Below are 55,072 nucleotides of genomic sequence, written 5' to 3' on the forward strand. Positions count from 1 at the left end.
CAGCGCCGACACCCGGACCATGCTGTCGCTGGGAATCTCGGTGTCCGGGGCCAGCGCCGCGACCGCCATCACGCCCCGCTCGGTCAGATCGATGGAGCGCACCCGACCCACCGGAACGCCGCGGAGGGTCACGTCCTGCCCCGGAAGGAGGCCGCCGGTCTCCTCCAGATGAACGCGCACAAGCTTTTCCGTGCGGGTCGGGTCCACCCGCAGCGTCCCGAACACCAGGTAAGTCACGCCGATGACGAACATGACGGCCAGCGCGCACGCGGACAACCCGAGGCGTCTGTCTTTCGCGTAGCGGAGGCCGGCCAGCATCCGGGCGATCACGGTGTCCCCTCCGGCGCCGGAGTGTGGGGCGCCAACAGGTTCGTCCTGGGCGGCGCCGGCGCCAGGGACCCGGGTGCGGGTCCGATCAGGTCCGGCGGCGGCACATTGCCCGGCGGCGGTGTCGGCGCTCCCCAGAATTTGTTCCTCACCCGGATCAGCTCATAGGTGATGCTGCCCACCATATTTCGGAAGTCTTCGCGGGTGGGGGCGCGGCTGCCCGGGTCCGCGGGGTGGTACGGGTCGGCGAACGCACCGACCGCCAGGTCGGCCAGGTCGATGTCCACGTTGGACGACGTGCTGTTGGTCAGCTTGATGATCGGCCCGAACAGGAGGTTGAAGTTCGCCAATGACGCACCCGGCGCCTGGGATGCGTCATTGAGCGCCGCGGACAACCGGTTGATATCGGCCATCATGCTGCGGGACTCCTCGCCGCGCACCGACGGCAGTTTGGCCAACTGCAGTGTGATCCGATTGACCTGGGTGATCAGGTCCACGATGTGGTTGGTGTTGTCCGACAATGTGCTCAGCGCCGGACTTGCGGCGGCCAGGGCGTCGTTGATGGCGGTCTGGCGTTCCGACAGCGTGGCCGCGACGTCGCCGGTCTGCGCCAGGGCGGCCTTGATGGACTGGGATCGGTCGGACATGCTCTGGATCAGTCGGGTGGATTCGTCGAGGAACACCTGCAGGTCGTCGCCTTTGCCGCCGACCGCGGCGCCCATGCCGTTGATGACCTTGGTGAGGTTGCGGATCGCGCCGCCGTTGACCAGCAGGGCCGCGGTGCTGAGCACCTCCTCCACCGACGCGGCGGACGCTGTGTCGTCCACCGGTATCGAGTCCCCGGGTTGCAGCGTGGGGGAGGCGCTGGTGACCTGTGCTGGTGGACTGAGCGCGACGAACACGTCGCCCAACGGTGTGGCAGAACGCAGTTCGGCTCTGGTGCCCACCGGGATGCGCACGTCCGAGGCGATCTTCATGGTGACCACGGCCTGGTAGTTGCGGGCCGCCATGGACTCCACTTCGCCGACGTCGGCGCCCGACAGCCTGACCTTGGCCTTGGCCGGCAGGTTGAGGGCGTCGGTGAATGTCGCGGTGACGGGGTAGGTCTGGCGTCCCGCCGACGGGGCCGGCAGCGGCATCTGGTCGAGTCCCACCGAACACGACGTGACGCAGGCGGCCACGCATGCGGATGCGGTGCCTGCGGCCAGAGTTCTCACGATTCTGTTCATGGTCCCAGCCCCGCCAATCCCTCGAGCATGCTGGTCATCCCGAAGTCGGGCCCGAAATCTGTGATGGTGCCGGTCGCGCAGCCGAGTTGCCTCATGCCCAGCAGGTTGCACAACTCCTTGGTGGCCTGGCCGTTGAGTTCGATCTTGTCCAGGGTGGGATGCGCTCTGATGGCGTCCTTCTCGTGGTCGATCATGTTGTAGACGTTGTCCAGCACCATGGGCGCCAGGTCCAGGGTCTCGGCCAGTTCCCGTCGATAATCGGCCATGGCCCGAGTCACCAACTCGGTGTTGGTCGCCGTGGAGTTGAGGTGCTCGCGGTTGCTCTCCAGCAGATCGGCAGTGCCCGAGAGGATCTGGTTGATCTGCGCTCCGGTGGAACCACTGCCCAACTGCTCGGCGCCCAGCACCTGGCTCAGCTGTCGGACGGCGGTGCCGACCTCACGGATCGTCTGGTCGTTCTCGGCGGCGGCCGTGGTCAGGCTGTCCAGACTGGTCACGATGGTGGTGATGGCGTCGCCGGTGGGGGCACCGCGCTCCTCGCTGAGTTGCAACGCCTTCGACAGCTCCCCCAGGGCGGAGCGGATCTTGGGCCCGTTGCCGGTGGTCATCGCGGCACTGACGTTCAGCAGGTCCGTGACGGGCCCGGAACCCTTTCCGTCCCCCTGCAGTTCGACCGCGAGTTTGTCGATCATGGCCAGCACCCGATCGAATTCCACTGGTGTACGGGTCCGGGCCAGACTGAGCCGATCGTTGTCGTTGAGGGTGGGGCCGCCCTTGTAGACGGGCGTGAACTCCACGTGTCGGTCGGTCAGGATGGAGGTCGAGACTGTGACGGCCGTGGCGTCGGCGGGGATCTTCACACCGGGGTCGATGCGCATCGTGACGTCGACGTACTGGCCTTTGGCGTCGATCTTCTCGACCTTGCCCACCGGCATGCCCAGAATCGCCACCGCGTTGCCCTCGTACAGGCCGCTGGCGTTGTCGAACTGCGCGGTGATCGTCATGGCGCGGTCCCTGGACAGGGGCCCGCTGGAGCATCCACACGCCGCCGCCACCAATGCGATCACGGCCGTGAGCTTCCACAGAGAACGTGGACTCATTGGCAGTCCTCGAAGTAGTTCGGCAGGTTGAACTGGATGGCTCGGCTGCTGAGGGCGCACATGAACGAATCGATCAGCGTGCCCCCGGAGGAGGTGAAGTCGAACTCGTTCCCGCTGCCGGTGGCGTTGGCGAAGTTGCGCACCGGCACGGGCAGGATCTGCAGCGTGTTTCGGAGCAGTTCCTCGTTGCGCCCCACCGCCCCCAGCATGCCGTCGAGGTTGCCCAGGAGTTCATCGATCTGCGGTCGGTTGTCGATCAGCACGGGCCGCAGCTGGTTCACCAGTTTGGTGGTGGCATCGATCAACCGCACCACCATCTCCCGGCGATTGGCCAGGTCCGACAGCACCACGTGCGACTGGTTGACCAGCAGCCCCAGGCTCTGCTGCTGATTGCTCAGCAGCTCGGTGACCCGCTGGGTGCTGCGCAACAGCGCACTGATCTCGTCGCGCCGAGCCGACAACACCGACGACAGGTGCGCAACATTGTCCAAGGCCTGCGGCAGGATCTCCGGTGTGCCCCGAAGCTGCTGGGACAGAGTCGTCATCGACTGCGCGATCTTCTCGGCGTCCACGGCCTCGAAGGTGGTGGTGGCGTCCTGCAGCGCAGCCTGCAGGTCGTAGGGCACTTCGGTGTTGGACAGCGGAATCCTGTTGTCCTCCAACTCCCCAGAGCCCGCCGGTTGCAGGTCGACGTAGCGTGCCCCGAGCAGTGTGGTCAGCTTGATCTCGGCACGTGTCGACCTCCCGGCAGGAACGGTGTCGTCGACCTCGAAGGTCACGGCCACATGGTCATCTTCGAGTCGAAGACCCTTCACCGATCCGACGTGCACACCCGCCACGGTCACCTGGTCGCCAGCGCTGATGCCGGCGGCCTGTGCGAATTCGGCGGTGTAGGTGGTCTTTCCGAGGCCCAGGCGGCCAAGGCCGAGTGCGGCACCCAGCACGACCGCGATGATCGCGACCGTGATGACACCCAGGCGCAGCTTGCTGTGCTCCTCGATGGGCCGGTGGAACAGGTTCTTGATCTTCTCCCTCATGAGCTCACCTGCACTTCGTACTGTTCTGGATCACGCCGCCGCGGGTTCCGTTGCGGACGATCGCGTCGATCAAGGCGTCGATGCGGGGGAACTGGCTGACTGTGATGTGACAGGCGTAGATGTCGAGGTGCGATCCGCCCTGGCTCATCCGGGCCAATCCCTTGAGCATCAGCGGCGTGTTGAACGCCATGTACGCAAAGCCCTGCTTGTCCTCCATGAAGTGTTTGGCGAAGCCGGGGTCGCGTTCCAGCCACTGCCGAAGGTCCGGCTGCACGTCCTCCATGATGTCCGCCAGGCGCCCACCCACGATGGACACCTGCTGCATGGAGTCGACGAATTCGGCACGGCGCTGGGCAAATCCGCTGAACATCGTCTTTGCCGAGCTGATCGAGGCGTCCAGGTCGCCGCTGCGTTGGGCCACCTGGTCCAGCACGGAGTTCAGGTGGGTCAGCACTCCCTCGAGAATCGCGTCGGTGCCGGAGTACGATTCGGCCAGCCGGGTGGTCTCGGCGATCAGCGTGGTGACCGCACCGCTGTCGCCCTCCATGGAGCGCACAATCGCGGTGGTCAGGTTGTCCACCTGGTCGGGGTTGAGGAGCGCGAACAGCGGTTCGAAACCGTTGAGCAGTCGGGAGATGTCGAACGACGGCTCGGTGCGTGACTCCGGGATCAGTGCCCCCGCGGGCAGTGTCTGCGGATCGCCGAAGTCGGCGAGTGCGAGCCCGAGGTACCGCTGCCCGATGATGTTCTGATAATCGATGGACGCCTTGGTGTTTCCGTACAACACCTGATCTGAGGCCACCTGGAAGTCGACCCGGGCCAACCTGCCGTCCAATCGGACGGCGTCGACCCGGCCCACCTTCACGCCGGCCATCCGCACCTCATCGCCGGCCTTGAGACCTGACACATCGGTGAACAGCGCGCTGTAAGAGTTCGCGGGTGCACCGACGTTGCGCTGCAGGGTGACGAACACCGACCACAGCAGCGCGAAACACACTGCCAGGAAGACACATAACCCGATGAGGGGTTTCCGGTAGCTCATGGGTCCACCCCCGGTTCCGGGGCGCCGGCTTCGGCGGGCAGAGGCGGTCCGGGCGGCGGCGTGGCGGGATCGGGGATCACGGTCACGGTGTTGCCGCGCGCGACCGGGCCGAGCAGCAGTTCCGAGGCGGCGTTGGTGTCGGGTCCCAGGATCTCCGCCAACTGCGCGCGCTCCTCGGGACTGCCCACCGGGCCGACGTTGCCGCCCGGCGGCGGAGGAAGGTTGGCGGGGTCGAGGTTGCGCGGCAGTACCGGCGGATCGGCCGTCAGCGGGGCATTCTTACAGCTTGGCCCCTCCAGAGTGCCGTACCGCGGGCAGTCCTGCCGCGTGTACATCTTGTTGGGTGTGAACACCAGCATGAACTTGCCCACGGCCTTCTGCTTGTCCGATTTCCAGACGTGGGCGAAGAACCGGTTGGTGACGTCATTGAGCCTGGTGACCATCGGCGCGAATTCCCCTCCGCCGTCGGCGAGCACGCCCACCACGGGCGACAACTGAGTCGTGATCACGATGATGCGATCGGTGTTGTTCTCGAACGCCTCCCCAACCTGGCCGAACGTGGTGATGCCGGCGGACAGGAAAGACGCCAACTCCTGACGCTTCTCGGCCACAGTCCGCATGGGGACCACCGCGTTGTGCACGGCGTCGAGCAGTTCCGGTGACGACGCCTGAAGGCCCTGCAGGGACTCCGAGAGCACCTGCAGCGTGGCCTCGCTGCCGTCGGGCACCATCACCTGATTGATCTCGTCGACAATGCGGTTGGCGCCGCCACCGGCGTGGGTCAGTTCGTCACCCTTGCCTGCGGTGGCCTCGGCGACCGCCGCAAGCACGCCCACACTGTCCCGGGATCCCGGCCTGCCCGCAGCAGCCATCACGTCGCGCAGCTTGGTCAGCGCGGTCTGGAACTGCACGGTGGCCAGGCTGTCGTCCTGCGTGATCTGGTCGTCTGCCCGCAGACTCGGTGCCGGGCCGTTGTCGATCAGTTGGATGGACGACACCGCGAAGACGTTGCCCGGCACCACGCGTGCCGTGACGTTGGCGGGGATGCCTCCCGAGAAGTGCGGATCGAGGCTCAGCGTGACTCGGTTCGGTTGACCGTCGACCGCGGGTGTCACCCCTTCCACCGAACCCACCAGTGCACCGCGGAACTTCACGTCCGAGCCCGACGGAAGGCCGTCGCCGACGTCGGTGAGCAGCGCGAAGACCTCCAGCCGATTCGAGAAGGCCCCCTCCGACTTGGCGATCGCGATGGCTGACACCAGCATCGCGACCAGAAGCAGGCCCAGCCCGCGCAACAGCAGTCGCCGATCAGAGATCGGCCGCTGCGCCGACTCGAGACCCTGCATCATCGTCATCCGCCCAACCTCGCGCCGGACCCGATGCCCCACAGTCCCACGGTGAGAAGCAGATTCGCGATGATCATCACCGAGATGCTGGCCCGCATCGCGCGGCCCGCCGCGATGCCCACGCCCTGCGGACCGCCGGAGGCGAAGTAGCCGTAGTAACACTGAATGGTCGAGGTGATGGTCACGAAGACAACCGCCTTGGCCACCGAATAGGCGATGTCGGTGCCGGTCAGCACAAGCCTGAAGTAATGGTCATACGAGCCCGCTGACACACCGCCGGACAACGTCACGATGATCTGCACCGATGCGTAGTTGACCACCAGGCAGAGAACGTACAGCGGGATGATCGCGACCACCGAGGCCAGCAGGCGTGTGGTCACCAGGTACGGAATCGGCCGGATGGCAAGGGATTCCATGGCGTCGATCTCCTCGGAGATCCGCATCGAGCCCAGTTGCGCGGTGAATCGGCAGCCCGCCTGCGCGGCGAACGCCAGGGCCGCCATGATGGGCGCCAGTTCACGGGTGGAGACAGTCGAGGAGAGCAGGCCCGCCGCGGGTTCCATCCCGAGCAGGTGCAGCGCCTGCAGGCCTTCGATGCCGATGATGGCGCCCGCCGTCGCCCCCAGCACGATGATCACACCCGCGGTGCCGCCGCCCACCACAATGGAGCCGTTGCCCCACGTGACGTCGGACAGGATCGCCAGGAAGGCCTTGCGATACCGCGTCAGCGTCACCGGAATTCCGGCCACGGCGTGGACGAAGAACGTGAGCATGTGGCCCAGGCGGACGCCGAGACCGCCCACCGACGCCGTGGCGCTGAGCAGTGGGCGAACGCCTCGGGGGTAGTAGGGAGCCGCCATCAGAGCGAGGCCTTCGGAAACAGCAGGACGTACATCTGGGTGAACACCACGTTGGTGATCATCAGAAGCAGGATCGAGGCGACGACGGTGGCGTTGACGGAGTTGGCCACGCCCGCGGGACCGCCTTTAGTGGTCAGCCCCTTGTCGCACGCCACGATGGCGACGATGGCCCCGAACACGATCGACTTGATGATGGTCAGCACCAGGTCGCCCACGGTCGCGAAGGACGCGAACGTCGTCACGAAACTGCCCGGCGCACCGTCCTGCACGAACGTGTTGAACAGGTAGCCGGCCAGGAATCCGATGTAGCAGACCAGTCCGGTCAGCGCGACACTGACCACGATGGCCGCGGCCAATCGCGGCACCACCAGGCGCCGGATCGCCGAGATGCCCAGCACTTCAAGGGCATCCACCTCTTCACGAATGGTCCGTGACCCGAGGTCGGCGCAGATCGCGGAACCCACCGCCGACGCCATCAGCAGCGCCGCGACCAGTGGTGCGCCCTGTTTGATGACCGCGAGGCCACTGGCGGCACCGGCCAGCGACGTCGCGCCGACCTGTCCCGCCAGCAGCGCGAACTGGATCTGCAGGGTCACGCCGATCGGGATGGCCACACACATCGTGGGCAGCAGAGCAGTCGACGCCATGAACGCCGCCTGATGCACGAATTCGGGGAACGGGAACCGCCACCGGGCGATGTCCTGGACCAGATACTGCAGCGCCCGCAGTCCCAAGATGAACTGGCTGCCCACCGTCTCCAACGAGGCGACGGGATGCCGCGAGACGTAGCCCTTCGTCCAGTCGGTGATGTCTCCGACCGGCGATGGGCTCTGCCGCGTTGTCACACTGTCCCCCCGCCCCCCTCAGCCCCACCGCGGCTGATCGGGCTCCGACGTGATCGCTGCCCCGAACCTGCGCTTGAAGGCGTCCCCCGCCTGTTGGTCTCGTCGGTATCGCTCGCCGCTGCGGCGCAGCAGCTCGATGCGCTCCTCGAGACGACGCACCCGGTCGGGGTCAGGGGGCGACGTGCTGCGCGCCTGCTCCAATTCCGCTGTGGTCGAAGCAACCTCCTCGGAGAGCCGGGCCGCCACCTCCCCGAACGTCAACAGGTCGTAGTCGTCGGTCTCAGGCCGATCCACCACTGCCCCGTCGTCGCCCTGGACGTCCGGCTCATCCGTCATCGGTCAGCGTCCGCCGTCGAAGTGCAGCAGTTCGCGTGCGTTGAGTTCGACGATGCGGTGCACGTCGGCGTCGGGGACGTTCAGCAGGTTCTCCGAGATCCGCTTACGACTGTTGGGCCAGTTGGAGTCCGAGTGCGGGTAGTCGACCTCGACGAGGATGTTCTCGATGCCGATCAGGTCTCGCGAGTTCACCCCGTGCTCATCGTCGATGAAGCAGCCCCAGAAATGCTTACTGAACAGGTCCGACGGCCGGTCGGTCCGGCTGATGTTCTGGTACCAGCGGTGCCGCTCCCAGGTGTAGTCCAAGCGTTCCAGCAGATAGGGGATCCAGCCGATGCCGCCTTCGGACAGCATGAACTTGATGTTCGGATGCCGTTGCAGCATGCCCGAGAACACCAGGTCCGCGGTGCTCCACATCAGGTTGGTCGAGAATGTGGCGATGGCGACCGCAAACGGCGCCATATCCGCGGGATTCGGGTTCTGGAACGAGAAGCCCGGAACATAGCCACCCGCCCCGAAGTGCAGGCACACCGGCATGTCCGCGGCCTCGAGTGCGTCCCACAACACCTCCCAGTGGGTGGGGTGGTGGAACGACGGCAGGCCCAGCGGGACCGGGCTGTCGGGGAAGGACACCGCCTTGGTCCCCTTCGCGGCCAACCGCTCCACCTCCGTCGCGGCGCCCTGCGGATCCCAAGTCGGAAGGATTCCCAACGGAATCAGTCGATCCGGCGCGCTGGCGCACCACTCGTCGACCTGGAAGTCGTTCCAGGCCCGGACACAGGCGAGGGCCAGGTCCTTGTCCTTGGCGCGCTGGAACACTCCGCCGCCGAATCCCGGGAACGACGGGAACGACAGCGCGGCGTGCACACCGTCGATGTCCATGTCCTTGACCCGTTCGGCGGGGTCGTAGCAGCCCGGGATCATCTGGTCGTAGCGCACGGGCTCCATGCCGTACTCCGACGGCGGCTTACCCGCGACCGCATTCAGGCCGATCTGCGGATACAGCTGGCCTTCGTAGCGCCAGACATGGTGCCCCTCAGGCGTTTCGATGATCTGCGGACCCTCGTCGAGGTGGCCCTGCTCCAGCCGGTCCTGCCACACGCGCGGGTGCTCGATGACGTGGTCGTCCACCGAGATGATCTTCATCCAATCCTGCAGCGGCATGATGTCTCCTCCAAATCGAAACCTTCGGTGGCGCTGATCGGCGCCGTGCACACCAGTGCGGACGGGCTCAACGCGGCAATCCCAGTGCGCGTTCGGCGATGAGGTTGCGCAGCACCTCGTTGGTCCCGCCGGCGATCGTGAATGCCCGCGCGTACAGGAACGCGTCCTGCCACCAGCCCTGATCGCGCACCTGCGAGTCGCCTTCGATCCGGACGCCGTCATGCCCCTGCAGATCCAGCCCGTACTCGTGCAGGGCCAGGTTGATCTCGCTGAACAGGATCTTCGACACCGGTGCGTCACCGAGGTCTCCGGTGCCGTGCAGCGCCCGACTGTCGCCGAGGGCCGAAACCAGGGAATTGACATGCACATCCGCGACGAACCCGCCGATGGTCTGACGTACGTCGTCGCGCTCGATGGCCGGCCGCCCGTCGACTGTCACCTCATTCGCGAGGCGCGCCAGTCGATCCAACGCGCCGAACAGCGATGCACCGCTGCCCGCGCTGGACCGCTCTAGGGCCAGGCTCGCGGTGGTCACCGCCCAACCCTGGTTCACCTCGCCGATGACCCGGCTCGCGGGGATGCGAACCTCGTCGAAGAACACCTCGTTGAAGTCTGCGGTCCCGGTGATCTCCCGCAGTGGCCGGACCGAGACGCCCGGGGTGGTCATGTCCAGCGCGAACGCCGTGATGCCCGCGTGCTTCGGGGCGTCGTTGTCAGTGCGCGCCAGGAGGTAGCCCCAGTCGGCGTACTGGCCGTTGGTGGTCCACACCTTCTGCCCGTTGACGACGAAGTCGTCACCGGACCGGCGAGCCTTCGTCCGCAGGCTGGCCAGGTCACTTCCGGCGTCGGGTTCGCTGAACAGCTGGCACCAGATGTGCTCGCCCGACCGGATGCGCGGCAGGAAGTGGTCCTTCTGCTCCTTGGTCCCCGAGGCGATGATCGCCGCGGCGGCCAGCAGGCCACCACCCACGGGTCCGGCGCCGCCCGCTCGGATCAGTTCGTCGGTGACCGCGGACTCGAACAGGGGATGGGGATTCTCCAGCCCGCCGTACTCGACGGGCCAGTGCACTCCCAGCAACTGTTCGGAGAACAGCAGGCCAGTCCACTTTCGCAGGGCGGGGATCTCATGTGCTTCAGGTGCACGAACGCCGGTGCGGGGGTGCCGAGGCGGGGCATGTTTGGCCGCCAGATCGCGAACCCGACGTCGCACTTCGTCAAGTTCGGTGTCCTGCCCGAGTTGCACGAATCTCTCTCCCAGCGCTGTGACCCGACCCAAATTTAGCTTAATCAGTATCCTGTATCTTTGGGACGGGTTTTGCAATCCCCCGTCGATCCGCCGACTTCAGCTAAGGAGCAGCCCGTGAACTTCGAGCTCACCGAGGAGCAGAGGGGTCTGGTCGACTCCACCCGGTCGCTGCTGGCCGCCAAGTGCTCGCTTGATCGCACGCGCGAGCTGATCGACTCCGACGCCGGATTCGACGTCGAACTGTGGCGCCACGGCGTCGGCCTCGGCTGGCCGGCCCTGGCGATCGCGGAGGACGACGGCGGCCTGGGACAGCAGACGATCGACCTCGCCCTTGTTGCCGTGGAACTGGGGCGCAGCCTCGCCGCCACGCCGTTCATCCCCAGCGTCGTCGTCGCCGACGCGATCGGGCGTTCGGAGACTGCCCAGAAATCCAAACTGCTGCAGTCGATCTCAGAGGGCACCGCCACTGCGTCGTGGGCCTTCGCCGAGTACGGCCAGCCATGGTCGCGCGCCGGAATCAGCACCACCGCCGAGCCACGCGGAGAGGGTTGGGTGCTCGACGGAGCGAAGGTGTCGGTGCAGGACGCGGACACCGCCCAGACCCTGCTCGTCGACGCCCTGCTCGAGGGACGGGTGGCGCGCTTCGTCGTCCCCGCCGACAGTCCGGGGGTGCGGATCGGACGTCAGGCCACCCTCGATGTCACCCGAAGCTACTGCGACGTGACGCTTGCGAAGGTCGCCGTCGGCGCCGAAGCCCTCTGTGCCTCAGGCGATCTCGCGGACGCATCCCTGAATCGCACGCTCGCGCTCAACACCGTCTTAGTGGCCGCCGAACTCGTGGGCATCGGACAGCGACTGCTGGATATGACCGTGGGCTACGTCAAGGAGCGGGTCCAGTTCGGGAAGCCGGTCGGCAGCTTCCAGGCGGTCAAGCACAAGTGCGCCGACATGCGCATCTGGGCGCAGGCCAGCACCGCCGCGACCTACTACGCCGCGCTGGCCCTCGACAGTGAGAAGCACGACGTCGACCATGCGGTGAGCGTGGCGAAGGCCTACGTGTCGGACGCGATCAACCGCGTGGCCGGGCACGCGCTGCAACTGCACGGCGGCATCGGCTTCACGTGGGAGCACGACCTGCACCTGTATCTGCGCCGGGCCCGGGCCGACGCGGCGCTGTCCGGGGACGCCCGGCATCACCGGGAGCGACTGTGCGCGGCGTTGGCAGCCGAGGCCGTCGGCTGAGTCTCTCTTCCCGCAGGGCCCGCACCCTCTTTGCCTCCAGCGCAACCAGGTACGCAGTGGGCGTCTGAACCCGTAGCCAGTGCGCGCTCGGCAGGGCGAGTGTCTGGTGTCAGGCTGAGCGTCGCTCGGCGGCCAGCACCGAGTGGACGTTCGCGGTGCGACGCTCCGGCAGGGACCGCACCTCGCCTCTGGCCTCGTCGGCCACCACACCGCGATAGGTCTGAAGGTACCGACGCTCGGCCTCGCGCATGACGTCGCCGCGGATCGGGTCGAGCCCGAGCCTCACCTCGGCATCCGCTTCCTGGTTGGCCACCTGCCAGCGCCGGACATAGAAGCACGCAACTCCCGCTGCGTAGCACGCGACCATCGCGATGCCGATCACCGGAGCCAGACCCCACCCCAAGGCCAGAGCTCCAACGAACAGGCCCAGGTTGAGGAAGCCCAGCAGGATCAGAACGTACCCCCACATGGGAAAACGGACCTTGTTGATGATTCTGCGAAGCATGAGCACCCTCCATTACGATTCGCTACGCGTAGCGTAGCGCTACAGTCAGTGTAGCGTGTTTTCATGACCAGCGCCGATTCCGATCCCGTGGGCGTGCGCATCCTGGAAGCCGCCCTCCAACTGCTGCGCTCGCGCGGACCTCGCGCGGTGACGATGCAGTCGGTGACCGAGACCACCGGAATCGCGAAGACCACGCTGTACCGCAGGCACCCGAACCGTCGGGCGCTGTTGGCGGCCGCCTTGGAGCGGCTCGCGCCGCAGTCGTCGATCGATGCCGATGCCACCCGCGAGCAGCGGCTGCGTTGGGCGGTCTCGCAGTCGGTGGAGGTGATCGTGACCGGCATCGGGCCCGGCGGGTTCGCGGCCCTCTTGACCAACGAGGATCCCGAATTCAGCGAGGTGTTCCGCGCAATCCTGGTGACCCATCGCGAAGCAGCGGTCGCCGCGCTGAATCTCGAAGAGTTCGACGGCGACACCGTCGTGGACATAATCGTCGGCGGCTATGTGGCGGAGTTCGCCCGTTGCGGCACGGTGGATGACTCCTGGACCGACAGGGTCGTGACCATGCTCGCCGGCGCCGGCGACACTGGACCGTGACCCGAACCCGCTGCGGCCTTGCCCAATGCCGCCACGGTGCGGTGGCCAGGGATCTCTATGAGCTGCGCTGCGCGGCGACCATCTTGCGCACCAGGGCCTTCTGAATCTTGGAGCTCGGCGTCCTGGGGAAGTCATCGACCTGGTGAATCTCTTCCGGCCACTTCTGTTTGGCCAGGCCACTGTTCGCGAAGTGTGCGCGCAGCTCGTCCATCGAGGGCAGGGGCGCGTGGGGTTTCATCCGCAGCACCGCGGCGGTGCGCTCACCGAAGCGGTCGTCGGGGGCAGCCACCGCCACCGCCTCAGCGACACCGGCCATCGTCGACAGCACCTCCTCCACCTCCATGGCGCTGATGTTCTCCCCACCGCGGATGATGATGTCGGATTTACGGTCGACGATCGACAGGTATCCGTCGTTGTCCAGAACCCCGATGTCCCCGGTGTGATACCAGCCTTCGTCGTCAAAGGCGTTGCGGGTCAGTTCTTCGTCGAGGTAGCCCAGACACAGGTCCGGTCCGCGGCTGAGGATCTCCCCGTCGGCGGTCAACCGAATCTCCACCCCCGGGAGTGCCTGTCCGTCGGTGTACATCCGTTTGTCGGCCGGCGCGGTGTAGTGCGTGCTGCTGATGGAGGGGTGCTCGGTGCTGCCGTACGAACGCCATACCGTGACCCCCTGCTCGTGGAGTCGCCGTGCGACCGCGGCCGGCACCGACGATCCGCCCATGCCGGCGTACCGCATGTTGTCCAGGTCTGCGGGGGTGAAGTCGGGGTGGTCGAGAAGACTGATGACGAAGTATGGTGCGCCACCGCCGAATGTCAGTCCGTCACTGCGCATCAGCGCCAAAGTCTGCGCGGGATTCCAGGCGTCGGTGAGGTAGACCGGCGTGCCGTTCAGCACGGGGATCAGGAAAGCGTTCAACATGCCGATGAAATGACCGACGGGCGCCGCGGTGAGCTGCCGTTCCAGCCCCGGCGGATACGCGGCACTGAGCTGCCGAGTCTCGTACGCCAACGTCTGGTGGCTGTGGACCACCCCCTTGGCGTCACGGGTGGTTCCCGAGGTGAAGGCGATCACCGCCGGTGTTGCCGGCGCAACCTCGAGGTTGTCGGTGAGTGGCTCGTCGTCCAGCAGCTCATCGAAGTCGCGTCCCACCACCCCGACGATCGGGATGTCGGAGTACAGCTCCGGCTGATATCGCGTCCGGCCGAACTCCTCGAACGTGATGAACACCTTGGGTTTGGCGGTCGCCGCGATGTGCTGGATCTCCTTGGCACCGTAGAAATGCACGACGGGCACCACCACCGCGCCCAGGAATGCCGACGCCCAGAACGTGGCTGCGGCCTCCATCCAGTTCGGCAGCTGGAATGCGACGACATCGCCTGGACCGACCCCCCTGCGGCGCAGGCCCGCGGCGAGCCTGCGGGCGATCCGCTCGACGTCGTCGAAGGTTCCCGACCACGGGCGGGTCGCGGAGTGCACCCGGAACTCCGCCTGGGGTGTACGGCGCAGACCCTGTGTCAGCAGGTCCGCGATCGTCTCCTCGGTCCACCATCCGTTCGCGGTGTACGACTGCACCAATTCGGCTGGAATGGCGCGGTTTACCAACGTCGGGCCGGTTCCGACCGAGCGATTCACCTGAGTCCTTGACACTCAGGCAGTGTGGCACGCATCATACGAATCAATCAAGCGATTGATTGGAAGCAGCACTACGAAAAGGGCTGGGGTGCCGAGCAGTTTCTCGGCCAGGACGCTGTCCGGCCCCAGTTCGGCACCACCAACCGCTAACCGGCACAGAGGATTGAGAATGGATATCCAGGAGATCAGCGACCGGCTCGAGATCGAAGCGCTGCTCGCGAAGTACGCCAGGGCGGTCGACACCCGCGACTGGGACTTGTGGCGGTCGTTGTTCACCGATGATGCGGTGGTGGATTATTCGTCGGCCGGCGCCATAGCCGGAACCCGCGACGAGGTCGCCGACTGGCTGGCGCAGGCGCTGAGCGCGATGCAGATGATGCAGCACTTCATCTCCAACATCGAGGTGGAGATCGCCGGTGACACCGCGCAGGTGCGCGCCATGTTCTACAACCCGATGCAGCTGCCGGGGATGGACGAGCTGAGCTACTGCGGTGGCTACTACCACCACACCATGGTCCGGACACCGGCGGGCTGGCGTAGTCGAGCGTTGCGTGAAGAGAACGCCTGGTTCGCGAATCCGCTGCTTCCGGCCCAGGGCTAGACCGCTCAATGAGCAAGAAATTGGTCATCGGGGGCAGCGGCTTCATCGGCTCGAACGTCATCCGCAAGCTGGTCGAACGTGGCGAAGATGTCCGGGTGATGCTGCGAGAGACCAGCTCCACCAAAGGAATCGATGATCTCGATGTCGAGCGCTGCTACGGCGACGTCTTCGACGACGAGGCGCTGCGCAGCGCGATGGCTGGATGCGATGTCGTGTTCTACTGCGTGGTGGACGCTCGCGCGTGGCTGCGCGACCCTTCCCCGTTGATCCGGACGAATGTCGAAGGTCTGCGCCATGTCCTCGACGCCGCGGTCGATGCCGATCTGAGGCGCTTCGTCTTCATGTCCACCATCGCCACGCTGGCGGTCAGCGAGGACGGCACGCCCGTCACCGAGGACGACCCGTGCAATTGGTACGACGACGGCGGTGCCTACACCCAGTGCCGAGTCGACGCCGAGAACCTGGTGTTGTCTTACGCGAACGACATGGGACTGCCCGCCGTCGCACTGTGCATATCCAACACCTACGGGCCGCGGGACTGGCAACCGACACCGCACGGCGGCTTGATCGCCGCCATCTCCGCGGGGAAGGCCCCGTTCTACTTCCGCGGCATCGGCCAGGAGGTCGTGGGCATCGAGGATGCCGCGGAAGCGATGATCCTGGCCTCGGACAAGGGCCGGGTCGGGGAACGGTACATCATCTCGGATCGGTTCGTGACCACCCGCGAACTGCACACGCTGGCCGCCAAGGCCGGTGGGGTGCGGGCACCGTGGATCGGGATCCCCCGGCGGTTGCTGCTGGCCCTGGCGTCGGCCACCCAGTGGGTAGGCGACACGACCGGACGCGAGATCAAATTCGTCCGACGCGCGTTCGACATGGTCGACAAGATGTCGCCGCTGGATCACAGCAAGGCCGAACGTGAACTCGGCTGGCGACCGACCCCGATCGAGGACTCGATCCGCAAGGCTGTCGCGTTCTACCGCGAGCACGGCATGTAGTGCTGCCTACTTGAACAGCGTTCCGCTGACCAGGCGTTTCAGCGCCTTGACCGTGGAGTGGTACTCATCGGGATCCGCAGTTGCCGCGTAGTCGGTCATCCCTTGCAGGACGAGGTAGATCGAGTTCGCCACGCTGTCGATGTCGGTCGACCGTGGTAGCGCGCCTTCTCGACGGGCCTGTCTGATGATGTCGAGAGTCACCTCCCGCAGCGACGAGAACAGGGTGTCGCGGCTCTCGGCCAGGTGCCTCGCGGTGCCGACCCGGATAGCACGGTCGAATGCGGCGATCAGCGGATACTCCCGCATCAACTGATCACACTCATCGAAGACCGCGACCAATCGTTCCCGGAAATCCTCGCTGCGCTGCGCGGACGCGGCCACGCGAGGAATCGTCATCTCCGCCCACTCGTCCAGCGTCGCTTTGATCAGCTCGGTCTTGTTCGGAAAGTAGTGGTAGAGGCTTCCGCTGGTCATATCCGCTTTTCGGGCGATCTCCCGTATCGTCGCCCGTTCATACCCCACTTCGGCAACGCAGCGCATAGTGGCGTCGATGATCCGCCGCCGGGTCTCCTCGCCGTTGGCGCCGACTGGCCGGCCCAGCAGCGATGGGTTGGTGGACACGGATCCCCCTAAGTCGGCGAACGTATTACCTCGAGTTTCTCATGCCGCCCACTGGCCGCGGTGCCTCCGCGGCGGCCGCGGCCGCATGCTCGCCGGCCCGCCTGCCGGAGAACACGCAGTCGGCGAGCGCCAGACCGCTGACGTAGCTGTTGGAGCAGACGCCCACCGCGGTCCGTCCCGCGGCGTACAGGCCGGGTATGGGATGGCCCTCATGATCGATCACCAGGCCGGTGTCACCGTCCACCTTCAACCCGCCGAGAGTCAGTCCCGGCACCGGGTAGGTCAGTGAGGGACGAACGGAGATGTCGATGCCGTAGAACGGGGGGCGGACGATCGGTGCGCACAATTCGGGTGCCTTGTGGGCGGAATCATCACCCCCCGATGCGATGGCCGCGTTGTAGGCATCGACGGTGGCGACCAGCCCCGAGCTGGAGATTCCCAGTTTGCGGGCCAGCTCGGACAGGGTCGCCGCCTTGCGGTGACCGAAGCTGAACACGGCCGCGATCTGCATACGCAGGATCGACTCGGCCTGCTCCCTCCCCTGAGCACGCGCCCGCTTCCACGTGTCGGCGTCGACGATTGCATAACCCTTGCCGCCGAACTGACGGACCATGATGTCGCAATGCGTGGCGCCGTAGAGATCCTCGTTGGCGATCCGGTCGCCATTGACCCCGACCGTGACCCCCTCGATCAGGGCCGACGGGGGGGTCAGGAGCCGCCAGGCACTGACCCGATCCAGCTGATCCGTGGCGCCGCCGGCACTCACACCGAGGCGGATGCCCGCACCGTCGTCGGCACGGGTACCCAGCGGCCGGATCTGGGTGAATGCCGGCGCATGACGGCGCAGCATGTCGTGGTTGAACGCGAATCCGCCCGCCGCCAACACCACGTTCGGCGCGGTGAACGTGCGCTCCTGGGCGCGCCGCTGCCACATCCGGTCGGCAAGGCCCGTGACGGGATGACCGATCGGCGGCATCCAGTTCGTCAGCTTCGCGCCCACCGCCGTTGTCCGACCATGCAGGAACTGTGCTGATCGACTGCCACCGATCCAGGTGCGGCAGCGGATTCCGCTCACCCGGCCGTCGACGATCACCAGATCATCCACGACGGTGCGGGGCAGAAACGTGACGCCAAGTTTCAGGGCGGCATCGCGCATCCGGCGCCACAGGTCCCGGCCGGACTTCGTCCCCGTCGCGATCTGGCGGTGCCCCCGGGGCGCGGGCCTGGCGTGCAACCGGTACGGATAAGCCTTCTCGTTTCCGGAGAAGTACAGATAGTGCTTAGTCGGGTAGGAGGTCTTGTAAGTACACAACGACCCCTCGAACTGCGCTCCGTGCTTCTCCAACCAGGCCAGCTGTTCGACGCTGCCATCGCAGAACCGGCGCAGGGTGGCGTCGCCGACGACACCCTGCACTTCCTGCCGCAGGTAGTTGAACATGTTCTCGGGGTCGTCGTCGTAGCCGGCCGCCTTCTGGTACGGCGTCCCGCCGCCGGCGTAGACCACGCCACCAGACACCGCTGACGATCCGCCGCCCAGGGCACGGTCCACCGCGAGCACCCGAGCCCCGTTCTCGGCCGCCGCGATGGCCGCGCACACTCCGGCAAGGCCGAAGCCCACCACAATCAGGTCGAAATCATCAGTGACCCTCGACATTCGCCGCCTCCTGGTCGTTGTTGGTGGACTTCTTGACACCGGGCTTGCGCACCGTGATGGGTCCAGAGGCCTTGACCTGGCAGGCCAGTCTGATCCGGCGCGGGTTGGCGCGCCGGACCCTGCGGTCGAGGTCCGCGAGCAATGCGACCTCGGCGTCGGTGCGTTCGGAGAGCAGGTGCAGGCCGTCGAGTATCTCGCATCGACAGGCAGTGCAGGTGCCGCGGGCGAAACACAGTGTCGGCCAGTCATATCCGCAACGCCAGGCAGCCTGCATCAGCGTCTCGCCGGGTTGCACGTCAATGTCGACGCCCGCGGGCTCCACCCGCATCGTCACCGAAGGCAGCTCAGTACGTCGCAATGTAGCGGTCGATCTCGCTGTGCAACGAGAAGATCATCGGCTCATATTTTGGCGACAGGGTCGAGTGCGTGATGGCGCCCGAGCGGTAGCCCGCCTGCTGGCGGTAGATGTTGCCCATGTCCTGCTGCAACACGAACGGCCAGTCCTCCGGTTCCAGCGGACCTTCTCGACGAGGAGCCGCGTTGTCCATATCGCAGCGCCGCGGGATCTGCATCGCCAGGGCCTCGAAGATCGCCGAGTCCGGGTCGTGGCCGTTCGGACGGAACCGGTAGAACAGTAGATTTCCGGTCAGCCCGAGAAAGACGAAGTTGGGGAACACGAATCCGTATGTCGAGATGTTGGGATCCAACGGAGGCAGCGGAATGTCGGCCTCTTCGGCGTACTTGTAGAGCTCCTCGAAGAACTTGAGCAGCACCTGGTCGTCGGGCAGGTCACGGATCCGGTCGGCGATGTACTCGTCGCGCGCGGTGGCGAATCCGTCGGTGCCCTCGAAGAGCACCTGATTCTGGTCAATGAAGAACCGGCCCGGTTCCATCCCGGCGACCAGCGTCGGAGGCAGGACGTAATCTTCCGGATGTTCCGGATCGAACGGTGTGGTGGTGTCGACATGACCCATGCCGTGGTGGAAGTAGGGGACCCCGTCAGCGTTGTAGTCGTCGTCGGCGGCCCCCATCGCGAGTTCTGGGTGGGCCTGCATGACGTGGTAGGCCTCGAGGAACGCCTCCGTGGCCACCTTCCAGTTGCCAGGCACTATCGAGTGCTTCCACCAGCGCACACGCATCCGGTCCATCGCCATCGGTCCCAGGTGCTTGTCGTAGGTACCGAAGAACTCCTCGAGGGTCGGCGCCTCATCGTCGAAGTTGATCCAGACGAAGCCGTATTTGACGGCCGAGCGCACCTCGGTCAGCAGCATCTTGTCCGGGTCGATCGAGCCCGGCACGAAACCCTTACGGCAGTAGATGTACGACTGGCTGCCGTCGGTGTTGAACCGCCACCCGTGGAAGGGGCAGACGATCTGATTGCCGCCGAATGTCCCGGCATCGGCAGGTTCGACCAGTTGAGTGGCCCGGTGCGGACAGACATTGTTGAGCACCTTGATGCTGCGGTCGGGCTGACGCACCGCAATGACCGTCTTGTCGACAATCGTGTACTCGATGAAATCCCCGGGTTCGGGGATGTCCTCCTCGCGGCATGCCCACTGCCAGGTGTGCAGCCACATCTTCTCGTACTCCAGATCGGCGAACTGCCGGTCGTAGTAGCGCTCAACGGGTAGATGCACACCGTCGGCGACCCGGAACGGCACCGCGGTGGTGTCGACGTCGTGCCTGGGCACGTACGGGGCCGCCGCTTCGGCGGTCGTCACTGCCCCGGGTGGAGTGAGTTGCGCTGTCATGCCACGCCTTTCAGTTGATGGTGGCGACGACGGTGCCGACCGGGTAGTCCTCGTCGACCTCGCCGATGATGGAGATCTGACCGTCAGCCGGGCTTTCGACCTCGGTCTCGGTCTTGTCAGTGGCCAGCACGTAGATGGCCTGGCCGGCCGCAACGGTGTCGCCGTCCGCGCAGAGCCATTCAGTGATCTGGCCCTGTTCGACGGCGACACCGAGCTTTGGGATTCGCACTTCATGCGCCATGGGTGTGTTCGCCTTTCCGTTAACCCAGCACTGCCCGAATGGCCGGTTCGATCCGGCTGACGGGCAGGAAGTTCTGTTCGAGTGACGATGCGTAGGGAACCGGGGTGTTGGCCCCGCCGACCCGGCCGACCGGTGCCGCCAACTCACCGAAGAGTTCGGAGTGGATCTGCGCGCTCAGTTCGGCGCCGAACCCGCCACGGGTGACCGCCTCGTGCACCACGACCGCCCGCCGCGTCTTCGCCACGGAGCTGAAGATGGTGTCAGTGTCAAGCGGCTGCAGCGAACGCAGATCGATCACCTCGGCCGAGATACCCTCGCCGGCCAGCTTTTCCGCCTCGGCGAGGCAGTCCAGCACCTGGCGGCCATAGGTGATCAGGGTCAGGTCAGTGCCCTCCCGCGCGATGCGGGCCTTACCCAGCGGTACCCGGTAGTCACCTTCGGGCACCTCGTCACGGACCGCGAAGTACAGGCTGCTCATCTCGACGATCACCACGGGGTCGTCGTCGAAGATTGCCGACAGCAGCAGGCCCTTGGCATCGGCGGCGGTGGACGGTATCGCCACCTTGAGTCCCGGGGTATGGATCAGCGTGGCTTCCAGCATCTCGGAATGCTGCGCACCGAATCCCGCTCCGGCACCTGTGGTGGTGCGGACCGTGAGCGGGATCGGCGTGGCGCCGCCGGACATGTAGCGAAGTTTGGCCGCATGGTTGAAGAGTTGGTCTGCAGCAACGGAGATGAAGTTCATCAGCATGATCTCGGCCACCGGGCGCATGCCGGCCATCGCAGCACCGATCGCCGCGCCCATGATCGCCTGTTCGCTGATGGGTGTGCAGCGCACCCGTTCTGAGCCGTACTTGGCTTCCAGGCCCTTGTGCACACCGAAGCCGCCACCCTTGGGGTCCTGGATGTCCTCGCCGAGTTCGAAGACCTCCGGGTCAAGTCCCAGCGCGACATCGAGGCCGTCCCGGATGGCGTCGAGCATCATCAGGGGGCGGGACGCGGTTGCGGTGCTCATCGAACGGTCTCCTCGGCGTAGACGTCGGTGGTGAGTTCGGACGGATCGGGCAGCGGCTGCTCGTATGCCCATTCGGCGGCATCGTTGACCTCTTCCTGGGCGGCCCGGTCTATCTCGTCCAGTTCTTCTGCAGCGACGCCGAATTCATCGATCAGGCGCTGACGGAACAGCGGGATCGGGTCGGCTGCATTCGCGTCGGCAAGTTCTTCGGCGGGAATGTATTCGCTCTGGTCGCCGAAGTAGTGGCCGCAGAATCGGTAGGTGACGGCCTCCAACAGGGTGGGTCCGCCGCCGCCTCTGGCGCGTTCGATGGCCTGACCCGCGGCGTCGTAGAGCTCGACGGGGTCGTTGCCGTTTACGGTGGCCCCCGCCATGGAGTACGCCACCGCACGATCGGCGATGTTGGCGACCGTGGTGCCACCGGCCAGCGGGGTGTACTCGGCCCACTTGTTGTTCTGGCAGACGAAGATCACCGGCAGCTTCCACAGCGATGCCAGGTTGAGGCTTTCGTGAAACGCTCCGATGTTGCTGGCGCCGTCGCCGAAGTTGACCACGGCCACCTGGTCGGTCCCCCGCATCTGGGCGGCCAGGGCCAGGCCGTTGGCGATCGGCAGGCCTGATCCGACCACACCGGTGGTGACCATCAGCCCGTGCTTGGGCGAGGTGACATGCATGGGGCCACCCTTGCCACGGCAGGTTCCGGCGGACCGGCCCAGATACTCGGCCCAAAGGTCGCGCAGCGGCACGCCTTTGGCGATCTGGTCATGCAGACCCCGATAGGTGGTCACGACGTAATCGGCGGGTCGCAGGTGAGCGGCGACCGATGCGGCCGCGAACTCCTGCCCGCGTGGCGAGTAGTACATTCCGGCGAACTTGCCGCTCATCATCTGCGCTCGATAGGTCTCGTCGAACGATTTGATGCGCGCCGCCGTGCGGTACAACCCGACCAGGGTCGCCTGGTCCAGTCCTGTTTCGATGGTCGTCATCGGAGATCTGCTCCCCTCGGAAGGGTGGTTGAAGTGTGCGAATTAATCAATTGATTGATTGGATCTACGTTATGAGGTGGGTCACGTTCCGTCAAGCACTGATCCGCGGGATCCAGCCTCAGTTCAGTGGCCGGATCGGGTCGCTGCCGTCCCAACCGTCCGCAGCGTCCCGGACGAACTTGGCAAGGCCCTGGGTGACGTCGTTGTATTCCATGAGTTCCACAACGGTGGCCACGCCGGCGGGTGGTTCGACGTACGCGTACCGCACTCCCCCCTCCTCTGCGCTGGACCAGACCACGGGCCAGCCGGCATCCCGCACTGCGCGTAATGTCGCGTCGAAATCCTCTGGCCAATAGGCCAACTGATGAAACCCCGGCCCATTGCCATCGAGGAACTCCGTGTAGATGCTCGGCGTGTCTCCGTGCTGCTCGATCAGTTCGAGCTGCAGCTCACCGCTGTTGGCCAGTGCGATCGAGATGGTCACTTCACACCGTTCGCCACGATGATCAGCCTGCTGCACGATGCGGCGCAGCACGAACCATGGACCCACCCCGAGTTCCACCCAGCTGGCCAGTGCGGCATCGAGGTCGCCGACCACGTAACCGATCTGTCGGACCGGCCCGGGCAGTGGCGAGGAAGACATCTGAACTCCAATCATTCAGGCGGATCAGGCGAGCTGGGTGCCGCCGTCAACGGACAGCACCTGCCCGGTGACGAATGCAGCCGCGTCAGAGGCGAGATAGACCACCGCAGCGCCGACCTCGGCCGGTAAGGCGAACTGGCGTTCCAAGACGGTGCGCCGGGCAATCGAGGTCAGTTCCTCCGCCCGGTCGACCATCAGCCGTGCGAACACTCCGTCGGGGTGCCACCGACTGCCCGTGGAGATGGCGTCCGCCCCGTCGGGAAAGGTCGAGTACGGGGCCACCGCGTTTACCGTCACCCCGTGCGTACCAACTTCTTTGGCCAGCACCCTGGTGAAGGCATGGACGGCACCCTTCATCGCGGAATACACCGCGAGCAGCGGATCACCGACGATCCCCGATGTCGAGCCGATGTTGACGATCCGGCCCCAGCCACGAGCGATCATCCCGGGCAGGAACGCGTGGGTGCAGTTGAGGACGCTCACGAAGGTGAGGTCGATATCGTCCCGCCATGCCGCCGGGTCGGATTCCGCGAAGGCATCCATCCCGACATTGCCGCCCACACCGTTGACCAGAACATCGACGGCGCCGAATCGTTCACCCACTGCCACTGCCATCGCCGCAGCGTCGGCACGGTCGGTCACGTCGCAGGCCTGCCAGTGCACATCTCGCGCGCCTCGCTCAAGCAGGTGGGCACACACCTTCGCACCCTGGTTCGGATCCCGCCCGACGACAACGATGTTCGCACCCTCGGCCGCGAACTCCGTCGCGATACCACGTCCGATGTTGGCATTGGCGCCGGTAACGACCACGGTGCGCCCGGCGAGTCCGGTTTCCAAATTCCTCACCGCACCTTCGGTTTGACTGCTGAACTGATGCCCGAGACTTCACTGAATCAATCAGTTGCTTGATTCCCGTGAACGCGAAGTTCGCGGACACCTAGCGCACGCGTCGACACGCCTGCGGCAGCCGCCGTGGAATCAATCATTCGATCGATTCCTTCAAGATATGTCTGACGTCACATCAGGTCAAGAACGTGACCGACACCGCAGAATTTCCTTGACGACGACGGGTCAAGATCCTAGCCTCAATAAATCAATCAGTTGATTAGTTCCCTGGCCGGGCTGCTGCCCATGACGAGAGAGACGCGATGCCCGACATCATCACCGTCGACGACCTGCGCGACCCCCAGCTGACCGACCTGCAGCGCCAGGTGCTCGACGCCACCCGGCACCAAGAGGTGGACTTCGACATCGACAAGGTGCTCGACGAGGCAGTGGCGACCTCCGGCATCACCGACTTCGACGGCGAGGGCCTCGACGGCGAATTTCGCGAGCGCTTGGGCGTCCACTTCGCCGCCATCGACGCCGACGACCTCAACCCGCTGTCCCGGATGACATTGCGCGAGCGCTCGGTTCGCCTGCTGCGCAACCGCGTGCTGTTCACCGACCTGATGCGGCGCTACCCCGAGATCGAGGACATCGAGATCGAGAAGCCGTTCATCGTCATCGGGATGCCGCGTTCTGGCACGACTCACTTCGTCAACCTGATCGCGGCCGACAGCCGGCGCCGGGCGCTCCCCTACTGGGAGAGCCGCGAACCGTTCCCCATCCGCGGTGAGGCCGCCGGCCCCAACGGTATCGACCCCCGGTACCAGCGCACCGCTGACGAGTACGGCTTCGTCAAGGAGTTCATGCCGTTCGCGCTCGCCGTGCACGACCGCTACCCGGAGGCCATCGAGGAGGAGATCGAGCTCGATCTCGACTTCTCCAACTACATCGTGGAGTGGTACGCCCAGGTGCCGCAGTGGCGGGACTATTACCTGGGACTCGACCAGGTGAAGCACTACGGCTACCTGAAGAACGTGCTGAAGGCGTTGACGTTCTTGCGCGGGCCGCAGACCTGGGTGCTCAAGGCTCCCCAGCACTGTGAACAGATCCCCGCACTGCTGGAGGTCTTCCCCGACGCCACCTTCGCCTTCACCCATCGCGATCCCGTCGCCGTCATCCAGTCCACCGTCACGCTGATGGCGTACGGCGACCGAATCCGACGCGAGAAGGTCGACACCGACTGGGTGGTCAACTACTGGGTGGACCGGGTGGAACGGCTCCTGGGCGCGTGTGTGCGCGACCGGGACCTGGTACCCGCTGAACGGAGTATCGACATCTCGTTCCACCACCTCAACGGCAACGAGATCCCGTTCCTCGAACAGCTCTATCAGCGTGGCGGCGTGGACCTGACCCCCGAGACCCGAAACGCGTTCAACAGCTACCTGTCAGGCAATCCGCGCGGTAAGCACGGCCGCATCGCCTACGACTTGGAGCGGCACTTCGACCGTAGCCCCGACGAGATCCGCAGTCGTTTCGACTTCTACTTCGACAAGTTCGATGTACGGCCGGAGAATTCCGGCGCGGACGCCCGGTGACCACGTTGTCCGGCAGGAGCATTGACGACTTCGAGCCGATCCATCGCAGTAGGCCCGGCGCCGACGAACTCGCCGGGGCGTCGGCCCGGGAGGCACAGCAGGTCGCGCCGGGGGTCTGGATGTCACCCGGACTCACCAACTCCTACCTGTTGACCACCGACGACGGCCGGATCGTGGTCAACACCGGGATGGGCTTCGAATCCCCGGTGCACAAGGCCAACTTCGACGCCGTCGACGACGGCACGGTGCGCTACATCATCTACACCCAGGGGCATGCCGACCACGTTGGCGGTACGGACGTGTTCCGTGAACCCGGCACTCACATCGTCGCGCAGGCGAACTGGGAGATGTGGCGTGACGACACCGACCGCCTGCTGGCGCACCGTGCGCGAAACACGATGTTCGCCTTCGTCGACAAGATCAGTGCCACCGTCGCCGGCATCCAGGAGCGATTCGGGCAGGTGCTGCCCGCGCAGGCCGCCCCGGACCCCGACATCATCGTCGAGGACACCTTGTCCCTGGAGCTGGGTGGGCGTCGCATCGAGCTGATCGCCACCCCCGGCGGCGAGACCACCGACTCTCTCGTCGTGTGGCTGCCCGATGAGCGGATCTGCCTCTGCGGCAACCTTTTCGGTCCGGTGTTTGGGCACATCCCCAACCTCGTCACCATGCGTGGCGATCGCTATCGCGATGCGCTGGTCGCGGTCGCATCCTACGAGCGTGTCCGCCAGCTGCAGCCCGAGGTGCTCATCACCGGCCACTTCGAACCAATCCAAGGGGCCGCCCGGATCAACGCCGAGTTGATCCGGCTGCGCGATGCGGTCCAATTCCTGCACGACGAGACCGTGACCGCCATGAACGCCGGTGACGACGTCCGCGATGCGATGGCAGCGATCACGCTGCCGCCCGAGCTGGAGGTGGGACAGGGCTACGGCAAGGTCAGCTGGAACGTCAGGGCGATCTGGGAGAACTACAACGGCTGGTTCCATCGCCGGTCCACTACCGAGTTGTATCCCGTCGGGCCCGAGTCCATCAGCTCCGATCTAGTCGAGCTTGCCGGCTCCGACGCACTCGTCGAGCGCGCGGGTCGACTGCTGGCGGCCGGTGAGCCGCTGCGCGCGATTCACCTCGGCGAAATCGTATTCAACGCCGACCCCGACAACCAGCGGGCACGGTCGGTGCTCAGGGCAGCCCACGAAGTGCTGCTGGGGCAAAGCACGAACTTCTGGGAGTCGGCCTGGCTTCGCAAACAGATTGGAGAATTGGCATGACCGCACGCGCAACCTACGACTTCACGGGGACGACAGCCCTGGTCACCGGCGGCACCAGTGGCATAGGCCATTCCATCGCGACCAAGCTGCGCGATGCGGGTGCCACCGTGACCACCACGGGGCGCAAGCCCCAGGCCGCAGACTACGGAGTCGACCTCGACGGCATCACCTACCACCAACTCGAGCTCACTGACCGGGCCGGAATCCAAGAACTGGCAGCCGGATTCAGCACCCTCGACATCCTTGTGAACAACGCTGGCGCGATCTTCGCAGGCGGCCTAGACGAGTCGACGCCCGACGGCTTCCGGGCCACCGTGGACCTCAACCTGTTCGGGCCGTTCGAACTCACCACGGCCCTCTACGCCGCGCTGGCCAAGTCTGCGGCACCCGGCGGCGCCAGCGTCGTCGGACTCTCCTCGCTGTCCACCGTGCGGGCCGTCCCGATGGTGCCCGCCTACGGTGCCGCGAAGTCTGGAGTTCTCGCAATGACGCGGAACTTCGCGATGAAGTGGGGCCCCGACAAGATCCGGGTCAACGCCGTCACCGCCGGCTTCATCGACACCCCGATGACCTCGCCGGAACTGGTCCCGGACTACATCGCCGAACAGTGCGCGCGGACCCCCCTGGGGCGCCTCGGCACACCCGACGAGGTCGCCGAGGCTGTCATCTTCCTGTGCACCGAGAACAGTGCCTTCATCACCGGATCCGTCGTCACCATCGACGGCGGTTACTGCGTCAGCTGACCCAGCCCCGAGACAAGGAGATGCCATGACCGCAGAATCCGTCCTGCCCCGCCCGGACACCCACGACTTGGGCACCGACCCGATCCCCACGGGCCCGTATTACGAGCCCGAGTACTTCGAGGCCGAACGTGAGGCCATCTTCAAACGGACGTGGCTCGAGATCGGGCACGTCTGCGAACTGCCGACGCCCAACAGCTACATCGTGCGCGACCTCGAGGTCGCCAACACCACGGTATTGATCACCCGCGGCAAGGACGGTGTCATCCGCGCGTTCCACAACGTGTGCACGCACCGCGCCACCCAGCTGGTACTCGACCGCGGTGGGCAGCGTTCGTCCTTCAGTTGCCAGTACCACGGCTGGAACTTCACCCCCGACGGTCGGTTGCGGTCGGCACCGGACTTCGGGAACTTCTACGTCGACAAGACCCAGTGCGGGTTGCCCAAGATCTCGGTCGATGTGTGCGCCGGGTTGATCTTCATCAACCTGGACCCGGAGCCGAAGCAGAGTCTGCGCGAGTTCCTCGGGCCGATGGCCGCCAAGCTGGAGCTGTTGCCCGTCGCTCAGGCCACGACGTTCACCGAGTATGTCTACGAGATCGACGCGAACTGGAAACTGACGTTCGACAACTTCCAGGAGAACTATCACCTGCGGTTCATCCATCCCCGCAGCGGCGGCAACGGCCCAACCGGGCCAGACAACCCGTTCGGTTACCCCACCGACATCGGGTTCTCGGGGCCGCATCGATTCCAAACCGTCTGGACCAACCCGGAATTCACGCCCGCCGAGGTTCAGGGAATAGCTCTGATGAAGCAACTCGAGGGTGCGCTGGCCAGGCAGCTCGAGTTCAACATGGACTACCTCGTGCTGTTCCCGAACTTCTTCATCTTCGGGATGGCCATCCAACACTTCTCGCACGTCGTCTACCCGGTCTCGCCGACGAAATCCCGTGGCGTGGTGCGGCTGTACTGGGTCGGCGACGACGTGAACGCCAGCGAGCGCTTCGCCCGCGAGTACGCGGCCTGCACGACGCTGGACATTCACTCCGAGGACCGTGAGGTCATCGAGGCCGGCCAGCGCGGCATCAGCAGCGGTGCACTGAGCCACATCCACTTCCAGGCGCAGGAGGTCCTGTTGCGACATCTCTACCTCGAAGTCGATGCGGCGGTGTCGTCCTACCGGGCCGAGCAGGTGCGCCGATGAGCACCGACCTGTTGCCGCCCGGCTTCGAGACCCTGGAACGGTTTGTCGACCAGTGGGTGGCCGACTCGGCCAATGAGCGCCTCCAGCGGCGGCTGAACAGTTCCGAAGCCGAGCGGGTGGAGTTCTTCAACGCCGCGAAGGATCGTCTGCAGGACGGCCTGACCTACCTGGACAAGAAGCCGTTCGCCGAGTACGACGACGACGAGAACCGGCTCATGCAACTGTTTCTCAGTTTCGCCCACATCGCGCTGGCAGTCGAGGTGCAGGGTGACGCCGAGCCGAAGCACGCTGAAGGTGCACGGTACATGACCATCACCCGGGCGCCATCGCAATTGTGTTGAGTCGCCAATGCCACACCAGAAGTCGATCAAGGAACCCTCGGTCAAGCTGGATGAGAAGTGGCGATCTTGACTGGCTGTGCGGGCGACCTCAGTCAGGCAGGATCGCGGCGTAGCGGCTCGTGCGCCTTCGTCTACGTGGGGATGAGGGCGCGGGCCGTGTCCACACACGGACGGAGTCGATCGAGCGGTCCCAGGCCGGCTTCGGCCTGCGATCGCAGGGGGACCTCCAGCCCGATGGGTATGTTTCTGGGCAATGCGTCAAGAAGGTCTGCCAAGGGCAGAGTTCCGGTGCCTGGGATCATGCGCTCGAAGGTTGCGGCGACAATGTAATCCTCCATGCTCTCGATGACCGGGCTGTCGCTCAGCTGTCCATACCCGATGGTCGCGGGATCCAGTGCTCGGATGGCGTCGGCGCCGGCGCCGGATCGCGCGATGTGCATGGTGTCGATCAGCAGTTGAAAGTCGGGCCGGGCCACGTGCTTGACTGCGTTGACTGCCGTATCGAGGTTGCCCACAACGGATCCCGGCATCATCTCCAGAGTTGTCTGCATACCGCGTTCGGCGGCCATCTCGGCGAGGGTGGCGAACTGGTCGAAGGTGCGGTCAAGGTCCGGATCCAGTCCGAGAGTGTTGATCCGCGGCGCACCCAGTTCGTGCATGAGGTCGAGATCGACCGCGAACGCGTCCCAGTCGAGGTCCGGGATGATGAGGAAACCCTCTTCCAACGAGATCTCAACGCCACAGTCCGCCATCGCGGTGCGCATATCCCGCCTCAGTGCGGCATCGTCGCGCAGCGAAAACGGCGGATAGCCCAGCGAATCCAGTGGCATCGCGGTCAGACCCGTCGAGATGTAGGAGCAGCCGAGTGCCGCGGCGACCTGCACGAACTCCACGGGCGGCAGCCCGAAGACGCTCAGGTCCTCGATGGCGAGTCGATCGGCGCTCACAGCCCCGCCTTGGTGGCCGCTCCTGCGTCGACGAACAACTGCTGTCCGGTGACATACCGCGCTTCATCAGAGGCCAGATACACCACCGCGTGTGAGATGTCCGAAGGGTCGACATAGGGAACCGGAATGGCGTGTATGTACGTGAATCCCACCTCTGCATCCGCACGCGTCGGATTCTCGAGATCCGGACGAAATGCCCGGTAGATGGCGTCGATGTGCAACATGTCGGTGTCGACGTTCGTGGGATGTATCGCGTTGACGCGAATCCGCTGGTCGCCCAGCACCAAGGCAAGCGACTTCGTGTATTCGCGCAGCATGCTCTTCGCCAGGCCGTAACCCACTGCGCCCGGACCCTGCAGTCCCAGTCCGTCGGTCCTGTTCACCTGCGATGCAAGTGCCGCAATTGATCCGGTCACCACGATCGACGACCCCTGCGGCAGATACGGAAGCCCGGCGCTGACCGTGTTGACGACACCAATGAAGTCCACGTCGAACGCGTCGATGAAGCCCTGCACGGGGACCGTGGGGCCGAATGCCGAAATTCCGGCGTTGGCCACGATCACGTCGAGGTGGCCGAGTTCGACCACGGCGCCCTCAAGCGTGTCCCGCAGCTGGGAACGATCGCGCACGTCGGCTTGAGCGGCGACGATGCGCCGTCCCATGCCCTCGACCAGACCTCGGGTCTCCGCCAGGTCAGCCTCGGTCCCAAGAGCGTTGGGATTGGAAGCGATGTCGCTGCAGATGTCGAGGGCGATGATGTCAGCCCCCTCCGCGGCCATGTGCAGCGCGTGACTGCGGCCCTGCCCCCGCGCTGCGCCGGTAACCAACGCCACTTTGCCTTCGAGTCGAGCCATATCGGATCACCTTCGCGATTCTGGGACTGAGCCGCCCCTTGACACCTTGGGTAACAGCAGGTTTCACATTTTCAGACTGCCATACGATCGTACAGTCTGAACCGGATGACGCACCCGGATTCGGCCACCCAGATGACGCTCGAAAACCACCGGCAGCCCGGAGACCGGGAGGCCATCCCGGACTCCAGCCCGCTGGCTGTACAGTTGTATAGTCGATGCCGGTGGGTTGGAAGGCTCACCAATCACCGCGAGGTGCGAACCTGAACCTCGACCCCTTGCCCAGGAGACGATGTTGAGCGAGCTCTATTACGACCCATGGCATGTCGATATCGACCTCGACCCCTACCCGACCTACCGCCGACTGCGGGACGAGCAACCGCTGTACTACAACGAGCGCCACGATTTCTGGGGCCTGAGTCGATATGCCGACGTCGATGCTGCACTGCGTGATCCGCAACGCCTCAGCTCGGCCAAGGGGGACATCCTCGAAGTGGTCAAGACCGACCCCGTGATGCCGCCTGGTGTCTTCATCAACGAAGACCCCCCACTGCACACCATGCACCGGGCGTTGGTCGCACGGGCATTCATGCCCAAGAAGATGCGGGCGCTGGAGGATAAGGTCCGCGCGTTCTGTGTGGCCTGCCTCGACCCGCTGGTCGGCGGAGCGTCCTTCGACTTCGTCCAAGATCTCGGCGCGGAGTTGCCGATGCGCACCATCGGCATGCTCGTCGGAATCCCCGATGCAGACCAGCCGTCGGTGCGGGCCCAGGCGCACGCCGTGCTGCGCAACAAACCCGGCGAACCGCTGCCGGTGAAAAAGGACCACTACTTCGACGGTGACATGTTCACCGAGTACGTCGCGTGGCGGAAGAAGAACCCCTCCGACGACCTGATCACCGAGCTGCTTAATGTCGAGTTCGAAGACCAGACAGGTGCCACCCGCACCCTTCGCACCGATGAGCTGCTGATCTTTCTGGCCGTCATCGCCGGCGCCGGTGTCGAAACAACGGGCAGGCTCTTCGGCTGGATGGGCAAGGTGCTGGCCGAGCATCCCGATCAGCGTCAGGAACTCGTCGATGATCCGTCGCGCATCCCGGTCGCAATCGAAGAGCTGCTGCGCTACGAGCCCCCCGGCCCGCACGTCGCCCGCTTCGTCGCCGAGGCCGACGTCGAGTTCCACGGTCAGACCGTGCCCGCCGGCAGTGCCCTCCTGCTGATGCTGGCGTCGGCCAATCGTGACGAGCGGCACTTCGAATCGCCCGATTCATTCGACATCCATCGGAAACCCGGGGGCCACTTGACCTTCGGCCGCGGTGCGCACTTCTGCCTGGGTGCGCCGCTCGCGCGTCTCGAAGGGCGGATTGCGCTGGAGGAAGTGCTCAAACGCTTCCCGAAATGGGAGATCGACATGGCCGGGGCACGGCGGTCACGCACATCGACGGTGCGCGGCTGGGACACTATGCCGGCAATCCTCGGCTGAAAAGGGTGACCCCGACGGTCGATGCCGGGTTCGTGGTCATGTGAAACGCCGGGGAGCCCGATCCCGCGGGCCCCAGAAACCGTCGCCACGGGTATGTTCGATCTGGTGGAACATCCAGACGGCGAAAGAGTCGACGCCAGCAATCTGACCGGGGTTTCCGAGACCGCGTTGCTGACGCTCTACGGCCGCGCCTATCAGGCCGGGCACCCGAAGGCGATCCTCAGCGACCCGATGGCGATCAAGCTTGCCGACTCGATCGAGTTCGACTTCGAAAAGTTCGGGCGCAAGGGCCAGGAGATGGCGTTGCGATCGCTGGCGTTCGACAAGGCGGCGTCGCAGTATCTGAGGGCCCATCCCAAGGCCACGGTCGTCGCACTCGCCGAGGGTCTGCAGACCAGCTTCTGGCGACTGTCCAGTGCACTGCCGGACAGCCAGTTTCAATGGCTGACAATCGATTTCGAACCGATCATCAAACTCCGTGAGCGGCTTCTGCCGTCCTCACCCAGAATTCACACCCTGGCCCAGTCCGCGCTGGACTACTCCTGGATGGACCAGGTCGACACCAGCGAGGGCGTCTTCATCACCGCGGAGGGCCTGCTGATGTATCTGCAGCCCGAGGAGTCGATGGGGCTGATCACCGAATGCGCGCGCCGGTTCCCCGGTGGTCAGATGATCTTCGACCTGCCACCCGTCATGGTGAAGAAGTTCGCGCCGAAAGGCGTGCGATCCACGCGCCGTTACCGCGTGCCGCCCATGCCGTTCAGCCTCAAGCCTTCCGAGCTTGCGGACCTTGCGAACACCGTTCCGGGCATCCGCGCGGTGCACGACCTGCCGATGCCGGCCGGCCGGGGCTTCCTGTTCGAGAAGGTGTTCCCCGCGTTCTGGCAGCTGAAGCTGACCAAGCAGTACCGCGGGGCCTACACGCTGCTCGAATTCGGCTGAGCGCTGCCGAGACGCAGGCCGATCAGAACGGCGTGCTGTTGGACTGCCACTTGGCCTCCTCAGGCCGCGGGCCGTAGCGACGCGCATAGTCGTCATGCAGTCGAGCCTGCTTCTGCCGGTTCACCGCGTCGATCAGACGCGGGTCGAGGCCGTGCTGGGCCAGACGGTGCCTACGCCACACCTTGTTCAACGCCAGCGCCATCAGGAGCGCCCAGATGTAGATCGGCACGGTCATCTCGATGTGCACGTAGAGGGATGCGGGAAGCAACCAGAACGGGGCGAGCACGAACAGCGGGGGGATCGCCATGCGGATCACGTGCCGTCGAACCGCACCGTCACCGGTGATGTCCTTGGCGACCCACTCGCGCATGCTGTCGGGAAGGCGCTTCCCATACGAATAGGCGATGTACTGCCAGAGGTTGGGTTTGGCCGCGGCCATGATCGCTCCTACGGGTCGTTGGTGGTTCAGGTCTGCAGTGCGCCGGCCGACAATGCGGCGACGTTGATTCGGGTCAGCACTTCACGCAAGTGCGCAAGCTCGGACAGGTCGACACCCAGTCGCTCGACAACCGCGGGCGGGATCTCGAGTGCGCGAGTGCGCAGGGCCATGCCCGCATCGGTGAGCCTGACATCGACGGCGCGTTCGTCGGTGACGCTGCGGGTCCGGGTGATGAGGCCCAGCCCCTCGAGCCGTTTGAGCATGGGCGACAGTGTTGCGGAGTCAAGCTGCAGCGCGTCGGCGATCTGCTTGACGGCCATCGGCGGCTTGTCCGCTCCCGCACCCTTCTGGTGATCCCAGAGTGCGAGCATCACCAGGTACTGCGGATGGGTCAGCCCGAGTGGTTCGAGCAGCGGCCGGTAGACCGCGAGCACCGCCCGGTTGGTGACCGCAAGCGCGAAGCAGACCTGCTGCTCAAGCGCGAGGGGGTCGAGGTCCTGGACGGTGGTCACCACTCCATTGTGCGCTAATAGTTAGTGCACTAGCAATGTCTGACTGGTCACATGCGGCTGATCTGCGACGCCGTTCCCTGGACCGACCGCGCCACGAGGAAATCTAGTCGATGACCGCAACTGCCTCGACCTCGACGAGCAGATCGGGTTCGGCCAGCGCGGCCACTCCGATCCCCGTCAGCGGAGGCGCCGTCGTGATGCCCAGTCGCGCAGACGCCCGCGCCACCCCTTCGACCCACTGAGACATCTTCTCCGGTGCCCACTCCACGAAGTAGGCAGTCAGTTTCGTGACGTCGTCGAACGAGGCGCCCGCCGCGGCCAGCGCCGTCGCCAGATTCTCGTAGCACTGCTCGACCTGCGCGGCCAGATCACCTTCACCGACCCGCTCACCCTCGGCCGTCCGGGCGACCTGTCCTGCGACGAACACCAACTTCGTTCCGGTGGCCACCGCCACCTGGCGGTAGATGTCGTGTTGGGGCAGCCCGTCGGGGTTCAGCAGTGTGATCGGCATACCTTCTCCTTCGTGTGGACGTCTCCGGCGAAGCGCAGGCGCATTCCGGTCGAGACCAGTAAACGCGAAGCGGTCCCACTCCCCGCGGAGTGAGCCCGGCGCACGCGGCAGTCCGCGGCCCTCACTGACTTCACTCAGTTTCACTCTTTCCTTAGCGCAGGTGCCGGGATAGCGTGCTCAGCGAGCAGAGATGTCTGCGTCCAGGCGTAGTCACTCGACATGTCGAGCCGTTCACGGCATCGAGGGTCAACGTTCCCGGCGCATGTGAACTGATTCAAGTCACTCAAGGGAGGGTGAGAGTGCAGATCGTCGAGCAGGTGCAGGACCGGCCCAAGGCGGGAAACATCAAAGCGCAGTGGGTCAGCCTGTGGACCGGACCCGCAGTGGGGGCTGTTCTGGTGATCGCGATGCTGGCCTTCCCAGGGTTCTGGCCGCCGATGTCGCCGACGATGTCGGCCGACGAGGTCGCGTCGTTCTATGCCGAACACACGGCCTGGATGCGCTTTTCCCAGGTGACCTTCAACCTGTGTGGGGTCATGGTGCTGCCGTTCTTCATGGTGATCGCGGTCCAGATGAAACGCATGAAGCAGACCCACGTCTTCGCCTACTGCTACCTGACAGCCGTCGTCAGCGGCGTCACCATCTTCGCGCTGTCGAACATCCTGTTTCTGGTGGCGGCATTCCGGCCAGACCGCAGTCCCGAGTTGGTGATGCTGCTCAACGATCTGGCGTGGATCGTGTTGATCGCACCGATCGGGATGGTGGTCAGCCAGTTCGTGGTGCTGGCGTTGGCCGTCTACTTCGATGACGGCCCGGATCCGGTGTTCCCCCGGTGGGTGGGCCACTATTCGTTGGCCACCGCCGTGGCGATGGTTCCCGCAGCAGGTGCCGCTGTCTTCCACACCGGACCGCTGGCCTGGGATGGACTCCTGTCGTTCTGGGTGCGCAACGGCGCGTTCGCGGCGTTCGTGGTGGTGATGTTCTTCGTGCTGCGCCGAGCGGTGCTTCGCCAGGCCGTCGACGAGGGCGTGGTGGCCCCATGAGCACCCTGACCCCGGACCGGCCGAGCACAGAGGTCACCCGCCCGGGCGGGGGCAAGCCCGACGTCCGCTTCATGACGTGGTTCTTCCCGATCTGGTACGGCGTCTTCGGCGTGATCATCTGCCTGCTGGCCAGGGTCACTCCCCCTCCGCGACCGGATGTGACCGCGGCCGACAAGGTCGCGTTCTTCACGCAGCACGGGCTGACCATTCAGATCGGCTTCTCGCTGCTGCTGATCCTGCTCGGCGGCGCGGCGTGGACCAACGGCCTTGTGGCGTACCAGATCAAGCGGATGTCGGTGGGCTCGGTGTTCGCCTACGGCTACATCGGCGGCATGGGAGTCGGGGCGCTGCCCGGATTCCTCCTCGTGGCGGTGTGCTTCCTGACCGCCGCGTTCCGCCCAGACCGGGACCCCGAACTCATCAGCCTGCTCTATGACCTGGGCATGCTGTCGTACAACGGTTCGTTGGGCTGCTTCACGGCGGCGTATCTGGTCTTCGCGATCGCGATCCTCTACGACAAGAACGGGATCTTCCCGAAATGGTTTGCGTACGTGACTGTCTGGCAGATCATCACCGAGGTCATCGCCACCCAGATGTTCGTCTTCAAGGCCGGACCGTTTGCGTGGAACGGTTCCATCGCTTTCTGGTGGTCGGTGGTGGTGTTCTCGGTCTGGTTGGGAGCGTTGATCATCCTGCTCAGACAGGCCGCCGAGCGGCAGAGCGCCGACGAACCGGCGGTGGGATGACTCCATGAAGGAAGAGCTCTCAGTGGGGTCCTCTGACGTCCTGCCCGCCACACCGGACACCGATCCGACGCATGCGCGCAGTCACCTGCCCGGCGACGGAGACATGTGGGTGATGGTCCTCGGTGACCTGATCATCTTCGCCGGGTACTTCGTCGTCTTCATGATCTACCGCGCGATGAATCCCGGCGAATTCCTGCAGGCGCAGCAGCATCTCGCGATCAACCTCGGCGTGCTCAACACCGTGATCCTGCTGACCAGTTCATGGTTCGTCGCCCGGGCCGTACTCGCGACCCGCGGCGGCCAACACGCGCAGGCGGTGCGGTTGATCTACGCCGGAGGGTTCCTCGGCCTGCTGTTCATGATCGTCAAGGGCTACGAGTGGTACGCCAAGATCGCTGCCGGCCACACCAACGCCGAGACGTTCTACTCGTTCTACTACGTGATCACCGGCGTGCATCTGGTGCATGTGTTGATCGGGCTCATCGTGCTGGGTGCCCTGGTGCGTGAACTCCACAACCCCTCGCGCCGTCGAGCATCCATGGTGGAGTCCGGCGCAATCTACTGGCACATGGTCGATCTGCTCTGGGTGCTGATCTTCGCCCTGCTGTATGTGATGAGGTGACATGACCGACACGACAACTCCTGTCCGTCCGGACTCCGCGCGGACCATGACCTGGGTGTGGCTGGCTCTCACAGTGATCACGGTGGGTTCGTGGTGGCTGGCCCCCGCCAACGCAGAGGGCACGGTGCAGGCCAGCACACCGATCACAGCTCTGGTCCTGGCTCTCGCGTTCATCAAGGGCCGCCTGATCATCCGTCACTTCATGGAGGTGCGCACCGCACCCAAGTGGCTCAAACTGGCGACCGATGCCTGGTTGGCGACGTTGGTGGTCGCGGTCTTCGTGATCTACCTCGTCTGAGGGCTGCCCTGACACCGTGATCTGATTTTGTAAAGTGGCCGGATGGCCATGCCGACCGCCAAGGTCCACCCGGTGAACACACCGCTGGGGCGCTTCGGCGTCGAGACCCTGGTGGACAGTCCCGACCCCTTCATGGCATTGATGCCCATGGCCGGCCTGACGAACCCGCTGACCGGTCGACCCACGCTGGGACCCCTGGCGGTTCTCGTCGACTATGTCGCCGGGATGGTGAACCACCACCGACGGGCGCCGAACGAATGGACGGTGTCGAGCGAACTCGCGATGGAACTCACGGCGGATGCTCACGCGATCATCACCGCCGCGCCGGATGTGCCGGTGCTCGGCACGGCACATCCATTCGGCGCCAAGGGCGCCAGCTCGTTGGGGGTCTGCGAACTCACGCACGGCGGCACCGTCATCGGTTCCGGATCGGTCCGGTCGGTGCACATCGCCCGCCCAGAGGTGTTCGACGATCCCCACGCCGAACGAGCCGTCGACGATCGCCCCAGGCCGACCGACATCAGCGAGATCATGACCGTACGCGGCGTCGCTGGTGAACGGGCGGTGCTCCATCAGGCGCCGAACTCCGCGCTCAACAACGACATGGGCGTGGTGCATGGCGGGGTGGCGTCCACGGGGCTGGAACTGGTGGCGTCAGCGGCGTTGAACACCAACCGCGAACAACCCCTCACGACAGCCTCGCTTCGGGTGAACTTCATCCGGCAGCTGAAATGCGGCGACGACTCCCGCTACGTGGGCACGCTGGTACGTGCGGGCCGCCGCAGTGGCGTGGCGGATGCCGAGGCGATCAGCGCCGACGGTTCTGTGGCGTTGACGGCACGCCTCACCGCGTACTGCTGAGCACAGATTCGCGTGCCGCACGATCGGACGGTTCGCGCGGCGACACCCGCACCACGCCCCCCTTGCTCGGCTCGTAGGCCACACCGCGGAACGTGGGGGCTCATCCGGGCTCGATGTCGTCATCATCTGGTAGGTCGAGAGGATCGTGCGCACACCGACATCGCGAGCACCCGTACGTGGGTCGACTGCACTCGCCACAGCGGGTGTCCACGTTCGACGAGGTTGAACTGGTGGCCCTGATGACCCACGACCCCGCACGTGCTGAGGTCTTCATCCGCCGCACCGCTGGAGGGCACGGCGTCCACATCGCGATCGCATTGGAGGTCTGCGTTGGCGCGGACCTGACCGAGCCGATTGAAGCTGGCCGGTAGCGAGGTTGGCCGTCAGCATCGATGACTGCGTCCGTGCAATCGACGAACGTATCCGTCATGACCAGACGCCATCTCAAGACACTGTGCACCAGCGCCCTGGCGAGCGCTGTCGTCGCCGCCGGCACCCTGCTGACCGCAGGCACCGCATCGGCCGCCCCACCGCTGCGGCCGACGATCGTGCTGGTGCACGGCGCCTGGGCCGATACCTCCAGTTGGGACGGTGAAGTCTCCGCGCTGCAGCATCAGGGTTACGACGTGCGCGCGATCGCCAACCCGTTGGAGAACCTCACCACCGACTCGCAGTACGTCGCATCATTCCTGAAGACGGTGACCGGGCCCGTCGTGCTGGTCGGGCACTCCTACGGCGGATCGGTGATCACCAACGCCGCTGCAACAGAACCGAACGTCAAGGCGCTGGTCTACGTCGACGCCGCGGCTCCCGACGTGGGTGAGACCAACGGTTCACTGAGCGGCGCGGATTCGGTGCTCAAGCAGAGGCCCGAGACCGAACTGTTCGACAAGCTCCCCTATCCCGGTGCCCCTGCGGGTGCGATGGATCTGTACCTGAAGAAGGACATCTTCCTGCAGCACTTCGCCAATGACCTACCCACCGACGTCGCAACCCGACTGTGGGCCACCCAGCGCACCGCGTCCACGGCCGCCTTCGACACGCCGTCGAAATACGCTGCGTGGAAGACGATCCCGTCGTGGTACTTCATCAGCAGCGGGGATCAGATCATCACACCGGCCTCCGAGGAGGCCATGGCGAACAGGGCCCACTCCCACGTCACAATGTTCGACGGCGGTTCACATCTGACGCTCATCTCGCACCCCGATGCGGTCACCGCGGTGATCGAGCAGGCCGCAGAGTCGGTGTCGTGATTCAGCGTGGCACATCGGGCGGGGTGATGGACCGGGGCGAAAGACCCAGCGTACGAATGTGTTCGGCGATCGTGCCGAGGTTGGTGACCCACACGTCATCGTGATCGAGGACGTAGCGCATGAGGTCGTCGAGTTCGGCGGCACGCGAAGGCCGGCCGGTCAGGAACGGATGGTTGGTCAGCACCCAGCACCCACCGACCCGGCGCAGACCGTCGAACTCCACCTGCCACAGTTCGCGGGCCTTGCGGGGAGTCTCGATCAGCCCGCTGCCGGAGATGTCAGGCAGGTAGCAGTACTGCTCCCAGTCGTCGAGCGCCCACTGGATGGGGATCTCGACCAGAGACTCGGCGGCACCCGGAGTGACGGCCAGTTCATAGGGGTGGTCGGCGTCCATCAGGCTGGAGTCGTAGAGGAAACCCCGTTCGGCCAGCAGTGCCGGGGTGCGCCACGACAGGTCCCACATCGGCGCGCGGTATCCGCTGGGCCGCACCCCGGCCACCTCAGCCAGGGCCTCCAGCCCCTTGTCGATCGCGGTGATCTCCTCCTCGAGCGTCAGCGCTGTCGGCTGCTCGTGCAGGTACCCGTGGTGCGCGATCTCATGGCCCGCCGCGACGATGCTGCGGATCGCCTCCGGATAGCGGTCCGCGGTGTGGCCCGGGACGAAGAACGTCGAGGGAATCTGATGACGCTCAAGCAGGTCCAGGATCCGCGGGATGCCCACCAGGGGGCCGTACGCCTGGTGGCTCATGACGCTCATCCGTGCGCCGACGGATTCTAGGGTTCCCTGCGGTCCCCAAAGTACCGCCGACTCGGCATCCACATCGAAGGTGAACGCCGCGGCGGCGGTTTTACCGTCCGGCCAACGGATCTGGTTCATCAGCCGACCATAATGCTGATGAGCTCGTAGGCGACGTTGGCCGCGGCGACGGCCGTGACTTCGGCGTGGTCGTAGGCCGGTGCCACTTCGACGACATCGGCGCCGACGATGTTCAACGTGCGCATGGCGCGCAGCACCGCAATCAATTCCCGGCTCGTCATGCCGCCGATCTCGGGCGTGCCCGTTCCGGGCGCGAACGCGGGGTCCAGGACGTCGATGTCGATGGAGACGTAGACGGGGTGATCGCCGACTCGCTCCAGCACTCGGTCGATCACCCCGTCGATGCCGATGCGGTCGATGTCGCGGCAGTGCACCACTGTGAAACCGAGGCCCGCGTCCTGCAGGAGGTCCGCCCGGTCATAGAGCGAACCCCTGATGCCGACGTGCGCGGACCTGCCCTTGACCAGCAGTCCCTGCTCCGAGGCGCGACGAAACGGTGTGCCGTGGGTGCAGGGCGCGCCGAAGTAGGTGTCCCACGTGTCCAGGTGCGCATCGAAGTGCACCAGTGCGACTGGGCCGTGCACCTCGTTGACGGCCTGCAGCGCAGGCAGCGCGATGGTGTGGTCGCCGCCGAGCATCACGATTCGCTGCTCGGGCCGGGTGATCAGACCCCGTACCCCATCACGGATCTCGTCGACCGCGGTACCGATGTCGAAGGGGTTGGCCGCGATGTCGCCGGCGTCGACCACCTGGGCGGAGGCGAAGGGGGTCACGTCGAGGGCCGGGTGGTACGGCTTGAGCAGACGCGACGCCTGGCGGATCGCGGCGGGGCCGAAACGCGCGCCGGGACGATAGGTCACCCCGGAGTCGAAGGGCACCCCCACGACGGCGATGTCGTAGTCGGTCACCTCATGGCGCTGCGGCAGTCGCGCGAAAGTTCCCAGCCCCGCATAGCGCGGCACTGACTGCGCGTCGACCTGTCCCCAGACCCCGGGCGCCGTCTCCACATACGGTTGGCTGTGCACTGTCATTCCTTCCGTCAGGCTCTCGACCGTGTCGAGCCGCCGTTGCACGAGATCACTTGGCCGACCACAGACTCCAGGTCGAAGTCGGACAGCAGTTCGACCGCGGCCGCGGCTTCGTCGGGAGACCCGATGCGGCCCAAGGGGATCGAAGCTGCATACCGCTGTTGCATCACGGCGAGGTCGACACCCGCGGCATCAGCATCGATCAGAAGTTGCGGGGTGTCGGTGACTCCGGGAGCCACCGCATTGACGATGATGTGCTCCGGTGCCAGTTCCCGGCCCAGCGTCTTCACCAGCGAGATCAGCCCCGATTTGGCCGCGGCGTAGGCCGTGGCCTCGGGCCAGCCCGTGACACCCCATTCACTGGAGATCACCACGATGCGACCGGCGCCCAGCGCCCGCATGTACGGCAGCACCGCCTGCACCAGAAAGAACGTGCCGCCGAGGTTGGTGTCGACGACCTTCCACCAGTCGTCGTCCGCGTGATCCAGAAGGGGTGCCATGGTCATGTAGGCGTGGTTGGCCACCAGGATGTCGAAGCGGCCCGCGGACTGCGCGACATGGGCTGCGATTCGCGCACATTCGTCGGCGTCGGACACATCTCCGGCAACGGCCAGTCCGCCGATCTCCGCTGCCAGCGCCGCCAGTTGTGGGCTGTCGCGGATGTCGTTGACGGCCACCGTGGCACCGGCGGCCGCGAGGCGACGAGCATGCGCGGCACCCATCCCCTGGGCGGCGCCGCTGACCAGAGCGACTCGGCCCTGCAGGTTCGTGCTCATATCACTGCTCCGGAGTTCACGTTGACCACGTCGCCGACGCTGGACGTCGCATCGCAGACCAGATATTCGACGCACCGAGCCACCTCGTGCGGAGCGGTCAACCGCCGCAGCGGCAACGTGTCGAGGTATTCCGCTGCGCGCCAAGGTGAATCGTCGGCCAGCAGTGGAGTGTCCGTGGGCCCCGGCGCCACCGCGTTGATCCGCACACCGTGAGGAGCCACCTCGGCAGCCAGGCTGCGGACGACCCCGAGGATCGCACCCTTGGCCGCCGCGTAGTGCGCGTCACCGTCGCCCCCGCCGACGGCCAGTTCACTGGCCACCGCGACCAGGGCGCCGCGGTGCTCAATCAGGTCCGGCAGCGTCGCCCGAGCGACATTCACCAGACCACCGAGGTGCACCCGCAGCATCCGCTGCCACGCCTGCACGCTGATGTCCGTCACCGGGGCCATCTCGTAGTGGCCCGCCGACGTCACCACCGCGTGCACGGGCCCGAGCTTCCCCCGAATCTCGGCCACCGCGGATGCCACAGCCGCGCCGTCCGAAACATCCACGGCCACAGTGTGTTCAGCCTGTGGTACCGCGCCGACGAGGTCCAGGCAGCCCACGGCGAAACCACGTCCGGTCAAAGCGGTGACGACGGCGGCTCCGATGCCGCTCGCTCCACCGGTGACCAGCGCGACGGGTTTCTCACTCACGGTTGATCGGCCAATTCGTCACGGGCCTCGGCGTCGTCGACCACCGCGGTGCCCGTGATCCGTGAGCGCACCGAGGCGAAGAGCACTGCGCCGATCGCACCCAGCGCCACGACGCCGATCCACACCGACCAGTCCAACCAGCGCTGCTCAAAAGCCACCCGCGGCCAGGCGATGTTGAGGAACTGCAGCGCAGCCCACACCACGGCGACGACCGCCACCGGCAGCGTCACACGGCCCAGGGAGAAGTTGCCGGGGCGCCATCCGCGACGCAGCAGCACCGCCAGGAATCCGACGAGCGGGAACAGGAAAGCGAGGTAGAAGCCGCCCGCGGTGAAGTTGACCATCAGCGAGTAGATGTCGCCTGCGACGATGCTCAGCAGGAACAGGCCGGCGCCGACCACCGTGGTGACCAGGATGGCGACCGTCGGGATACGGGCCGCACCGCGCAGACGGACCAACGTGTCCGCCGCGGGCAGCGCGCCGTCGCGGGCGTAGGCCCAGATGACGCGGGAGGCCGAGGTCTGCAGGGCCAGGAAGCTGGCCAGGAAGCCGATGACGAACAGCACCTGCACGGGTTTGGCGATGCCCGCACCCAGCGTGGCGGTCAGGGTGTCGTACACCGGGTCGCTCACCGCGCCCTCGGCAACGGCGTCGAGGTCGGGGATCGCCAGGATGATCGCCAGGCTGGAGTAGGCCACGACCAGCGCGATGAAGCCCAGCGAGAACAGCACGGCCTTCGGCAGTTGCCTGCGAGGTTCGTGGACCTCTTCGGCGATCGATCCGGCGCTCTCAAAGCCCACGAAGGACCAACCGATGAACGCCACCGCGAGCATGAACGGGCCGGTCAGATAGGCCAGGAAGTCGACGTCGGGCCCACCGCCCTCGAACAGCACCGACAGCGAGTTCTGCCGATGGAAGAGCAGCAGCCAGGTGCCCAGCACCACCGAACCGATGACCTCGGCGATGATGCTGCCGATCATGAACATCTTCAATGCTCCCCGACCGACGAGGTTGACCGCGGTGCCGGCCAGGAGGATCACCAGCGCGATCAGCGCCAGCGTCCCACCCGAGGGCTCTTCCAACCCGACGATGTTGGCGATGAAGCCCGCCGAACCGAGCGCCACGGTCGCCATCGCGATCACCAGCGTCCACATGTAGACCCAGCCCGCGAACCACCCGTACGTCGTCCCGAGCAGGCGACGGGACCACTGGTAGATCGAGCCCTCCAAGGGCCAGCGCGACACCAGGGTCGCGAACACCAGCGCCACCAGGAACTGCCCGCCGAACACCAGCAGGAAGCCCCACCAGAAGCTGGGGCCCGCGGCGGACAGCGCGAGGCCGAAGATGCCGTAGAGCGCCACGATCGGCGAGATGAAGGCGAAGGCGAACGCGAAGGCCGACCATAACGAGAATTCCCGGCGCAGCACCTGAGGCTGCTCGTCGGACCCGACCGATGTCGACATGTGTTGCTCCCACTGTTCGGTGCGTTGTTGGCAGGAACTATCACGCGAGGTCAGCGCATATGCCAGCCGGAATGCTGAACACGCATCCATCGCACCGGCGCAGATCCTCGCATTGGAGGATTGCACAACGTTACCGTCCCCTTATGTGACGTTGGCGTTACGCTCGGACAATGGTTTCGCCGTTGCAGAGGGGGACGGATTCGGCCGCGCCCACACTGCGCGACCTGCTCGACGCCCCTGGGGTGGGGCTGGTGGCGCCCGCGGGCCCGGCGCAGGATCTGGACCGGACGATCAGCTGGGCGCACACCACCGAACTGCGGGATCCATCGCGCTATCTGCGTGGCGGCGAGTTGGTGTGCACCGTCGGGATCAGCCTGCAGTCGCCCGAGGACTGTCTGACGTTCGCCGATTCATTGGCCAAGTCCAACGCTGCGGGCATCTGCTTCGGTGTCGGAGACGGCCATGATGTGGTTCCCTCGGCACTGCTCGCGCAGTGTCGGGTGCACGGCCTTCCCGTGCTCGTCGCGTCACCGGATGTGCCGTTCAGTCGGGTCAGCCGGTTTGTCGCGGAGTACGGCCTCGACGTCGAGATCGCGGTGGCACGCGCGACCAATGCTCTTGTGCCCGAACTTCTCTCTTCGCTGCGGCGGCATGAATCCACTCGCGAGCTGCTGGACACCGCAGGCCGGATGCTGGAGTGCTCCTTCGTCCTGACCCCGGCCGGCGCCCACGACGGCGGGGAGGCGATGGCCTCGGTCGAGGTGCCCGGGGTGGGCACGCTGGGGTGGATCGGACTCGGGGAGCGTCCAGAACCAGGCCTTCTCGACCTGATCGCGCGATTCGTTCGCGCGACCCAGGGGCAGCAGGACGTCGAGGCCGCCCTGACCCGAGAACGGGTCGGCCAGCTGCTGTCCCTGGTGGAGCGGCGCATGTTGCTGCCCGATGCGCTCGGGCAACTGTTGGCGTGGCCGGGGTTCACCGCGGAGACGCTCATCTGCTCGGCGTGGCCGGCCGGTGCGGGCGCCCTGCTGTCCATGGCGTTCCCCGAGGCGCTCGTCGGAGACGCCCCGGACCTGTGTCTGATGCTGAGCACCGACCTCTTGGAGGTGGTCGACGACCTGTCCCTGCCGTCGGGACACTCAGCGCCGGTGCCTCTGATCGAGGTCGGTTCGGCGATCGGCCAGGCTCGCATCGCGTTGGATCTGGCGCAGCGCCGTGGCCACCGCGTCGGCCCGGGACAGTTGAGCAGTCTGGACAGCCTCCTCGAGCAACTGCCGCTGGCCCAGTTGGCCCCGTTCCGTCAGCAGTTGATCGATCCGCTGGCGCAGATGGACCGAAGGCGCGGCACTCAGCACGTGCGCACTCTGCGGACCTTCCTGGCCGCGGACGGGTCGCTGAGCGAGACCGCCCGCCAGTTGTACCTGCACATCAACACTGTGCGACACCGGCTGGGCCGGATACACGAACTCACCGGCAGGGATCCGTTCAAGCACGCGGACCAGGCGGCGTTCGCCATCGGACTGCACACCGCGCGCCGCGAAGACCGGACCTGACTCGGGTCAGATCCGGTTGACGGCGAATGCCGCGCCCTGCCCGACCATGCCGTTCATCGGGTACAGCGCGTGGGCCAGCGACGGCCCGCCGACCGGGACCGTTTCACAGACCGAGTCGCCGGGGGCACATAGGCTCAGCGTCTTATCGGCGAACAGGGGACCGATCTCCAGCGCGGGGACGTCGTAGTGCTGCAGGAACGCCCCCGACGGCTGGCCGAACAGGACCACCGCCGCCACGTGAGCGGCCAGGTCAGCGGTCAACGGCGCCGGGACGAGCGCGGCCGGAACACCCGCCGGGACCGCCGCCGAGGTGACGAATCCGGTGAGCGCCGCGCCCTGCGAGTAACCGCCCAGGATCAGTTTGGTGTCCGGGCAGGTCGTGGCCATGAACTGGACGCGGTCGCGCTCGTCGCGAATCCCGTCAACCACGGTGCGGGCGATCTCCATGCGGTCGTTGAAGTTGCCGCTGGCGGCGTAGTTCACGGGGTAGACCGCCACATTCTTTCCGCCGGCCTGGGCGCGGACGGAGTCGACGAATGCCTGCCCCACTCCGCCGACGCCCGGGGGTTCGGCCGTGCCGCGGGCGAACACCACCTCGGCGTCCGGGCAGGGTTCGGCGGAGGCGGCCGGACCGCCCGCGCCCACCAGCAGGCCACCTGCCGCGATCACCACCGCGCCCATTGCCTGCAGAATCCTCCGACTGCGCATGGCCATCTCCTCCCCGTCCGGCTCACGTGCTTTCCAGGTACCCCCGGGCGCGGCGGGCCGAAACGATGAAAAGTCAGTCGAGGCCGCGGGCGACCAGTGCCTCGGCGAAACCGTCGGCGCTCCGCAGCGCGGAGACCACCACGGGCGCGACGGCCGTCCTCGGCGAGAACCGCAGACCCCGCGCCCGGCGCGCCTCGTCGACCTGACGCACGGTCTCGACCATCAATGGGATCGACCGCAGCGCCAGGGCCAACGCCAACGCCACGCGGTCGACCGGCAGGCCGACCCTGCCCAGTGGCCGCATACCCGCGGTCAGGGCGGCCAGCATGTCGGTGGTGCGCGTGCTCATCGTGACAACCATCGCCAAAAGCACTGACAGCAGCAGGATTCCGCACACCACCAGCGCGCGGCGCCAGTCGGTGAGCAGGACCTGGAAGGCGAAGATGAAGACCACGACCCACAGCACCGGCCGCAGTTGCGCGAACACGGCGCGAGCACTGAAACGGGCGAGCACCACGATCACGGCCACGCCCGCAGCCGCGACAACGAGTCGTGCCGGCGAGTCGACCAAGACGGACATCCCCACGATCAGCGCGCCGAGTGCCAGCAGTTTGAGACCGGCCGGCAGGCGGTGCAGGACCGACGTGCCCGGTTGATACAGCCCCAGCGTCGTCATGTCATCGACTCCCGGTAGGCGGACAGGGCCACCGCGGGCACATCGTCGGCGCGGACCCGCCCGTCGTCCAGGACGATCACGCGGTCGAAATCGTCGACCAACTCCAGGTCGTGTGTGACCACGATGAGCTGCACGTCGAGCGTCGCGAAGGCGTCACGCATCATTCGGGCGTTGCGCAGGTCGAGCAGCGTCGTCGGTTCGTCGGCGACCACGATGCGCGGTTCGGTGACCAGGACGGCGGCCAGTGCGAGCAACTGCTTCTGACCACCCGACAGCAGATGCGCCGGATGGTCAGCGTGACCTGCCAGCCCGAACCGTTCGAGCACCTGCCGGACGCGGTCGGCGCGCTCCTGCCGGCTCAGAGACTGCCGCGACAGCGACAGTTCGATGTCCTCGGCGACGGTCGGCATGAGGATCTGCCGGTCGGGGTCGGTGAAGACGAAGCCGACCTCGCGGCGAACCTTCCGCGCGGATCTCCGGGTGTCAAGCTCGCCGACCCGCACCGTGCCGCTGTCGGGGACGACGAGGGCGTTGATCATCCGGGCCAGCGTCGACTTGCCGCCCCCGTTGGGGCCGACCACACCGATGCGCCGTTCGGCCAGGGTGAGTGAAAGATCCCGCAGCACAGCGCGTTCGCCGTAGGCGTGGGACACCCGGTCGAAGACGATGCCACGGCCGGGGTCAGGCATCGGGGACACCGGCGCGGCGCTTCCGCCACGGCGCGATCAGACCCGGGCGGGCGCGGTGTACCTGGGCGGCGACCGCCGCGGTGACGACCGCCTTGGCCACGTCGCCGGGCAGGTAGATGCCGTTGGTCGACAACGCGGCCCACCATGACAGGTCGGTGCGCAGCATCAGGCCCGCCGTTCCGAACGCGTAGATCACCGCCATGCCGCCGACGACGTTGATCACGATTCCCCACAACACCCGGTATCGCGGCATCATCACGGCGGTGAGGGCGCCGATCACGATGACGGCGGGCAGCCATCCCACGAAGAATCCCGCCGTCGGCGACGCCAGCGCGACCAGTCCGGACCGCGCGCCGGCGAGGATCGGCAGACCGGCGATCGCCAGGATCGCGAACAACCCCACCGCGAGTGCGCCCTTGCGGGGGCCGAGAATCGATCCGGCGAGCATCACGCCGAGGGTCTGCAGGGTGATCGGCACGCCGCTGGGGCCGATCGTGAACGTGCCCGGCAGGCCGAGGGCGGCGATCAGGGCGGCGAAGACGGCGGCCTGGGTCATATCCCCGGGGGTCACGGTCAGCCTCGACCGTCCGGTCTGCTCAGCCGACGCCACGTCGACCATTATCGCCCCCGCGATTTGTGGAGTTTCACCGGCGGTGCGCGCCGGTGACGCCCCACAAGTCGCATCTCGACACGATCACGGGTCGGTACCCATCGCGCATCACAGATCACAGTGATCGCTTCAGTCACTAGCGTCACATCAGCCTACTGCCGACGTCATCGCCGCGTCCTGTTCCGAGAGGTGGTGACATGTCGCCGCGCCTGCGCACCACCCCGATGTCGACAGCATCGGCCTTCGCCATCTGCATCTGCGTCGCCGCCGGCGTTGCCCCTCCCGCGCACGCCGAACCCTGCGAGGGCGCCTCCGCCGCGGCGCAGCCACTGCCGAACCAGGCGGTCCAGATCCCCAGCCCGTCGCGGCTCGCACCGTTCAACCGCCCTATCGGCCACAAACCCGTCGGCGCCAACGACCAGGCCCCCCTGCCCCGTCTCGGCCAACTGCCGCTGGCGATCCTCAAGGCGCTGATCCCGCAGTCGGCCCAGGTCGAGAAGCAGGCCGCGGTCGCGCCCGTGCCCAACCCGGGCGCCAACCAGCAGGCCCAACCGGTTCCGGCCCAGGCGCCGGTTCAGGCGGCCCCCGCGCCCGCGGCAGCGCCCGTGCCCGCCGCACCCCCGGGCACGTCGATAGTCGGCTGGGTCACCGGCCCGGACAGCCCCAACGAGACCATCAAACGGTTCGCCATCACCGGCACTGACCTCGGAATCATGTGGGACAACGGTGATCCCGCCAACCGTCAGGTCCTGATGGCCTTCGGAGACACCAACGGCTACTGCGGCATCCCGGGCAAGCAGTGGCGGTACAACGTCCTGTTCCGCAGCCAGGACGGCGCGCTCGCCAAGACCGTCGCCGTGCCGGACGGTGTCGTGGCCAACCCGTACTCCGGTTCGCCCGTCTGGCGTCCCGGGATCTCCAAGCAGATCGTCAACACCATCGGCCGAGCCCCACAGGAGACCGGCATCATTCCCACCGCGGGTGTCGCGGTCGGCAGAAACCAGTTCATGAACTTCATGTCGATCCGGAATTGGGACAGCCCCGGTTCGTGGTCGACGAACTTCTCGGCCATCGCGGTGTCCTCGGACAACGGGGAGAACTGGGGCGTCTACCCGGGCACAATCCGCCCGCCGGGCGGCGGCAACGAGAACTTCCAGATGGGCGCGTTCCTCAAGCCCGGTCCCGGCGACCCCTACCTGTACTCCTTCGGAACCCCGAACGGACGTGGCGGTTCGGCGTACATCGCCCGCGTACCACCGAATTTCGTGCCCGACCTCACCAAGTACGAGTACTGGAACGCAGGCAGCAACTCATGGGTGCCGAGCAATCCCGCGGCCGCGACACCGGTGATCCCAGGACCGGTCGGCGAGATGTCCGCCCAGTACAACACGCACCTCAAGCAGTACCTGGCGCTGTACGGGAACGGGCACAACGACGTCGTCATGCGGACCGCGCCCGCGCCGCAGGGGCCCTGGAGTCCCGAGATGCTGCTGGTGCCGTCATCGCAGATCCCGGGCGGCATCTACGCGCCGTACCTGCATCCGTGGTCGACGGGCAGGGAGTTGTACTACAACCTGTCCCTGTGGTCGGCGTACAACGTCATGCTGATGCGCACCGTGTTGCCGTGACCTGCGGAGTCTCACCTGCGGTGAGCGCCGGTGACACTCCGCAGGTCACAGGGCTCAGCCCTGCTTGGTGATGTCGAAGTCGTCCGGCAGGAGGTTGTCGGTGATGCCCGCGACATCCACGCTCTTGGGCAGCTCCCCGGCCTCGAAGAACGCGTCCGCGAGCGCCTGCTCGGCAGCGACGTCTTCAGAGGTGACCGGCCCGACGGCGAACGGGTAGGCCTCGACCGTCGCGCGCGCGTCCTCGATGGGAACCCCGGTCTCCTTGGCGATGGCCTTGGCGTACTCCTCGGGGTTCTTCTGCGCCCAGTCGAACAGCTTCGAGATCCGGGTCAGGACATCCGCCAATGCAGCCCGCCGCTTCGGATCGTTGAGCGACTTGTCGGTGGCCACGTAGTAGTTGTTGACCTGATCGATCGGCGGGAGACCCTTCGCGATGATGCGTGCCCCATCACGAACTGCGATGGCCGACTGCGGATTCCAGATGGACCAGGCGTCCACCTTGCCGTTCTTGAACGCCGCCGCGCCCGCCGCAGGATCCAGGAAGACGAACTCGACGTCCTGAGGCGTCAGGCCGACGCTCTTGACCGCCAAGAGCGCCAGACCGTGAGCCGAGCTTCCCTGCGGGATGGCGAGCTTCTTGCCCTTGAGGTCCGAGAGGGTCTGGATGGCCGAGTCCTTCGGCACGATGATGTTCTCGGCCGCCCTGGTGGGGTCGGCGCCGTGTTGCGTGGCAACGATTTTGAAGCCGTACTGCGTGGCTGCCCCGCTGATCGGGGGCACCGTACCGACATAGCCCAGATCGATCTCGCCGGTCGCGGCAGCCTGCACCAGCGGAGGCCCGAAGTCGAAGCGGGCGAACTTCACCTTGTACGGCGCGTTGTCGAAGACACCGGTGACCTTCGCCAGCTCCTCGCTGCCGTCGCCACCGTTGTCGCCGAGGGTGAAGGTGTACTCGCTCCACTCCGGGTGGTCTTCCGTGGATGCGCCGGCGAAGGTGCTCAGCGGGCCTGCGGAGGACGTGTCCGCTGAGTCGCACGCCGGAAGTACCGTGGCCGCGGTGAGCATGCCGACAACGCCAAGTGCTCTGAAATGCCTGTTGAACATGGGGTCTCCTGGAGTTCTTTGAGAGGGGCTCGGGCCCGAGTCAGGACACGACTGCACTCGGGCGCAACCGTGATCACCAGTGCTGGGCCCGTTGAGCGCGCGAGAAGGCTACTCAGACAGAACGGTTGGCGGACAACAACTATCGCCGCGGGTACTCATGGCCACCATCATGCGGCACAGACGTTCAGCGCGGGAGGGATGAAATCGACGCGATTCCTATCCGCGCGAGCTGTGGAGCGTCAGCGGCGCTCAGCGCCGGTTCCACAGGTCACTGGGAGCGGGCCCAGGCACTTCCCTGTTCTCGGTCGAGCACCGTGATGCCCTTGTTCTTCAACCCGAAGATGTACACCAGCAGGCTCACCCCGATGATCACCGTGACGTAGACGATGAACAGCATGGTGTGGTCGGGCTTGGACGCCTGGTACAGCATCGGTGCGGTGCCGCCGAACACCGAGTTGGCCAGCGCGTAGCCCAATCCCACTCCGAGCGCGCGGATCTCGGCGGGGAACAGCTCGGCCTTCACGATCGCGTTTACCGAGGTGTAGCCAGTGAGGATGACGTAGCCGACCGCCAGCAGCGCCAACGCCGTGAGCGCCGACGTCGCCTTGGGCAGGTAGGTGAGCAGGACGTAGGTGTAGAGCACACCGCCGATGCCGAAGAACACCAGCAGCACCTTCCGACCCACCCGGTCACTGAGCAGACCACCGAGCGGTTGCAGGAGCATCAGGAAGATCAGGCCCGCCAGGTTGACCCACGTCGCGGTCATCGCTCCGTCGGACCCGAAGGTCGACTTCACGATCGCGGGGGCATTGACGCTGTAGGTGTAGAACGCGACGGTCCCGCCCGCGGTGATGAGGAAGACCAGCAGCAGCGGCCGCCAATGGATGCCGAACAGGGTCTTCAGCGACCCGGCGTTGCGGTCGGCACCCGACCGGATGGCCTCGAGGTGTGATTCGCTCAGCGACTCATCCATCGAGCGGCGAATCCACAGCACCACCAGCGCCGCGATGCCACCGATGAAGAACCCTATCCGCCAACCCCATTCGTGCAGCGCGTCGTTATCGAGGAAGTGCAATGCGATCAGCAGAGTGAACTGTGCGAGAACATGGCCGCCGACGAGCGTGACGTATTGGAACGACGAGAGGAACCCACGCCGGTTGGCGGTGGCCGCCTCCGACATGTACGTCGCTGACGTGCCGTACTCTCCGCCGGTGGCGAAACCCTGTACGAGACGGGCAATCACGAGAATCACCGCGGCCCACCACCCGATGGTGTCGCGCGTGGGCATGATCGCCACGATGAACGAGCACATCGACATGACGGTGATCGACACCATCAGCGCGGACTTTCGGCCACGCCGGTCGGCGAAGCGCCCGAAGAACCAGGAGCCGACGGGGCGCATGATGAACGTCACGGCGAAGATCGCGTAGATGTAGAACGTGGAGTTGGTGTCGGCCTTATCGAAGAACTGTGCCTCGAAGTAGCTGGCGAACACCGTGTAGACGTAGACGTCGTACCACTCGACGAGGTTGCCCGCCGACCCCTTCATGGTGTTGAGCACCGCACGGCGGGTGCTCGTCGGGGCGTGCGTGGGGGCCGGAGCCGTGTCGGTCATTTAGCGAAGGTAACGGATCCAGAGCGCTCAGTCGTCGCCAGCCGCGACCAAGGACTCCAACTGCACCTTGGGGTTGTCCCGCTGGAACCCCTCAAGGCGCCACTTCGTGGAGAACACCGCGAGGATGACGCCGTCGGTTCGGGTGAACACTTCGCAGGACGGCTGTCGCTGCAGGAACTCCACGTCCGCCGGATCGACGACGGCGCGGGCCACCTGATACGGAAGCGGCTCCAACTGGATCGGTGCGCTGAGTTCTGCGGCCATCCGATGACTGGCCACTTCGAACTGCATCGGCCCGACGGCCGCGAACACCGGTGCCTGCTCACCGCGGCGATCCGAGCGCAGAACCTGGACGACGCCCTCCTGCTCAAGCTGCGCGATGCCCTTGCGGAACTGCTTGTGCTTGCTGGGGTCGGTGCCGCGCGCCACGGCGAAATGCTCGGGCGAGAAGCTCGGAATGGGCGGGTACTGCACGGGAATGTCGCGGTAGAGCGTGTCGCCCGGGCGCAGCGCGGCCGCGTTGGCCAGGCCGATGACATCCCCGGGCCAGGCCGTGTCCAGGGTCGAGCGCTGCTGGCCGAACACCGACTGTGCGTACTTCGTGACGAATGGCTTTCCGGTGGCGGCGTGGGTCAGGACCTCGCCACGTTCGAACGTGCCCGAGCACACCCGGGCGTAGGCGATGCGGTCGCGGTGGTTGGAGTCCATGCCGGCCTGGACTTTGAACACGAACGCGCTGAACGGGGCGGACGCCTCGCGCCGGTTGCCGTCGACGTCGAGTTGTCCGTTCGGCGACGGCGCAAGCTGGGCCAGCACGTCCAGCAACTGGTTGACGCCGAAGTTCAGCGCCGCGGAGGTGAACAGGACCGGCGTGGAGGTGCAGTTGAAGAAGGTCTCCGCATCGAAGTCGGCGCCGTCGGCGCTGAGCAGTTCGGACTCCTCGACGGCGGTGTCCCAGTCGATGCCCGCGGCCTCGTGCGCCCGCGAGGGGTCGATGTGCTCCTCGGGTGCGGCGGTCGCGCCGCCCGCGGTGCGGGTGAACCGGATGAAATTTCCGGCGCGCCGGTCAAGGACGCCCTTGAAGTCGCCGGCGATGCCGACGGGCCAGGTCAGCGGCGTGGGCCGCAGCCCGATGCGCGCCTGGATCTCGTCCATCAGTTCCAGCGCGTGGCGGCCGGGGCGGTCCCATTTGTTGACCACGGTGATGATCGGAATCCGGCGCAGACGGCACACTTCGAACAGCTTGAGGGTCTGCGGCTCGAGGCCCTTGGCGGCGTCGATGAGCATCACCGCGGAGTCGACCGCGGTCAGCACGCGGTAGGTGTCCTCGGAGAAGTCGGCGTGGCCTGGGGTGTCGAGCAGGTTGACGATGCAGGTCTCACCGGTGTTGGTCTGGTACGGGAACTGCATCGCTGTCGAGGTGATGGAGATACCGCGCGCCTTCTCCATCTCCATCCAGTCCGACACCGTCGAACGTCGTCCGGCCTTGCCGTGGATGGCACCTGCCTCGGTGATGGCCTTCGCGTGCAGGACCAGGGCCTCGGTCAGCGTGGACTTGCCGGCGTCGGGGTGGCTGATCACGGCGAACGTACGGCGACGTCGCGCTTCTGCGGAAATTCGGTCTGCATGGGGCCCGGCGGCCACTGCGGACACGCCTGGAGCGGTATCGGTCATAGCATCATCGACTGTATTGGCCCAAGCCGCCCATGCGGTAATCGCGGCTGCTCAGGGCCCCGGGAATGTGGCTAAGAGAACTCGATGATCTGCCGCACGGCCGTACCGTCGGCGAGCGCGTCCATGCCGGCGTTGACCTGTTCGAGCGTGATCGTCGACGACACCAGGGACTCCACGGGAAGCCGTCCGTCGCGCCACAGCTCCACGAAACGGGGGATGTCTCGGACGGGGACCGACGATCCCAGATAGCTTCCGATCAGCGAGCGCCCCTCGGCAACCAGGCTCAGCGGTGACAGGCTGATCTGGGCATCGGGTCGCGGGAGGCCGACGGTGATGGTGCGCCCACCGGGTGCCGTCAGGGCGATCGCGGTGTCCAGCGCGGCGGGATGGCCCGCGGCCTCGATGACGACGTCGGCCTCCAGTCGACGATCGGTGGCCTCTTCGGGGGTGTAGGCGTCGGGAACTCCCAGTGCGCGGGCGCGCTCGAGTTTGTCCATCACGGGGTCGACGCCGACCACGTGGACGCCGTC

60 protein-coding genes (2 of these 60 running past the window's edge) are annotated in these 55,072 nt (G+C 66.0%); 20 read left to right on the forward strand and 40 right to left on the reverse strand.

Going from position 1 to position 55,072, the window contains the following annotated elements:
* The 11 genes from G6N34_RS24010 to G6N34_RS24060 form a co-directional block, all read right to left on the reverse strand.
* Positions 1-318 carry the 5' portion of an MlaD family protein gene (locus tag G6N34_RS24010; RefSeq protein WP_085152212.1) on the reverse strand. Its footprint begins 924 nt before the window's first position, so only the first 318 of its 1,242 coding nucleotides appear in the window; its start codon is at positions 316-318; the stop codon falls past the left edge of the window.
* 8 nt (positions 319-326) lie between these two features.
* Positions 327-1,556 (reverse strand): MlaD family protein, encoded by a 1,230-nt coding sequence (locus G6N34_RS24015; protein ID WP_085152015.1) that lies wholly within the window; start codon positions 1,554-1,556, stop codon positions 327-329.
* Entirely contained in the window at positions 1,553-2,656 is a 1,104-nt protein-coding gene (locus G6N34_RS24020; RefSeq protein ID WP_085152016.1) for an MCE family protein, read from the reverse strand. The genes G6N34_RS24015 and G6N34_RS24020 overlap by 4 nt, the downstream gene beginning before the upstream one ends.
* The gene (locus G6N34_RS24025) at positions 2,653-3,693 is read right to left on the reverse strand and encodes an MCE family protein (RefSeq protein ID WP_085152017.1); all 1,041 of its coding nucleotides are present in this window, start codon (positions 3,691-3,693) and stop codon (positions 2,653-2,655) included. Before G6N34_RS24025 ends, G6N34_RS24020 begins: the two co-directional genes overlap by 4 nt.
* A gap of 4 nt (positions 3,694-3,697) precedes the next feature.
* Positions 3,698-4,735: an MCE family protein gene (locus G6N34_RS24030; RefSeq protein WP_085152018.1), complete on the reverse strand. Its 1,038-nt coding sequence runs from the start codon at positions 4,733-4,735 to the stop codon at positions 3,698-3,700.
* A complete protein-coding gene (locus G6N34_RS24035; RefSeq protein WP_407663248.1) occupies positions 4,732-6,090 on the reverse strand; it encodes an MlaD family protein in 1,359 nt (452 codons plus the stop codon). The genes G6N34_RS24030 and G6N34_RS24035 overlap by 4 nt, the downstream gene beginning before the upstream one ends.
* Complete coding sequence (locus G6N34_RS24040; protein WP_179965798.1) at positions 6,087-6,941, reverse strand: ABC transporter permease; 855 nt, start codon at positions 6,939-6,941, stop codon at positions 6,087-6,089. The genes G6N34_RS24035 and G6N34_RS24040 overlap by 4 nt, the downstream gene beginning before the upstream one ends.
* On the reverse strand, positions 6,941-7,786 hold the full coding sequence (locus G6N34_RS24045; RefSeq protein ID WP_085152021.1) for an MlaE family ABC transporter permease: 846 nt from the start codon (positions 7,784-7,786) through the stop codon (positions 6,941-6,943). The genes G6N34_RS24040 and G6N34_RS24045 overlap by 1 nt, the downstream gene beginning before the upstream one ends.
* Positions 7,787-7,804: 18 nt before the next feature.
* On the reverse strand, positions 7,805-8,122 hold the full coding sequence (locus G6N34_RS24050) for a hypothetical protein (RefSeq protein ID WP_085152022.1): 318 nt from the start codon (positions 8,120-8,122) through the stop codon (positions 7,805-7,807).
* Between the two features lie 3 nt (positions 8,123-8,125).
* Positions 8,126-9,286: an amidohydrolase family protein gene (locus G6N34_RS24055; protein ID WP_085152023.1), complete on the reverse strand. Its 1,161-nt coding sequence runs from the start codon at positions 9,284-9,286 to the stop codon at positions 8,126-8,128.
* A 67-nt stretch (positions 9,287-9,353) separates the two neighbouring features.
* Positions 9,354-10,529, reverse strand: a complete 1,176-nt coding sequence (locus tag G6N34_RS24060; RefSeq protein WP_085152024.1) for an acyl-CoA dehydrogenase family protein — start codon at positions 10,527-10,529, stop codon at positions 9,354-9,356.
* 117 nt (positions 10,530-10,646) lie between these two features.
* Between G6N34_RS24060 and G6N34_RS24065 the strand changes: the two genes are divergently transcribed.
* Positions 10,647-11,774: an acyl-CoA dehydrogenase family protein gene (locus tag G6N34_RS24065; protein ID WP_085152025.1), complete on the forward strand. Its 1,128-nt coding sequence runs from the start codon at positions 10,647-10,649 to the stop codon at positions 11,772-11,774.
* Positions 11,775-11,883: 109 nt separating this feature from the next.
* On the opposite strand, the gene G6N34_RS24070 is transcribed toward G6N34_RS24065, so the two are convergent.
* A complete protein-coding gene (locus G6N34_RS24070) occupies positions 11,884-12,279 on the reverse strand; it encodes a hypothetical protein (protein ID WP_179965799.1) in 396 nt (131 codons plus the stop codon).
* A gap of 63 nt (positions 12,280-12,342) precedes the next feature.
* Here G6N34_RS24070 and G6N34_RS24075 point away from each other — a divergent pair, with 63 nt between their 5' ends.
* Positions 12,343-12,876, forward strand: coding sequence for a TetR/AcrR family transcriptional regulator (locus G6N34_RS24075; protein ID WP_085152026.1), 534 nt, complete (start codon positions 12,343-12,345; stop codon positions 12,874-12,876).
* Positions 12,877-12,931: 55 nt separating this feature from the next.
* Here the strand turns inward: G6N34_RS24075 and G6N34_RS24080 are convergent, their stop codons facing one another.
* Positions 12,932-14,509: an AMP-binding protein gene (locus G6N34_RS24080; RefSeq protein WP_234812894.1), complete on the reverse strand. Its 1,578-nt coding sequence runs from the start codon at positions 14,507-14,509 to the stop codon at positions 12,932-12,934.
* 169 nt (positions 14,510-14,678) lie between these two features.
* On the opposite strand from G6N34_RS24080, the gene G6N34_RS24085 reads away from it, so the two are divergent.
* Positions 14,679-15,110, forward strand: coding sequence for a nuclear transport factor 2 family protein (locus G6N34_RS24085; RefSeq protein ID WP_085152027.1), 432 nt, complete (start codon positions 14,679-14,681; stop codon positions 15,108-15,110).
* Positions 15,111-15,118: 8 nt separating this feature from the next.
* Positions 15,119-16,108: an NAD-dependent epimerase/dehydratase family protein gene (locus tag G6N34_RS24090; RefSeq protein WP_085152028.1), complete on the forward strand. Its 990-nt coding sequence runs from the start codon at positions 15,119-15,121 to the stop codon at positions 16,106-16,108.
* Between the two features lie 6 nt (positions 16,109-16,114).
* Here G6N34_RS24090 and G6N34_RS24095 read toward each other — a convergent pair whose 3' ends face one another.
* The 9 genes from G6N34_RS24095 to G6N34_RS24135 all read right to left on the reverse strand — a co-directional run bounded on the left by G6N34_RS24095 (position 16,115) and on the right by G6N34_RS24135 (position 23,865).
* Positions 16,115-16,729: a TetR/AcrR family transcriptional regulator gene (locus tag G6N34_RS24095; protein ID WP_085152029.1), complete on the reverse strand. Its 615-nt coding sequence runs from the start codon at positions 16,727-16,729 to the stop codon at positions 16,115-16,117.
* Between the two features lie 25 nt (positions 16,730-16,754).
* A complete protein-coding gene (locus G6N34_RS24100; RefSeq protein ID WP_085152030.1) occupies positions 16,755-18,383 on the reverse strand; it encodes an FAD-binding protein in 1,629 nt (542 codons plus the stop codon).
* Positions 18,367-18,711, reverse strand: coding sequence for a 2Fe-2S iron-sulfur cluster-binding protein (locus G6N34_RS24105; RefSeq protein ID WP_234812905.1), 345 nt, complete (start codon positions 18,709-18,711; stop codon positions 18,367-18,369). The genes G6N34_RS24100 and G6N34_RS24105 overlap by 17 nt, the downstream gene beginning before the upstream one ends.
* Positions 18,712-18,727: 16 nt before the next feature.
* Positions 18,728-20,134: an aromatic ring-hydroxylating oxygenase subunit alpha gene (locus tag G6N34_RS24110; protein WP_085152032.1), complete on the reverse strand. Its 1,407-nt coding sequence runs from the start codon at positions 20,132-20,134 to the stop codon at positions 18,728-18,730.
* A gap of 10 nt (positions 20,135-20,144) precedes the next feature.
* Complete coding sequence (locus G6N34_RS24115; RefSeq protein WP_085152033.1) at positions 20,145-20,375, reverse strand: biotin/lipoyl-containing protein; 231 nt, start codon at positions 20,373-20,375, stop codon at positions 20,145-20,147.
* 19 nt (positions 20,376-20,394) lie between these two features.
* Positions 20,395-21,390, reverse strand: a complete 996-nt coding sequence (locus G6N34_RS24120) for an alpha-ketoacid dehydrogenase subunit beta (RefSeq protein ID WP_085152034.1) — start codon at positions 21,388-21,390, stop codon at positions 20,395-20,397.
* Positions 21,387-22,376, reverse strand: a complete 990-nt coding sequence (locus G6N34_RS24125; RefSeq protein WP_085152035.1) for a thiamine pyrophosphate-dependent dehydrogenase E1 component subunit alpha — start codon at positions 22,374-22,376, stop codon at positions 21,387-21,389. The genes G6N34_RS24120 and G6N34_RS24125 overlap by 4 nt, the downstream gene beginning before the upstream one ends.
* A gap of 118 nt (positions 22,377-22,494) precedes the next feature.
* Positions 22,495-23,019: a VOC family protein gene (locus tag G6N34_RS24130; RefSeq protein WP_085152214.1), complete on the reverse strand. Its 525-nt coding sequence runs from the start codon at positions 23,017-23,019 to the stop codon at positions 22,495-22,497.
* Between the two features lie 24 nt (positions 23,020-23,043).
* Entirely contained in the window at positions 23,044-23,865 is an 822-nt protein-coding gene (locus G6N34_RS24135) for an SDR family NAD(P)-dependent oxidoreductase (protein ID WP_234812895.1), read from the reverse strand.
* A gap of 302 nt (positions 23,866-24,167) precedes the next feature.
* Here G6N34_RS24135 and G6N34_RS24140 point away from each other — a divergent pair, with 302 nt between their 5' ends.
* The 5 genes from G6N34_RS24140 to G6N34_RS24160 are packed head-to-tail and all read left to right on the forward strand — an operon-like array spanning position 24,168 to position 28,998.
* Positions 24,168-25,442, forward strand: a complete 1,275-nt coding sequence (locus G6N34_RS24140) for a sulfotransferase family protein (protein WP_085152037.1) — start codon at positions 24,168-24,170, stop codon at positions 25,440-25,442.
* Complete coding sequence (locus G6N34_RS24145) at positions 25,439-26,713, forward strand: alkyl sulfatase dimerization domain-containing protein (protein ID WP_234812896.1); 1,275 nt, start codon at positions 25,439-25,441, stop codon at positions 26,711-26,713. Before G6N34_RS24140 ends, G6N34_RS24145 begins: the two co-directional genes overlap by 4 nt.
* Positions 26,710-27,456 carry an SDR family NAD(P)-dependent oxidoreductase gene (locus G6N34_RS24150; RefSeq protein WP_085152038.1) on the forward strand — a complete coding sequence of 249 codons (747 nt, stop codon included), beginning with the start codon at positions 26,710-26,712 and terminating at the stop codon, positions 27,454-27,456. Before G6N34_RS24145 ends, G6N34_RS24150 begins: the two co-directional genes overlap by 4 nt.
* 25 nt (positions 27,457-27,481) lie before the next feature.
* On the forward strand, positions 27,482-28,657 hold the full coding sequence (locus G6N34_RS24155) for an aromatic ring-hydroxylating oxygenase subunit alpha (protein WP_085152039.1): 1,176 nt from the start codon (positions 27,482-27,484) through the stop codon (positions 28,655-28,657).
* The gene (locus G6N34_RS24160) at positions 28,654-28,998 is read left to right on the forward strand and encodes a hypothetical protein (protein WP_085152040.1); all 345 of its coding nucleotides are present in this window, start codon (positions 28,654-28,656) and stop codon (positions 28,996-28,998) included. Before G6N34_RS24155 ends, G6N34_RS24160 begins: the two co-directional genes overlap by 4 nt.
* A 131-nt stretch (positions 28,999-29,129) precedes the next feature.
* Here G6N34_RS24160 and G6N34_RS24165 read toward each other — a convergent pair whose 3' ends face one another.
* On the reverse strand, positions 29,130-29,945 hold the full coding sequence (locus G6N34_RS24165) for a sugar phosphate isomerase/epimerase family protein (RefSeq protein ID WP_085152041.1): 816 nt from the start codon (positions 29,943-29,945) through the stop codon (positions 29,130-29,132).
* Positions 29,942-30,799, reverse strand: coding sequence for a mycofactocin-coupled SDR family oxidoreductase (locus tag G6N34_RS24170; RefSeq protein ID WP_085152042.1), 858 nt, complete (start codon positions 30,797-30,799; stop codon positions 29,942-29,944). Before G6N34_RS24170 ends, G6N34_RS24165 begins: the two co-directional genes overlap by 4 nt.
* Before the next feature lie 292 nt (positions 30,800-31,091).
* Between G6N34_RS24170 and G6N34_RS24175 the strand changes: the two genes are divergently transcribed.
* Together G6N34_RS24175 and G6N34_RS24180 are read left to right on the forward strand one after the other, a co-directional pair.
* Entirely contained in the window at positions 31,092-32,279 is a 1,188-nt protein-coding gene (locus tag G6N34_RS24175; RefSeq protein WP_085152216.1) for a cytochrome P450, read from the forward strand.
* A gap of 93 nt (positions 32,280-32,372) precedes the next feature.
* The gene (locus tag G6N34_RS24180; protein ID WP_085152043.1) at positions 32,373-33,221 is read left to right on the forward strand and encodes a class I SAM-dependent methyltransferase; all 849 of its coding nucleotides are present in this window, start codon (positions 32,373-32,375) and stop codon (positions 33,219-33,221) included.
* A gap of 22 nt (positions 33,222-33,243) precedes the next feature.
* Here the strand turns inward: G6N34_RS24180 and G6N34_RS24185 are convergent, their stop codons facing one another.
* The 3 genes from G6N34_RS24185 to G6N34_RS24195 all read right to left on the reverse strand — a co-directional run bounded on the left by G6N34_RS24185 (position 33,244) and on the right by G6N34_RS24195 (position 34,683).
* Entirely contained in the window at positions 33,244-33,660 is a 417-nt protein-coding gene (locus G6N34_RS24185) for a DUF5313 domain-containing protein (protein ID WP_085152044.1), read from the reverse strand.
* A 26-nt stretch (positions 33,661-33,686) separates the two neighbouring features.
* On the reverse strand, positions 33,687-34,172 hold the full coding sequence (locus tag G6N34_RS24190; RefSeq protein WP_085152217.1) for a MarR family winged helix-turn-helix transcriptional regulator: 486 nt from the start codon (positions 34,170-34,172) through the stop codon (positions 33,687-33,689).
* Between the two features lie 103 nt (positions 34,173-34,275).
* Complete coding sequence (locus tag G6N34_RS24195) at positions 34,276-34,683, reverse strand: RidA family protein (protein WP_085152045.1); 408 nt, start codon at positions 34,681-34,683, stop codon at positions 34,276-34,278.
* A gap of 299 nt (positions 34,684-34,982) precedes the next feature.
* On the opposite strand from G6N34_RS24195, the gene G6N34_RS24200 reads away from it, so the two are divergent.
* From G6N34_RS24200 to G6N34_RS24230, 7 genes are all read left to right on the forward strand, one after another.
* Positions 34,983-35,726 carry a hypothetical protein gene (locus G6N34_RS24200; RefSeq protein ID WP_085152046.1) on the forward strand — a complete coding sequence of 248 codons (744 nt, stop codon included), beginning with the start codon at positions 34,983-34,985 and terminating at the stop codon, positions 35,724-35,726.
* Positions 35,723-36,472 carry a hypothetical protein gene (locus G6N34_RS24205; RefSeq protein WP_085152047.1) on the forward strand — a complete coding sequence of 250 codons (750 nt, stop codon included), beginning with the start codon at positions 35,723-35,725 and terminating at the stop codon, positions 36,470-36,472. The genes G6N34_RS24200 and G6N34_RS24205 overlap by 4 nt, the downstream gene beginning before the upstream one ends.
* A 103-nt stretch (positions 36,473-36,575) precedes the next feature.
* Complete coding sequence (locus G6N34_RS24210) at positions 36,576-37,094, forward strand: cytochrome c oxidase subunit 3 (RefSeq protein WP_179965851.1); 519 nt, start codon at positions 36,576-36,578, stop codon at positions 37,092-37,094.
* Position 37,095: 1 nt separating this feature from the next.
* Positions 37,096-37,392 (forward strand): cytochrome C oxidase subunit IV family protein, encoded by a 297-nt coding sequence (locus G6N34_RS24215; RefSeq protein WP_085152049.1) that lies wholly within the window; start codon positions 37,096-37,098, stop codon positions 37,390-37,392.
* 42 nt (positions 37,393-37,434) lie between these two features.
* Positions 37,435-38,253, forward strand: a complete 819-nt coding sequence (locus G6N34_RS24220) for a PaaI family thioesterase (protein WP_308213177.1) — start codon at positions 37,435-37,437, stop codon at positions 38,251-38,253.
* Between the two features lie 176 nt (positions 38,254-38,429).
* Complete coding sequence (locus tag G6N34_RS24225; RefSeq protein ID WP_133057764.1) at positions 38,430-38,624, forward strand: hypothetical protein; 195 nt, start codon at positions 38,430-38,432, stop codon at positions 38,622-38,624.
* Between the two features lie 57 nt (positions 38,625-38,681).
* Positions 38,682-39,506, forward strand: coding sequence for an alpha/beta fold hydrolase (locus G6N34_RS24230; RefSeq protein WP_085152050.1), 825 nt, complete (start codon positions 38,682-38,684; stop codon positions 39,504-39,506).
* A gap of 1 nt (position 39,507) precedes the next feature.
* Here G6N34_RS24230 and G6N34_RS24235 read toward each other — a convergent pair whose 3' ends face one another.
* From G6N34_RS24235 to G6N34_RS24255, 5 genes are read right to left on the reverse strand one after another with little or no spacing between them, the layout of a single operon-like run.
* Positions 39,508-40,383: a polysaccharide deacetylase family protein gene (locus G6N34_RS24235; RefSeq protein WP_085152051.1), complete on the reverse strand. Its 876-nt coding sequence runs from the start codon at positions 40,381-40,383 to the stop codon at positions 39,508-39,510.
* On the reverse strand, positions 40,383-41,354 hold the full coding sequence (gene speB, locus G6N34_RS24240) for an agmatinase (RefSeq protein ID WP_163645492.1): 972 nt from the start codon (positions 41,352-41,354) through the stop codon (positions 40,383-40,385). The genes G6N34_RS24235 and speB overlap by 1 nt, the downstream gene beginning before the upstream one ends.
* 8 nt (positions 41,355-41,362) lie before the next feature.
* A complete protein-coding gene (locus tag G6N34_RS24245; RefSeq protein ID WP_085152052.1) occupies positions 41,363-42,127 on the reverse strand; it encodes an SDR family NAD(P)-dependent oxidoreductase in 765 nt (254 codons plus the stop codon).
* Positions 42,124-42,822 (reverse strand): SDR family NAD(P)-dependent oxidoreductase, encoded by a 699-nt coding sequence (locus G6N34_RS24250; RefSeq protein WP_085152053.1) that lies wholly within the window; start codon positions 42,820-42,822, stop codon positions 42,124-42,126. The genes G6N34_RS24245 and G6N34_RS24250 overlap by 4 nt, the downstream gene beginning before the upstream one ends.
* On the reverse strand, positions 42,819-44,285 hold the full coding sequence (locus G6N34_RS24255) for an APC family permease (protein ID WP_085152054.1): 1,467 nt from the start codon (positions 44,283-44,285) through the stop codon (positions 42,819-42,821). The genes G6N34_RS24250 and G6N34_RS24255 overlap by 4 nt, the downstream gene beginning before the upstream one ends.
* A gap of 170 nt (positions 44,286-44,455) precedes the next feature.
* On the opposite strand from G6N34_RS24255, the gene G6N34_RS24260 reads away from it, so the two are divergent.
* Positions 44,456-45,838, forward strand: coding sequence for a PucR family transcriptional regulator (locus G6N34_RS24260; RefSeq protein ID WP_179965800.1), 1,383 nt, complete (start codon positions 44,456-44,458; stop codon positions 45,836-45,838).
* Between the two features lie 6 nt (positions 45,839-45,844).
* Here G6N34_RS24260 and G6N34_RS24265 read toward each other — a convergent pair whose 3' ends face one another.
* The 4 genes from G6N34_RS24265 to G6N34_RS24280 form a co-directional block, all read right to left on the reverse strand.
* The gene (locus G6N34_RS24265; RefSeq protein WP_109788499.1) at positions 45,845-46,546 is read right to left on the reverse strand and encodes a cutinase family protein; all 702 of its coding nucleotides are present in this window, start codon (positions 46,544-46,546) and stop codon (positions 45,845-45,847) included.
* Between the two features lie 73 nt (positions 46,547-46,619).
* On the reverse strand, positions 46,620-47,222 hold the full coding sequence (locus G6N34_RS24270; RefSeq protein WP_085152056.1) for an energy-coupling factor transporter transmembrane component T family protein: 603 nt from the start codon (positions 47,220-47,222) through the stop codon (positions 46,620-46,622).
* A complete protein-coding gene (locus G6N34_RS24275; RefSeq protein ID WP_085152221.1) occupies positions 47,219-47,911 on the reverse strand; it encodes an energy-coupling factor ABC transporter ATP-binding protein in 693 nt (230 codons plus the stop codon). The genes G6N34_RS24270 and G6N34_RS24275 overlap by 4 nt, the downstream gene beginning before the upstream one ends.
* Complete coding sequence (locus G6N34_RS24280; RefSeq protein ID WP_085152057.1) at positions 47,904-48,530, reverse strand: biotin transporter BioY; 627 nt, start codon at positions 48,528-48,530, stop codon at positions 47,904-47,906. Before G6N34_RS24280 ends, G6N34_RS24275 begins: the two co-directional genes overlap by 8 nt.
* Positions 48,531-48,718: 188 nt before the next feature.
* On the opposite strand from G6N34_RS24280, the gene G6N34_RS24285 reads away from it, so the two are divergent.
* Positions 48,719-50,149 carry a glycoside hydrolase family 183 protein gene (locus tag G6N34_RS24285; protein WP_085152058.1) on the forward strand — a complete coding sequence of 477 codons (1,431 nt, stop codon included), beginning with the start codon at positions 48,719-48,721 and terminating at the stop codon, positions 50,147-50,149.
* A 54-nt stretch (positions 50,150-50,203) separates the two neighbouring features.
* On the opposite strand, the gene G6N34_RS24290 is transcribed toward G6N34_RS24285, so the two are convergent.
* The 4 genes from G6N34_RS24290 to G6N34_RS24305 form a co-directional block, all read right to left on the reverse strand.
* On the reverse strand, positions 50,204-51,253 hold the full coding sequence (locus G6N34_RS24290; protein WP_085152059.1) for an aliphatic sulfonate ABC transporter substrate-binding protein: 1,050 nt from the start codon (positions 51,251-51,253) through the stop codon (positions 50,204-50,206).
* A 268-nt stretch (positions 51,254-51,521) separates the two neighbouring features.
* Entirely contained in the window at positions 51,522-52,868 is a 1,347-nt protein-coding gene (locus G6N34_RS24295) for an MFS transporter (RefSeq protein ID WP_085152060.1), read from the reverse strand.
* 27 nt (positions 52,869-52,895) lie between these two features.
* Positions 52,896-54,542 carry a peptide chain release factor 3 gene (locus tag G6N34_RS24300; protein ID WP_085152061.1) on the reverse strand — a complete coding sequence of 549 codons (1,647 nt, stop codon included), beginning with the start codon at positions 54,540-54,542 and terminating at the stop codon, positions 52,896-52,898.
* A gap of 71 nt (positions 54,543-54,613) precedes the next feature.
* Positions 54,614-55,072, reverse strand: partial view of an alcohol dehydrogenase catalytic domain-containing protein gene (locus G6N34_RS24305; RefSeq protein WP_085152062.1) — the 3' portion only. Its footprint extends 645 nt past the window's final position; only the last 459 of its 1,104 coding nucleotides appear in the window; the start codon falls outside the window, past its right edge; it ends in the stop codon at positions 54,614-54,616.

The organism is Mycolicibacterium confluentis (assembly GCF_010729895.1).
GTDB lineage: Bacteria > Actinomycetota > Actinomycetes > Mycobacteriales > Mycobacteriaceae > Mycobacterium > Mycobacterium confluentis.

What these genes read in the sequence shown, in the direction of transcription:
- G6N34_RS24015 (WP_085152015.1), bottom strand. Translation starts at nt 1,556, where the DNA reads ATGAACAGAATCGTGAGAACTCTGGCCGCAGGCACCGCATCCGCATGC.
- G6N34_RS24020 (WP_085152016.1), bottom strand. Translation starts at nt 2,656, where the DNA reads ATGAGTCCACGTTCTCTGTGGAAGCTCACGGCCGTGATCGCATTGGTG.
- G6N34_RS24025 (WP_085152017.1), bottom strand. Translation starts at nt 3,693, where the DNA reads ATGAGGGAGAAGATCAAGAACCTGTTCCACCGGCCCATCGAGGAGCAC.
- G6N34_RS24030 (WP_085152018.1), bottom strand. Translation starts at nt 4,735, where the DNA reads ATGAGCTACCGGAAACCCCTCATCGGGTTATGTGTCTTCCTGGCAGTG.
- G6N34_RS24035 (WP_407663248.1), bottom strand. Translation starts at nt 6,090, where the DNA reads ATGACGATGATGCAGGGTCTCGAGTCGGCGCAGCGGCCGATCTCTGAT.
- G6N34_RS24040 (WP_179965798.1), bottom strand. Translation starts at nt 6,941, where the DNA reads ATGGCGGCTCCCTACTACCCCCGAGGCGTTCGCCCACTGCTCAGCGCC.
- G6N34_RS24050 (WP_085152022.1), bottom strand. Translation starts at nt 8,122, where the DNA reads ATGACGGATGAGCCGGACGTCCAGGGCGACGACGGGGCAGTGGTGGAT.
- G6N34_RS24055 (WP_085152023.1), bottom strand. Translation starts at nt 9,286, where the DNA reads ATGCCGCTGCAGGATTGGATGAAGATCATCTCGGTGGACGACCACGTC.
- G6N34_RS24070 (WP_179965799.1), bottom strand. Translation starts at nt 12,279, where the DNA reads ATGCTTCGCAGAATCATCAACAAGGTCCGTTTTCCCATGTGGGGGTAC.
- G6N34_RS24075 (WP_085152026.1), top strand. Translation starts at nt 12,343, where the DNA reads ATGACCAGCGCCGATTCCGATCCCGTGGGCGTGCGCATCCTGGAAGCC.
- G6N34_RS24085 (WP_085152027.1), top strand. Translation starts at nt 14,679, where the DNA reads ATGGATATCCAGGAGATCAGCGACCGGCTCGAGATCGAAGCGCTGCTC.
- G6N34_RS24090 (WP_085152028.1), top strand. Translation starts at nt 15,119, where the DNA reads ATGAGCAAGAAATTGGTCATCGGGGGCAGCGGCTTCATCGGCTCGAAC.
- G6N34_RS24100 (WP_085152030.1), bottom strand. Translation starts at nt 18,383, where the DNA reads ATGTCGAGGGTCACTGATGATTTCGACCTGATTGTGGTGGGCTTCGGC.
- G6N34_RS24105 (WP_234812905.1), bottom strand. Translation starts at nt 18,711, where the DNA reads ATGCGGGTGGAGCCCGCGGGCGTCGACATTGACGTGCAACCCGGCGAG.
- G6N34_RS24110 (WP_085152032.1), bottom strand. Translation starts at nt 20,134, where the DNA reads ATGACAGCGCAACTCACTCCACCCGGGGCAGTGACGACCGCCGAAGCG.
- G6N34_RS24115 (WP_085152033.1), bottom strand. Translation starts at nt 20,375, where the DNA reads ATGGCGCATGAAGTGCGAATCCCAAAGCTCGGTGTCGCCGTCGAACAG.
- G6N34_RS24120 (WP_085152034.1), bottom strand. Translation starts at nt 21,390, where the DNA reads ATGAGCACCGCAACCGCGTCCCGCCCCCTGATGATGCTCGACGCCATC.
- G6N34_RS24125 (WP_085152035.1), bottom strand. Translation starts at nt 22,376, where the DNA reads ATGACGACCATCGAAACAGGACTGGACCAGGCGACCCTGGTCGGGTTG.
- G6N34_RS24130 (WP_085152214.1), bottom strand. Translation starts at nt 23,019, where the DNA reads ATGTCTTCCTCGCCACTGCCCGGGCCGGTCCGACAGATCGGTTACGTG.
- G6N34_RS24140 (WP_085152037.1), top strand. Translation starts at nt 24,168, where the DNA reads ATGCCCGACATCATCACCGTCGACGACCTGCGCGACCCCCAGCTGACC.
- G6N34_RS24150 (WP_085152038.1), top strand. Translation starts at nt 26,710, where the DNA reads ATGACCGCACGCGCAACCTACGACTTCACGGGGACGACAGCCCTGGTC.
- G6N34_RS24155 (WP_085152039.1), top strand. Translation starts at nt 27,482, where the DNA reads ATGACCGCAGAATCCGTCCTGCCCCGCCCGGACACCCACGACTTGGGC.
- G6N34_RS24160 (WP_085152040.1), top strand. Translation starts at nt 28,654, where the DNA reads ATGAGCACCGACCTGTTGCCGCCCGGCTTCGAGACCCTGGAACGGTTT.
- G6N34_RS24170 (WP_085152042.1), bottom strand. Translation starts at nt 30,799, where the DNA reads ATGGCTCGACTCGAAGGCAAAGTGGCGTTGGTTACCGGCGCAGCGCGG.
- G6N34_RS24180 (WP_085152043.1), top strand. Translation starts at nt 32,373, where the DNA reads ATGTTCGATCTGGTGGAACATCCAGACGGCGAAAGAGTCGACGCCAGC.
- G6N34_RS24185 (WP_085152044.1), bottom strand. Translation starts at nt 33,660, where the DNA reads ATGGCCGCGGCCAAACCCAACCTCTGGCAGTACATCGCCTATTCGTAT.
- G6N34_RS24195 (WP_085152045.1), bottom strand. Translation starts at nt 34,683, where the DNA reads ATGCCGATCACACTGCTGAACCCCGACGGGCTGCCCCAACACGACATC.
- G6N34_RS24205 (WP_085152047.1), top strand. Translation starts at nt 35,723, where the DNA reads ATGAGCACCCTGACCCCGGACCGGCCGAGCACAGAGGTCACCCGCCCG.
- G6N34_RS24210 (WP_179965851.1), top strand. Translation starts at nt 36,576, where the DNA reads ATGTGGGTGATGGTCCTCGGTGACCTGATCATCTTCGCCGGGTACTTC.
- G6N34_RS24215 (WP_085152049.1), top strand. Translation starts at nt 37,096, where the DNA reads ATGACCGACACGACAACTCCTGTCCGTCCGGACTCCGCGCGGACCATG.
- G6N34_RS24220 (WP_308213177.1), top strand. Translation starts at nt 37,435, where the DNA reads ATGGCCATGCCGACCGCCAAGGTCCACCCGGTGAACACACCGCTGGGG.
- G6N34_RS24230 (WP_085152050.1), top strand. Translation starts at nt 38,682, where the DNA reads ATGACCAGACGCCATCTCAAGACACTGTGCACCAGCGCCCTGGCGAGC.
- G6N34_RS24235 (WP_085152051.1), bottom strand. Translation starts at nt 40,383, where the DNA reads ATGAACCAGATCCGTTGGCCGGACGGTAAAACCGCCGCCGCGGCGTTC.
- speB (WP_163645492.1), bottom strand. Translation starts at nt 41,354, where the DNA reads ATGACAGTGCACAGCCAACCGTATGTGGAGACGGCGCCCGGGGTCTGG.
- G6N34_RS24245 (WP_085152052.1), bottom strand. Translation starts at nt 42,127, where the DNA reads ATGAGCACGAACCTGCAGGGCCGAGTCGCTCTGGTCAGCGGCGCCGCC.
- G6N34_RS24255 (WP_085152054.1), bottom strand. Translation starts at nt 44,285, where the DNA reads ATGTCGACATCGGTCGGGTCCGACGAGCAGCCTCAGGTGCTGCGCCGG.
- G6N34_RS24260 (WP_179965800.1), top strand. Translation starts at nt 44,456, where the DNA reads ATGGTTTCGCCGTTGCAGAGGGGGACGGATTCGGCCGCGCCCACACTG.
- G6N34_RS24265 (WP_109788499.1), bottom strand. Translation starts at nt 46,546, where the DNA reads ATGCGCAGTCGGAGGATTCTGCAGGCAATGGGCGCGGTGGTGATCGCG.
- G6N34_RS24270 (WP_085152056.1), bottom strand. Translation starts at nt 47,222, where the DNA reads ATGACGACGCTGGGGCTGTATCAACCGGGCACGTCGGTCCTGCACCGC.
- G6N34_RS24275 (WP_085152221.1), bottom strand. Translation starts at nt 47,911, where the DNA reads ATGCCTGACCCCGGCCGTGGCATCGTCTTCGACCGGGTGTCCCACGCC.
- G6N34_RS24280 (WP_085152057.1), bottom strand. Translation starts at nt 48,530, where the DNA reads ATGGTCGACGTGGCGTCGGCTGAGCAGACCGGACGGTCGAGGCTGACC.
- G6N34_RS24285 (WP_085152058.1), top strand. Translation starts at nt 48,719, where the DNA reads ATGTCGCCGCGCCTGCGCACCACCCCGATGTCGACAGCATCGGCCTTC.
- G6N34_RS24290 (WP_085152059.1), bottom strand. Translation starts at nt 51,253, where the DNA reads ATGTTCAACAGGCATTTCAGAGCACTTGGCGTTGTCGGCATGCTCACC.
- G6N34_RS24295 (WP_085152060.1), bottom strand. Translation starts at nt 52,868, where the DNA reads ATGACCGACACGGCTCCGGCCCCCACGCACGCCCCGACGAGCACCCGC.
- G6N34_RS24300 (WP_085152061.1), bottom strand. Translation starts at nt 54,542, where the DNA reads ATGACCGATACCGCTCCAGGCGTGTCCGCAGTGGCCGCCGGGCCCCAT.